This is a genomic window from Candidatus Amarolinea dominans, assembly GCA_016719785.1.
GTDB lineage: Bacteria > Chloroflexota > Anaerolineae > SSC4 > Amarolineaceae > Amarolinea > Amarolinea dominans.
The window spans coordinates 1-57,671 of the sequence record JADJYJ010000011.1 but is presented as its reverse complement, the minus strand read 5'-3'; the positions used below and the strand labels follow the sequence as shown (position 1 = coordinate 57,671).

The following is a 57,671-nucleotide window of genomic DNA, read 5'->3' as shown; positions in this document are numbered from 1 at the left end:
CACGCGCGCCGGCCGGCAGCGTGCGGCGCAGATGGGCCGCAATGGCCCGCGCCGATGCGTCGAGTTGGCGGCAGGTGAGGGTGACGGTCGGCCTTTCCCCTTCATGCAAGAAGGTGTAGGTCACGCGCGCCGGCTCCTGCGCTGCGCGCTGCTGCAGGATGTCCACGAGGGTGGGCAGGGCCGCAGCCGCGCCGTGTCCGGCAGAGATCGGTGCTTCGAGGTCGGTCTTCATGTTGAAAATTCCAGGGAGGGATCATGGGACAGTTGCTCCGCTAACTGCTGTTCGCGGGCCAGACGCTGCTGCAAACGCACGCGCCCGGCGGGGGAGGGAGTCACAAAACGCAGGATGCGCCAGGTCAGGCCGCGAGCAGCGGCCACCAGGCGGAACAGGGTGCGCAAACGCCCGGCCGCGGCTGGCCCGTAGGCGCGTTCGAAGAAGCGCACCTTGCTGGCGTACAGTTGCGCGTAGCTCGCCGCGCCGCGCTGACGGCTGCTGGCGCCGCCGTGATGAATGACCTTCACCGCGGGCAGGTACCAGACCTGCCAGTTGTGTCGCCACAGACGCCAGCACCAGTCGGTCTCTTCGCTGTACATGAAATAACCAGCGTCCAGCCCGCCCACCTGGTCAATGGCTTCACGCCTGACGAGGAGCGCCGCGCCGGCCACCCAATCCACCGGGTGGCTGGGTTCGTTGATCCGCGGCCGCGGGCTGGGCGCGTAGGGGCCGCTGAGCCAGCGCGCCAGGCGGGTGATGAGGAGAAATTCACTGACGAGGGTGGGGAAGCGGGCGTAGGAGGCCTGGAAGCTGCCATCCGGGTTGACCAGGGTCGGGGCCACCACCCCGGCCTGCGGATGTTGTTCCATGAAACGGACCAGTGCGCTGAGTGCGCCAGGGGTCACTTCGGTGTCGCTGTTGAGCAGAAGCACGTAACGTCCGCGGCACAGGGCCAGCGCCTGATTGTTGGCCGCGGCAAAGCCCACATTGGTGGGGTTCTCGATCAGGTGGACGTGGGGAAAATCGCGACGCACCATCGCCGTGCTGTCGTCGCGGGAAGCGTTGTCAACCACCACGATCTCGTGGTCTCCGTCCGGCGGATAGGTGCGCAGAGAGGTCAGGCAGGCGGCCAACAGATCGCGCGTGTTCCAGGAGATGATGACAATCGAAAGCATCGGCCCGGCCGCCTAGTCTGAGGACAGACGCATCTTGCGTTGCGTCATGAAATCGAGGGCCACCAGCCCGCCCAGGAAAATCCAGCCGAGGACGCTGCTGCGAAAGCCGGTGAAGCCGATGTTGTAGACGAAAGGGATGATCCAGTCGCCCAACATGCCCGCGGCCAGCATGCCCGCCAGCCCGCCCAGGGCTGCATAGACATAGGCGCGGCAAATCCGGCCGCGACCGTGGTGCGCAAACGCCAGCCGAGAACGAATAACTCGAACACCAGCCAGACAAAACACCCAAACCCCAGCAGGCCAGACTGAGCGATGATGTCAATGTAATTGTTGTGGCTGTTGAACTGCACGAAATAGCCAAGGATGGCATACAGCGGCGTGTACCAGTAGTAGTTGGCCGGGCCTAAGCCGGTGACCGGGTTGACCGAAATCAGTTCGACCAGGATGCTCCAGGCTTCCATGCGCGTCAGCAGGCTGTATTCATTGCCCTTCAACAAGACGCTGCTGACATCGGTGTAGAAGTAGAAGCCCACGATGGCTACCGGAATGGCAATGATGGTGCCGATGCGCGGGCGGGCGACCCAGATCATCACCGTCAGCGCGACCAGCGGCGGCAGCCAACCCGAAGACCAACTACGCCCCAAGATCAACCCAACGGCCAACGTGAGCGCAGCCAGGATGCCGCAGCCGACACGCGCCCACCAACGCAGGGTCGAATTGAAGAGGGCCTGGGATGCGGCCAGAACGGTGAGCCACACATAAAAAAGAGAGCCGGCAGCGCCTTCAGCCAGGCGGATAGGAATCAAACGGGCCAGGGGTGGAGCGACACGGAAGGTGATATAGAGGGCGGCAAGCGCCAGGAACAGCCAGGTCATCCATTGCAGCGTCTGCATCTCTTTGACCTGGTACGCCGCCAGCACGAAGGCCGCGGCCGAAACGATGAACAGAGCAAGGCCACCGATCTGCGCGGTGAGCGGCGCCGGTTGTGCCAGCGCCACCCAGTTGAGCTGACCCACCCCAAAGGCCAGAACCGCGCTGGCCGCCAGCGCCAGCGCAGCCAGCACTGCGCGCGACGCCAGAATGCGTACCTGGCGGCGGCGTACCAGCGTGGTCAGCAGCCAGATGCCCACCAACGCGGGCGCCATAATGAGCGGCGCATTGAGGCTGCTCTCGGAGCCGGTGCCGATCTCGAATGGAACGATCATGGCAGCCGCAATCAGCCCCACCAGGCCGAGGCCGGGCCAGCGCAGGAGCAGGATGAAACCGGCAGCGCCGGCAACCGCGATCAACAGCAGCAGCGGCGCCCGCGGGGCCAGCAGTGCGCTGCTGCTCAACACGAGCAGGACAACGACGACACGCAGCCAGAACTGGCGGTCGTGCCAGGTTCGCCATAACTCCCGGCGGGAAGGAAGCACAGGCAAGCGCAGGCGTGGAAGAGAAAGGTTCATGGTTGCACCGTTGCCCGCTCGACGATCGCTGTGCGGGCCTGTTGCAGTCCTTTCTGAAAACCGCGGTAAATATAGCCACCGACAATCCAGCGCTGTAGCGCGACTTGCACGGATGACGGCCAGCGGGCGGCCGCGGCCCGGCGCTGCATAGTTTCCAGGCCGTGCAAGGCCATGCCGCCGGACATCAGCCGCCGCACCCATTTGCGCGCCACCAGGCGCGGGGGGTCTTGCCGCCAGGCGATGGGCGTTTTGTCAGCAAACATGGGCAGGCGCGACTGCAGCGCCGGGTAACGCTCGAACAGGCGCACCGCGGCCTGGCTGGCCCGCTGCCAGCGGGCGCAGGCCGCGGCCAGGTCTTGCCCGGCGTAGTCCCAATGTTCAGCCAGGGCCGCCCGGCACTGCCAGATGGCGTAACCGGCCAGGTGCGCCCGGTAGCCAAAATCCACATCGTCCCAATTCGGCCAGCCGCCGGTCGGGTCCTGAAACTGACCGATGTCGTAGAAATCGGCGCGCAGCATAGCCAGCAGTCCGGTCTTGCACAGGGTGAAGTCCACCGGATGATCGGCCGCAGCACTGGCGCTGCTGGTGCTCAGCTCGCCTGGGCCGATCAGGGTCCCCATCCAGAGAATGCCGGACCGCTGCTGACAACGCGCGGCCAGCACAGCCAGCGCGTGGGGATGCAGCACCATATCGTCGTCCACGAAGATCAGCACTTCGCCCTGCGCTACGGCCGCGCCGCGATTGCGCGCCGCGGTCGGCCCCTGGTTGGCCTGGCGCAGATAGGTGAACCGAAAGGGCTGCGGGCTGGCGGCCAGTGACGGCGTCTCGTCGGTGGAGCCATCGTCCACCAGAATAACTTCAAAATGGCTGTGCGTTTGCTGGCCCAGGCTGGTCAGCAGGCGCGCCACAGCCGCCCGGCGGTTGAAAGTCGGGATGATGACACTCAGTTCGGGTTGATCGGCCGCCGCGCGGCCATTCACATCACCAGTCATGATCGGCATAGTAGTGCTGCGCCACCGGTTCGGTCAGGCGCCGAATCTGGCTGATCTCCTCTGCACTCAATTTCTGACGCCACGCCTGCGCCGCGGCTTGGCTGTGACGCACGATGGCATGGGGGTCCTCCCTGGGCGCCCCCACCGGATTTTGCTCGTTCGAGTGGAGCGCCACCCGGCGCTGGCTGCGTTCGCTCCAGGGCAGGTCAAGGCGCCGGTACAGATCGGCGAAGGCTTCCTGCGGCGCCGCGGCGATGTCTTCCAGGCGCAGGCAAATCCAGTCGGGATGCTGCGCCGCCGCGAGAGTGACTACGTGATAGACGCACAGCCAGAGCAGGGCCGCCTTGCCCACGAAGGTGGGCGGCGGCTGCGCAATCTGCTCGGCAAAGGGCTGCAGCCAGTCGGCCAGCAGCGCCGGCTGTTCGTTGAACGATTTGAAACCAAAGTGCCAACTGACCTGGCGCAGGCTGGCTACGAAGGCCGCCGGGTGACGCACCAGGCAAACGACATCCATATCGAACGTCTCGTCCAACCAACCCGCGGACATCACCGCGATCGGATCTTTCAGGATCGGTCGCGGCAGCCCGATGGTGCGCCGCAGGAGACGATAAGCCAGCAGCCGCCCCGGCAGATATCGCCGCGCTCCCTGGCGCTGCGACCAGTCGAAGCGATAGCTCAAGATGCGGTTGAGCGGCTCCACGTACAACGGGGCATTGTCCGCGTTGACATAGGTGAACCAGTGCCGCAGCAGATGGCCTGGCAGCAGCCCGCTGGTGGGGTTGAACACTTCGCCGATGTAGCAGGTGGAGGGGAACTGCGTCAGCATCTGCCCCACCCAGGTGGTCCCGGCCCGATGCGACCCGGTAATCAGGATCGGTTGACGCCGCCTCATGGCTGCCAGGCTCCGCCGCGACCGGCCAGGAAGTCCCGAATCCCAAAAAGCACAGCATCCCTCTGCGGTCGGCGGCTGCGCCAGCGCGGGCGCACGGTCCAACTCGATACGGTGCGCAGGTAGCCTAGCAGGATCATAGTCTGCACAGCATAGCCGAGACCGCGCTTTCTGGCAAACAGCAGGCTGTTGCGCGTGAGGTAGTAGCTGAGGGCCGGCCCATCGGGCCGTGTACGCGTGTCAGGGTGCCAGGCGCGGGCGCCAGGCACGAGCTGCACGGTAAAACCGGCCTGCTGCGCCCGCCAGCACCATTCGACATCTTCGTAATAGGCGAAGAACGCCTCGTCGAGCAGGCCGATCGTAGTCAGCAGGTTGCGCGTGGCAAGCAGCGCGCAGCCGGAGAGGAAGTCAATCCCTGGTGTGCTGCCAGCCAGCGGCGGCGGGGCATCGTACTGACCCTGATCGGACGCGCCCAGGCCGCGCGGCAAGGCCTGCCAGCCCTGGCGCAGAAAGCCGCCCGCGGAGAGGATGACCTGCGGCGCCTGCGCGGTCAGCACGGTGGGGCCGAACAGCCCGCCCCGCGGCGTCTGCTGACCGGCGACCACCAGCAGCCGGAGCATGTCGGGCGCGACGACGGCATCATCGTTGAGCAGCAGCACCGCGTCCGCACCCGCGGCCAGCGCATGGCGCATGCCCGAGTTGTTGCCCCCGCAGAAACCGAGGTTGCGCCCATTCTCCAGCACCGTCAGGCCCGGCCAGCGCTCTCGAATCAAGGCCGGCGTGCCATCGGTGGAGCCGTTGTCCACAACGATGACATCGAACGACGGATAGTCCGAAGCCAGCGCCGCTTCGAGCGCAGCAGGCACTTCGGCGCGGCTGTTCCAGGTGAGGATGATGATAGAAACGTGTGGTAGAGTCACCCTCTCACCCCGGGGAGTGTAGTTCGTGGTAGATGTGCAGCAGTTCGGCCAGTTCGGCCTGCACGGTCTTGACGGCAGGAGCCTGGCGGCGCAGGCGCGGCAGCAGGTCTGGCTCCAGCAGCAGGCGGCGCAGCGCGGCGGCCAGGCTGTCCGCATCGCCGGGCGTGAAGAGCAGGCCGTTCTGCTCATGCGTGACGAATTCGGCCATGCCACCCTGGTTGCTGGCGATCACCGGCACGCCGGCCGCGAAGGCCTCCTGGATCACCAGCGGGTTGTTTTCAACCCAGAGGGAAGGAACCACCAGGACATCGAAGCCGCCGTAGACCGCGGCCAACTGCTCGCGGCTGAAACGCCCGCAGAACTGCACGTGCGGCAGGGCTGCGGCCTGAGCGCGCAGCCGCGCGCTGTACGCCGGCGATTTGTCCGGGTCGCCCCAAATCTGCACCTCCACCGCCTCCTGCTGCGGATCGAGCCGGGCGATGGCGGCCAACAGAATGTGAACGCCCTTGATCTCGCCAATCTGGCCGACGTAGCCAATCACCAACCGCGGGCGATTGGCCGGGCGAGGGCCAACCTGGTCGGCCCAGCCCAGGTCATGGCCGTGTTCCAGCACGTGAATGGGCTGAGTCACCCCGCAGGCGGTGTGCATGGCAGCCAGGAAGCGCGACGGAGAGATCAGGCGGTCGGCCTGGGCCAGCAGCGGCAGCAGGCGCGCCTTGCGATCGGCCATGTCAAGCGCCATGCCGCGCAGGCCGGGCCGCCGCGACAACCACGGCTGGCGGCTGACCCCTTGCAGCAGCGGGCGCAAGACCGGCGCAGGCAGCACGCGGGCCGGCAGGCGGTAGGCTTTGGCCCCCCACAGCAGACAGGTCAGGCACTCCCAGGCGCTCGTTTGCCCATCGCAGACATGCCCATCCGCGTGCAGGAGCGAGATGCGCGGGCAGATGAACCAGTAATCGGTCAGGGTGATGACCAGGGGCAGGCCGCGCTGCTTGACCACGCGGATGACGCTGGCCGACAGGGTGGCGCAGGAGGTGATGTGAACCAGGTCCGGCTGCATCTCGTCGAGCAGGGCGCCCACCTGGGCGGCCATGACCGGGTTGTCGTACAGGTAGCGGTTGGGGTCCGGCCCGGCCGTCCAGTTGGCGTCGAGGCGCGCCACCGCCACGCCCTGGTAAGTGTCACGCGTCACGCCGTTGACCGGCTGCAGGCCGCTGTCCCACTCGCCCACGCAGATGACGCTCACGCGGTGGCCGGCCTGGGCCAGGGCGCTCGCAATACCGGCTGTGTAGTTTTCGGTGCCGGCCGTGTGGCGCGGGGGAAAGCCGTTGCTCAGGAAGACCAGGTTCATGGCCGACTGCGCTTGCGGCGCCAGGCGTCGGGCACGAAACTGCGCAGCAGGCGCCGGCCGGCCAGGCGACGCACGACCGGCGCGCCAAAACGCAGGGCTTGCCAGGCAAAGCGCCGCTGCGCGGGGCGGTCGCCGGTCACTGCGCCGAGTTGGGCCAGGGCCAGCCCGGCCCGGCCCCAGGCCTGCCTGGCCTGACCGGCGCTGAGCGCGGGCAAATCGGCGTCCAACAGGCGCTGGATGCGCGCCCCGCTCTCCGCCAGATCGAGGCCCTGCGCCGCGCCGCTGAAACCGCGCGGCTGGCGACAGCAGGCCAGTTCGTAATAGAACTCGTCCTGATCGAGCAGCCCCGGCCACAGCGCCGCCGCGGCCTCGATGCGCTCCGCGCCGCGTGCGGAGTCGCCCTGGCGCAGGTAGGCGAGCGCGGAGAGGAAGTAGGTGTAGCCGGCCCACTGCGGCCCGGGCTGCGGCCAGGCGGCCGGGTTGACAGGCTCAGCGGCCGGCCGTTGCAAGAACTTGTGGTACACGCGCAGGCGCTCATCCTCCATGCGCTCGACGTTGTCGGACATGTTGTCGCCGTGCGTGCGATAGTACACCAGGACAGCGGGGGCGCCGACGAACGGCCCCTGGGCCAGCAGGCGCAGCCAGAGGTCCCAATCCGCACAGCCGGAGAAGGCAGGGTCGAAGTCCCCGCTGCGGGCAAGCGCGGCGCGGCGCACCACCACGCCGGAGGGCACCAGCGCATTGCGCCAGGTGATGTCGCTGTCCAGGGTCAGCGCCGCGCCCTCGTAAGGGATGATGATCTGCGGCAGCAGCGCGCCGTCGGCGTCCATGTACTGCCAGGCGGCATAGGCGGCCACGGCGGTTGGGTGTTGCGCCAGCAGGGCGGTCATTGTGGCGAGGTATTCTGGCTGCCAGCGGTCGTCGGCGTCGAGGAAGGCGATCAACTCGCCCTGCGCCATCTGCAGGCCGCGGTTGCGCGCGCGGGCCAGGCCCTGGTTGTCCTGGCGGACGACGCGGAGCGATTGAAATCGCCCCTGACGGGCGTGCCGCCGGGCGTCCACCTGCGTGGACGCGATGTCGGTCGGCGCAGGCCGACCTGGCGGCGGAACGCCCCCCTGCCCCGAATTCATTCGGCGGCCGTCTTCATGGGCATGGTCCGCGCAAAGCTCGGCCAGAATCTTCGGCGTGGCGTCGGTGGAGCCGTCGTCAATGACGATGATTTGCGCGGGCGGCAGGGTTTGCGCCTGTGCGCTAGCCACGGCTTCGAGCAGATAGGCGGCCTGGTTGAAGGCCGGAATGATGACGCTCACAGTAGTCATGGTTGGATGTTACCAATCGTCGTCATGGTTGTACCAGGGCAGGGACGCGGCGGCGAAACCGCGGCGCAGCGCGGCCAGTTCCTCCGCGCTGACGCGGCCGCGCCAGGCGTCGGGCATGGCCTGGCTGTGACGGCTTGTGCTGCCGGGCGCATCGTCTCCCTGCGTGGTGTGGCGCTGGATGAACGCCTCACTGCCCGCGTCCCATGTCAGGGCGCAGAAGGCGAACAGCGAACGAAAAGCCGTCATGGGTTCAGCGCAGAGGTCTTCGTAGGTCACGATGCGCTGGTCGGGGTATTCACGCAGCGCGTCCAATGCCACGCGCAAGGCGCCGGCCTGACGAGCGCCGTGCCCCTCCCACTGCTCAGGCGTGGTTCCCTGCCACCAACCCATGCGGCGGTAGCTCAAACAGACCGCGGCGGGATGGCGCACCAGGAAGACGACGCGCGGCCGGAACGCGGCCAGGAACCAGGGGCAGGCCCGCGGGTTGACCTCTTTGATCACGACCCGTCGCTGTGACCGTTGGGCCAGGCGCCATTGGTCGGGCCATTGCACGATGCCGGGCTTGAACGCGGGGATGCCGTGAAAGGCGCGGGTGGCGGCAAGGCGATAGGCCGGCAGCGGGCGGGCCGGGTCAATTTCCACCACCGTGCCGCGGCCGCCGTCCGCCTGGTAGCTCAGGTTGATCGGTTCGCGCAGATAGAGCGCGTTGGCGGCCTGGCCCAGGGTTTCGCCCAGCCAACTGGAGCCGCTGCGGGGGAAGGAGAGGAGCAGGATGGGCGGCGAGAGGGGCGGCCGGCTTGCGGCCAGCCACGCGCTGAGCGGTCCCCAGCGCGCCCACCAAACCGGGCTGGCCGCGCCTGTCACTCAGCTCCCTCGGTGGACACAGGGGGCGTCAGCACTTCATCGAACATGGGGAGGTAGGGGGTGCCGACGAAGGCGGCGCGCAGCTCATCGAAGTTGAGGATGGCCTGGCGCAGATCGTCGCTGGTCAGCTTGATGGCCTGGCCGCTGACCGGGTAGTCCCCCACGCCGAGGAAGTCGAAAACCTCGTGAAAGACGCGGGGCCGATCGAGCAGCAGGTCTTCGTAGAACAGGTTGAGGGTTGGCCGCTGCATGTCTGCGATGTAGGCGGCCAGGGCCTCTTCACGCTGCACACGCTGCTGCAAGATCTCGCGGAACTTCGCCACATCAATGACCGGCGGCGGCGGCCGCTGATCCTCGGCGTAGATGTTGAAGCGCGCCGCGCTCGGTTCGCCAACCTTGATCGTGTTGAGTTGCATGACCTTGAAGGTCGAAACGACCGATTTGATGCGATTGCGCCGCTGCATGTGGATGATCGAAACCGGACTCGTCCGCAGAATGGCGGCAAAGCCGGCCGGATCGAGGATGGCGCGCAGCTTGGTCTTGAAACCGATCGCCTTGTACGGACCGCGCCAGGGCGGGGTCAGGTAGCGGCGGGTCCAGGCAAGCTGCGCGGCCGCGCCCCGCGCCAGCAGGGGGTCGAGCATCTCGCCGCGCGCTTCGATGTGCGGATGTTGGGCCAGTCCTTCCATCAGATAGGTGCTGCCGGTGCGCCCTTCGAAGAGCAGGACGAAACGTCGAACTTGGGTACGCCAGAATGTCACTGGATCAAGACCTCCCCCAGGATGTCAGATGGGTGAAGCCAATGGCCCACACCCCGCGATTGCGCAGCCAGGCGGGGTTGCGCAGCAGGCCGTTCAGCAGGCAGCGCCGCACGCGCGGGCTGTCATGGCCGGCGTGCGCGGCAAAGGCCTCTTCGATGAAGGCGGCGGCCACCTGCGCCTGGTAGCGCCGCCAACTCAGTCCGAGCACGCGGCGCCGCGCCCGTGCGGCCACGCGCAAGGCGAAGTAGCGACCGTACTGCTTCATGGTCAGGCTGTCCTCGTGCAGGCGGTGGTAGAAAAAGCAGCCGGGCACTTGGGCCACGGACGCCAGGCGGTAGAGGCGCAGCCAGTATTGCAGGTCTTCGGCCATGTAATAGGCCGCGTCGTACGCGCCGGCCTGGGCGGCCAGGTCGCGACGGTAGAGAAAGCAGTGACCGACGGCGTTGGTGTACCAGAGAGCGTCCGGCGGGTGCTGTTCCGATTCGCCGGTGATGCGGCCGGCCGCGTCCATGCGCCAGTAGCCGGTGTAGACCAGGCCAACCTCGGGGTGCGCTTGCAGGTGCGACACCATGACCGCCAGGGCTTCGGGCGCGTAGAGATCATCGTCCTGCGTCCAGGTCAGGTATTCGCCCTGGCTGGCGTCGAAGCCGATGTTGAGCGCGCCCGGCAGCTTGTCCTGGTTGTCGCCCTGATGGACGACGCGGATGCGCGGGTCGTCGAAGCCGGCCACGATGGCGAGCGTGCCGTCGCGCGAGCCGCCGTCCACCACGATCAGCTCGAAATGGGGGTAGGTCTGCGCCAGGCAGCTTGCGATGGATGAGGCGATGAAGCGGCTGCCGTTGAGCGTGGGCAGGACGATGCTGACGAGCGGTGAGGAGGGCGGAGTCATGGCGACAGGTCCCCTGCGGCGGGCGATCCCCGGCGGGAGCGCCCGGCCAGGAAGGCCAACACCCCGCGATTGCGCAGCCAGGTGGGGTCCGCGGTCACGCCCTGCCAGAGATGCCGGCGCGCCGGGTCGGTTTCGCCGGCCGCCGCGGCCGCGAAGAAGCGGCCCATGTGAACGCGGGCCAGCGCCAGGCGCAGCTCGCGGCGCGAGAAATGCGGACCGTGTGAGGGTCCCGCTGTCCCATCCTGCTGCAGCCAGGCGCGGACGCGGCCGGCCCAGGCGGCCAGGGGCTGTGCTTCGCCCCCCTCTGGCGTGAGCAGGTATTCGAGCAGGCCCAGGCGGCCAGCGGTGAGCAGGGTGGGGTCGTAGCCCACGGCCGCGATCAGCGCGGCGTCTGCGGTGGCGGTCTGCCCAGCGGCCAGGGCGCCTTTGACCAGCGCCACCTCGGCCCATGCCCGCGCCGCGCCTTGCCGGGCCGCCAGGTCAGGCGGCAGATCGGGCCGGGCAAAGAACTTGGTCAGCAGCGCGGTCACGCCGTCATGCATGCGGTGAATTTCACGGATGGAGCTGCCCGCGTGCTGGCGATAGTGGCAGACGATCTGCCGCGTCCAGTCCATGGGGCAGCCGGCCGCGGCCAGGCGCAGAAAGAGATCCCAGTCCTCGGCGATTTCGCAGGCGGGGTCGAATTCGCCCACGGTTTCCCACCAACTGCGGCGCAAGAGGACGGAGCCGGGCATGGCGACGCAGTCGAACAGCCAGGCGGCCGGGCGCAAATCAGCATGGGACCGCCAGGGCAAGCGAGCGCCGAGGTCCGCGCCCTGGTCGTTGATGAGCGCATAGCCGCCAATCGCCAGGCCCAGGTCAGGGCGACGGGCGAAGGTAGCCAGATGAGCGGCCAGCGCGCCCGGCGCGTAGAGATCATCCGAATCGAGAAAAGCGAGAAATTCGCCGCGGGCCAACCGGGCGCCGTGGTTGCGCGCGGCCGAACGGCCCTGATTGGCCTGCTGAACGACACGCACGCGGGGGTCGTTGGCCCAGCCGGCCAGGCACGCGGCCGTGTCGTCGGTGGAGCCATCGTCCACGACGATGACTTCGATGTCCTCCGCGGCGAGGGCGGGCGGGTCAGCGGTCAGGCTCTGGTTCGCTGGGCCTGGCGCTGCGACGGTCGAACGGGCCGGGGTGGTCTGCGCCAGGGCGCTGGCGACGGCCGCGGGCAGGAACGCGGCCCGGTTGTAAGTGGGAATGACGACGGAGATGCGCAGCATGATCTCAGCGCCGGCCGAACGGCAGCCAGCGCGCCAGGAACGAGCGCCGGGCCGGTCGCTCGAACTCGTAGCCGAACGCCTCGACATCGGCGCGGAAGCGGTCACGGACGAGGGCGACGAGTTCGTCGTCGTAATAGACAGAATAATGCTCGTGGCTGGACTTGTTGCGCACCGGCAGCTCCTGATAGGGGATGTCCAGGCGCTCGCACAACTGGCGGAAGTCGGCGTCCAGGCGCTCCTGGCGCATCACCAGGTTGACATGGCTGAACGGCGCCTGCCCGGGCGGGTCGTCGGGAAGTTCAACGAAACTGGCGGCCGACGCGATCTTGTTTGCCATCTTCAAGAAGCGCGCGCGGTCCCAGGTCACCGGCCCGCGATGGGGCGAAAAGTACATGGAGATCAGGCGCTCCCACGGGTTGCGCACACAGGTGGTCTTGAACAGGCGCTGGAAAAGCGCAGCGGGCAGTTCGCGCTGGTAGTCGCGCAGGGGCGAATGTTTGCGCAGGTTGTAGACCGGGTGCATCAGGCCAAAGCGATCGAAGCCGTCCAGCTCCTCCATGGGGCGCGTGGCAAATTTTTGCGCATAGGCCGGCAGCGCGTCGCCCTGCGATTGCGCCGGCGGGGGGGCGATTTCCTGCGGAAACGCCTTGATGAGTTGATCATCGGCAAAGGGCAGCAAGATGTTCTGGATCGAATTGCCGGCCGTCTTGGGGATGTGAACGAAGAGGAAGTTGCATTGCTCTGAAATCATGCGTTGGTTCGGCTCCGTGATGCTTGCTGCGCCCAATGATAGGCGGCGACGGTGCGGGCGGCCACTGCGGCCGGCTCGAAGCCGCCGGCCTGGAAACGGCGGCGGCTGGCCTCGCCCAGCGCGTGCAGTTCGTGACGCGGCCGCTGCGCCAGGTCGGTCAGGGCGGCCGCCAGTGCGGGGACATCGCCCGGCGCGACCAGCCAGCCATTTTCGCCGTCAACCACCAGCTCCGGGTTTCCGCCCACGCGGGTGGCAACGATGGGTTTGCCCGCGGCCAGGGCTTCGATCAGCGCCACAGGCAGGCCCTCCCAGTACGAGGGCAGCACGACCGCGTCGCTGGCGGCCAACAGGTCGGGCAAGTCGGCATGGGTGACGATGCCCAGGAAGCGGACCTGGCTGGCCAGGTGCAGCTCAGCAGCCAGCGCTTGCAGCTCGCCGGCCAGGGGGCCGTCGCCGGCCAGCAGCAGGCGCACCTCCACACCGGCGGCGCTGACCTGGGCCACCGCGTGCAGGAGGTCGCGGTGCCCCTTCTGCGGCATCAGGCGGGCCACGCAGATGATGGTACACGGGCCGCTGGCCGTAGATGGCCGGGCCGGCAGCGGCGTGACCGGGTAAGGAATGACGGCAATGGGCTGAACCGCGCCGCCAATCCCAATCAGGCCGTCGCGGCCGGCCGCGGAAACGGCAATCAGCAGGTCGGCATTCAGGAGCGGCGCGGCGACGAGCGGCTCGTGCAGGGCGGGGTCCGGGCTGTTGTGCTCGGTGTAGACGACGGGGTAATCAAAGCCGCGCAGCCAGGCCAGCGCGCCCGGCGGGTCTTCACCGCAGCCCCAGCCATGCACATGCACGATGGCCGGCGCCGCGGGCGGGGATCGGCGCCAGGCGGACTGCAAGGGGCGGTAGTACCAGTGTTCGACGGCCAGCAGGCGCGCCAGGCGCTCGCGGCCAACTCCCTGGGCGCCCTGCCAGGAGCGCTGCCAGGCGCGGCCGCGGCGCAGCGCATCGGCCAGGGCCAGCAGGGCCAGCAGCGGGCTGAGCAGAGTCAGGCCGGCCGCGATCAACGCCAGGCGTCGGCCCCGCACCAGGTCGGTCAGGCGAACGAGCCAGGGTGGCGCGCTGAGGATGGGGATGCCGGCCGCGGTCAGACTGGCAACATTCTGGTTGGGCAGGGTGGGACGCCGCACCACGTAGATGCGCACCCGGTGTCCCTGCGCCTGCAATTCACGGGCCAGCGGCACCAGCGCGGATTCGATGCCGCCGATGGGCGCCAGCACGGTCATCAGCATGGTGATGTCAAACATGGACCAAACGGGATCTCATGTCAATCAACGTATCCCAGTTCGCGCAGGCGGCGCTGGACGATTTCGGCCTCGGCGGCGCTCAGGGCGGCGGTGCGCGGGGCGGGTGGGTAATGCCGGCGGTTGGCCTGCCACTGGCTGTAGAAGGCTTCAAAGCGCAGGCGGACCCCCTGGTAGGCCGGTTCTGCGCTGACATCGGTCGTTTCCCTGGGATCACGCGCCAGGTCGAACAGGCGGCTGGGGCGCCCCTGCCAGACGATGAGCTTGGTCGTTTCGCTGACAACGGCGGTCTGGCTGCCGGTATGGCTGCGGTCGTGCAGGGTCGGGCTGTCGGCCACACGCTGAGCGGCCTCTGCGTCCGACTGGCCCGCGTACTCGCTGATGACCGCGGGCCGGTCCGCGGCGGTCGCCAGCAGGCTGAGGCCGGAGGAGAGCGCCGCGGCCTGCGGTGTCCCCTCAGCGCCCGCGGCCGCCAGCAGGGTGGGGGGGATGTCCACCAGGCTGACCGGGCGCGTCACGACTGCGGGGGTGGTGAGGTCGGGGTGAACGAGGATCAGCGGCACATGGATCAGCTCCTGGTAGAGCCGCGGCCCATGCCCGACGATGTTGTCATGCTCGCCGAACATTTCGCCGTGATCGGCCGTGATGATGAGCACGGTGCGGTCGAGCAGGCCGCTGCGCTGCAGGTCGCCGACGAAGCGGCGCAGGCAGGAGTCCAGGTGACAGATGGCCGCGTCGTAGAGCGCCATCTTCTGGCGCTGATCCTCCGGATCCACGGTGAGCAGCAGGCGGTTGTGCTCCAGCGGCTGGATGTCGCGGTAGCGATTGCTGTGCTGCCAGGGATCGCCGGCGACGAAGCGGCGTACGATGGAGAGCGGCGCGGTGTAGGGCATGTGCGCGTCCATCAGGTTGGCGAAGACGAAGGCCGGCTGCGTGGCCTCAGTCAGCGTGCGCCGGATGTCGGCCAGGGTGTCCCCGCTGCGCGTGCTCCAGCCGCGCTGGTAGGGGAAGGGCTGGCGGCGGACGCGATCTACCCAGAAGTTCCAGGCCCGGTTGAGGAGGGTGCGGCGGTAGCGGGGGCGCCAACTGCCATCCCAGTAGTCCACCTGGCGGCCAAACGCGTCGAGCAGGCCGGTTTCACGGCTGACCAGCACGTTTTGCGTGAAGGCGTGGGTGGTGTAGCCGGCCGCGGCCAGCAGGGTGGGCAGTTGGGCCACCTCCGGCGCCAACTGCCGGTCAGCGTGGCGCGGATCGAAGCTGAGGCCATGCTCACTGGGATAGAGGCCGGTGAACATCGAGGTGTGCGACGGCACGGACCAGTTGCCGGGCGCGTAGGCATTGCGGAAAACCCGGTGGCGGGCGGCCAACTGCGCCAGGAACGGCGTGGTGGGGCGGTCATAGCCGTGAAAGGTGGTGTTGGCCGCGCGCACAGAGTCGAGCACCAGCAGAACCAGGTGAGGCGGTGAAGTCATGGATGAGACCCGACGGCGGATTTCTGGGCGATGACCTGGCGGTAGACGGCCAGGGTGGCCTTGACCATGGCCGCGACGGTGAAGTCGCCGGCCAGGAAGCGGGCACGGCCGGCCTGACCCATGCGCCGGCGCAGATCGGGGTCCTGGGCCAGGCGGTGCAGCGCGGCGGCCAGGGCGGCGGGGTCGTCCGGCGGCGTCAGCAGGCCGTTGACCCCCTCTTCGATCAGCTCCGGCAGGCCGCCGACGCGCGTGGCGACGACCGGTTTGGCCCAGGCCATCGCTTCGAGCACGCTGACGGAGCGGCCATCGTTGCGCGTGGGGTGGGCGACGATGTCGGTGCGCTGCATGATGGGCGCCAGGTCAGCAAAGGCGCCGCTAAATTCGACCGAGGATGCCAGGCCCCAGGCCGCGGCCTGCGCCTGCAGGCTGCTGCGCAAAGGGCCATCGCCGGCAAAAACGACCCGCAGCGCGCCCGCCGGACTTTCGCCCGCCGCACCCTGCTCGTTCAAGATGCGCAGTGCGGCCAGCAGCAGGTCTGGCCCTTTCTCCGGCGCCAGGCGCCCCACCGCGGTGACGATGACCGGGCCGGGCGCGGGGCCGGCCGGGTCAGTAGGGCGCAGCGCGTCGTCGGCGGGCGCGCTGGTCACGGCATTGGGCACGACCACGCCTGGCGGAATGGGGCCGCACAGGCGCTGCAGCCCGTCCAGGCTGGCCTGCGCACGGCCGATGATGGCATCGGCCCGGCCGATGACCGGACACAGGCCCGCCCAGACCGACGCCAGCCCCTCATCGGGCGCGCCATATTCGGTGTAGATCAGCGGCAGGCCGCGATCGGCCGCGTAGACCAGACCGCCCGGCAGCATGGAGTGCTGCACATCCACCAGATCGGGCGGCCAACGCCGGCGGGCGCGATCCAGGCGACGCCACAGCCACCAACTCAGGCCATCGGCGAAGAGCCAGCGCCCGAAGCGGCCGTGCAGCCAGCCAACCGCGCCCTGCCAACTGCGCGCCCAGGATCGGCCGCGGCGCCGGCGGTCGGCCAGGGCCGCGAGCAGGAGCAGGGGGACGCACAGCGCCAGCAGCAGGCGCATCGAAGCCTGGCGCCAGGCCAGGGGTGGGTCGAGCAGACGGGCCAGCCAGGCCGGCGGCGCGGAGAGGGTCACGCCTGCCTGCTGCATGCGCTGCCAGTAGGGGTGATCTGGCGCGACCGCCTCGCGGATGGCGACGAACACCTGCACCCCTTCGGCGGCCAGGCCCGCGGCCAGGGCCGACATCTGCGCCTCGAACCCGCCGCGCGTGCGCAGGTCAGGCGCCAGGAGGTAGACTCTCATGCCGGATCGTCCCAGCCGAAATCACGGCCCAGGAAGTCGGTCAACCGCCGGTTGTGCGGCCGGAAGAAGGCGGCGAGTTCGCCGAAGACCGCGGGTTTCTCGGAGAAATCCGCAGTCTGGCCCCCAGTCTGATTGAAGGGCCGGTACGCGGTCGGTTCCCAGGCCGGCAGTTCCAGGAAGTCGAGCACCTGGCGGAAGATGAGCGCGGGCTGCTCGTAGAAGTCCTCGCTACGCAGGATGAGCATCTGCCCGGCCGGAAAGAAGCGGCGCCAGGCCTGCAGTTGATCCACGTAGAGGCCGCGGGCCAGGTAGGAGAAGTGCATGGGGGCAAAACCGGGGGAAGCCGGGTCGGTCTGCAGTCTGTCCATGTCTCCGGCCAGGCGCTCCTGCTCCGCGGCCACGGCGTCAGCAAACGAAAGGGACTCGATGCCCTGGCGGCCGGCGCGGCGCTCCAACTGGTAGTGCGAGTAAGCGCGGTCCACCGGGTTGCGCAGCAGGGCAATCAGCTTGACCCGCGGCAACAGCGCCTGCACGGCCTGCGGCGCGGCCGGGTGAAAGAGGTACATCGGCGTCGCCTCGCCCACACGCTGAGCGCGGGCCAGGCGCAGGGGAAAATGGGCCTGGTACCAGCCGCGGCCGGCGCTCAGGTTCAGGTCGAAGTAGTGCAGCTCCTTGTCGCGCACGGCCGCCACCGCGGGATGCCCGGCCAGATAATTGAAGAGCGAGGTGGTGCCCCCGCGCTGCGCGCCGATGATCAGGAAATCGGGCAGGCGGCGCAGGCGCGACGTCAGGCGCCGGGTCAACCAGGTGCGCAGGAACAGGGCGTACAATCCACGATTGCGCAGCAGGGCCGGCTGCTCACGGACGGCGTGCGGCAGGGTGCGGCGGGCCGTGCTGGTATCGAAGCGGGCCAGGGCGTCGAAACAGGCCTGGCCCCAGAAGTGCGGCTGACGGCTGCGCCATGACGCCAGCGCCAGACCCGCGGCCGGACGCAGCGGGGCCGGCAGGGCCGCCAGCTCGTTCAAGAGCGCCCGGCCCGTCAACTGCGGGATGGCCCAATACTGGCGCTGCAAGCCAAGCCAGCGCTGTTCGAACAGGCGGCTCAGCAGCGGCGTCGCGGCCTGGCCGTGACGGGAAAACGCGGCCTGGATGTCGCCGATGGCCGCCAGCGAGGGCATCACGACCGCGCCCAGGCTGTGACGCCAACTGATGCCCAGCGGGCGATCGCCCAGGGCCTGCCAGCGCGCCTGGCCCTGTACGCGCAGCCAGTACTCGTGCTGGCTGGCTCGTGACAGATCGGGCGGGCCGTGCTGCGCCAGCAGGCTGCGGCGCACCAGCAGCAGCGGCCAGGCGGTGGGCAGCGCAAAATCAATATCGCCGGACAGGCCGGCGGCCTCCTCGCTGCCTTCGGCGGCCAGCACGTACGCGCCACACACCATCTCCGCGTCCGCGGCCAGGCCGGCCAGCGCCGCGGCGGCGGTCAGCGCCTCGCCGGGCAGCAGCCAGGCGATGAAATCGCCCTGCGCCTGCGCCACCCCGTGCGCCAGCGCCGCGCTGGGGTCAGCGGTGGGCGGCGCGTCCAACACGGTGAGATGGCCGGCGTGCTGCTCCACCAGCGCCCAATGCTCAGGGTCGGCGCCGCCGTTGACGGCCATCCACTGCACATCCGCGCTGGCCTGCACGTGCGCCAGGGTGGCCGCCAGCCAGCGTCGCGGCGCGGCCGTGACCACCAGGACGACAGACAGACGAACGGGCACGGCTAATCCACGTAACCGAGCGCGCGCAGTTGCTGGGCCATCAACGCCTCTTGCTCCGGCGTGAGGTCGGCAGAGGCATCGGCATCCGGCGGCGCGGCGGGGTCGCCCTGCTTTTCGGCGGGGGTGGCCGCGGTGGGCTGAGCGGACGGCGGACGCTGCGTCAGCAGCGCGGGCGCCAGGAACTCCTGCAGCACGCGGCCATCGTAGTCGGCCGGCCGGGCCGCGTCCATCAGGTAGAGCACGGTGGCGGGAATGTCGGCCAGGTCCGCGGCCAGCATGTTCTCGCCGGGGCTGAAGTCCGCACCCGAGAAGACAAAAATGCCGTCGCGGCTGTGCTCGCCGTTCCACGCGCCGCTGCCGCGCTCGAAGTAGGACGCGCTGCGGTAGTTGGGGCCGAACGCCAGGCTCCAATCCGAGCTGAAGGTGTCCAGGATGAGGGCCGGGGCCTGCGCCATCTGCGGGCCGTGGTACAACTGGCCGGCGGGCAGCACGGCCTGGAAGACCGGCTTGCCGCCGGGGTCGGTCAGGGCCAACAGCCGCGCCTGCACATCGGCCGCGGCGTCGGCGGCCGCGGCGGGGTTGGCGTAGATGAGCGAGCCGAACGACATGAACTGCGAACGTCCCCAGTCGGCCTGGCCGTCGAACGCGTAGGCGCGATACGCGGCGGGGGCAAGCTGCTCCAGGCGGCGGGCCAGCCAGGCCGGCAGCGGCCCGTTTCCGGCTCTCAGCGCCCGGCGCAGCCCATTGCGCACCACTCGTTCCAGCGGCCCATGCAGCCCAGCCTGTTGACCGGCCTGCACGAGCAGCCAGTTCAGGTCGCCGGCCGGGTCCGTGGGCGTGCGCGGCGCCCAGGTGAGCAGGCCCTGGTCATAGAGCCACTGGTTGATGTAGAACTTGCCCTGGATGCGCCGCGAGCCGTGGTCCGAAATGAGCATGACGTTGAGCGGCTGCAGCGCGTCGAGCAGTTGGCCCAGGTGGCGGTCGCTGTCCGCGTAGGCTCGCTGCACACCGGCCATGTCGGGCGCCAGGTGATTGGCGTGATCGGGCAGCATCAGATTGATGACGAGGACATCGAGTTCGAGCTGCGCGGTCAGGCGAATGGCCGCGGCCACCTGAAACGCCTGCGTCCGCTCATCGGCCGCGTACCAGCCCTCGCCGTTCACCAACATGCCCTCCAGGTGGCCCGGCTCGTAAGGCCCCAACTCCGCCTCCAGCCCGGGCAGGAGGTTGGGCGGGTAGAGGTAGCGGCGCAGCGGGTCAATCAGCGGATAGCCGCACAACACGAAACCGTCCAGCGGCTGGGTTGGAAAGGTGAGGGGGATGTTGACCAGGCCGACTTTGCAGCCGCGGGCGTTGAGCTGGCGCCAGAAAGGGACGCCATGCACCGTGGCCGAGGTGTGCAGTTGCAGATGCGGGGGATCGGCGTCGCGCACCAGCCGGTTCCATTCGAAGACGCCGTGCTTGCCGGGATTCGCGCCGGTCGCCAGGGTTGACCAGGCCACGGGCGTCAGCGCGGGCATGGTGGAATGGAGCACGCCAGAGCGCCCCTCGGCTATCAGGCGCTGCACGTTGGGCAGCGAGCCGTCCTGCAGCCAGGGCGTCATGTATTCCCAGCACGCGGCGTCGAATCCGGCCACGAGCAGCGGCAGGCGGCGTCCGCTCATGATTGCTCTCCGCGGGGGTTGGCTGGCTGACCGGGCTGTCGCCCCGGCGGTCCCGCAGAAAATCGCCCGGCGCGCCAGCGGGCGATGAGCGCGGGGCCGAACGCGCGACGCAGCAAGGCTTGCAGCAAGATAGAACGCACCCCGCGGTTGGCGAGGAGCCGCGGTTGGCGGCGCACGGCCCAACGCAGGCAGGCCGCGGCCTGATCGGGCTGCTGGTCGGCCAGGCGCAGGCCCTGGCTGAGCAGCAGTTCGGTGACGAACGGCTGCACCGCGCGGGTCAGCGGGCCGGGCAGCGCGGTGCAGGCGGGGTCGGCCAGCTCAGCCGCGAAGCAGGCGGGCCATTCCGCGGGCCGACCCCGCGCCAGCGCTTCCCAGCGCAGGCCCAACGGCCGCCGCGCCGCGGCCACGCCATCGCCGCCGTGCCGCTGGGCAATGCTGTAAATTTCGCCGATCATCGCCAGCGGCAGCGCGTGGGTCTTGGCCTGCGGCTGCAGGCGAAAGAGGGCCAGCGGCGCATCGGCAAGGAAGACAAAATCGCCCACCTGGCGCAGGCGAATCCACAGGTCGTAGTCCATGCCATAGTGCAGCGACCCATCCAGGTAGCCCACCTGCCGCAGCGCGCTGTGCCGCAGCAGCACCGTCGGTTGGCGAATCACGCCCCCGCGCCCCAGCAGCGTGCTGAGCGGCGGCTGAGCCTCGATGCGGCCGGTCGAACTCTTGACCTTGCGGCCCGCGCTGTCAATGTAGTCACAGTTGCCATGCACGAGCACCGCGTGCGGATGCGCCAGCAGCGTCGTCACCGCGCGGATCAGCGCGCCCGGCAGCAGCAGATCGTCGGAGTTGAGCCACCCCACGAACTCCCCGCGGGCGCGGCGGAACCCCTGGTTGATGGCGTCGGTCTGTCCGTGGTCCGGCGCGCTGACCCAATGCGTCAGCCAGGGCGCATAGCGTTGGATGATCTCCACGCTGCCATCGCGGCTGCCGCCGTCCATGACGATGACCTCCAGGTTGGGGTAGCCCTGCAGCAGCACGGAGCGCAGCGCCTCTTCCAGGAACGCGGCCTGTTGAAAGGATGGAGTGACGATGCTGACGAGCGGCCAGGTCATGTCAGGCGCCAGGTCGGGCGTCGGGGCGTCGGTCCAGGGCCAGCCCTGTTGGCAGGTCGGCGGCGGTAATTCAGCGAGAGTCGGCATGATACGGTCCCACCATTGAAATTCTCACACAGGGACGCGGCTGCGCAGGAAGTTCCAGGCGCCGCGCCAGGGGCCGGCGGCCTGCACGGCCTGGGCGCGGGCCACCTGCCAGCGTTCGCGGCGCGTCCAGGTGCTGGCCGGGCGCAAAACGACGTTCCACGGCGCCAGCGGAGAGGTCCGGCCTGCACCCTCCTGACCGGTGAGGGCTGCGGACAGCGCCTCTTTGGGATATCCCAGGCGGTTGAGGGTGGCCTCGCCCAGCTCATCCAGGTAGGCCTGGGCAAAATGACGCATCTGCGCGTCGCCTGCCAGGGCCTGCCACTCGGTCAAATGATCCGGCACCGGGCGGTCATGCTGTTGAATGCCGATCTGATCGCCCAGGCGCCCCGACGGCGCGGCGCGTTGACCGTAGGTCAGCATCTCCGCGTGCGGCGCCAGGCCCAAGCGCTCGCATAGACCAGCCAGGCACGCCTGCGGCTCGGTCGCCAGGTCCTCATAGCGCACCACGATCGCGGCGTCGCCCTGCGTCTGTATCGCGTCCGCGATGCGCACAGGCGCCACGCGCAGATCGGCCGCGTGCTGAGCCAGCCGCGGCCAATCGCCCTTCACCCAGGTGGTCAGAATAGAATGCAGCACCGCCAGCGGATTGCGCAGGAGCAGGATGACGGACGCCTGCGGGAAAAGGGTGCGCAGTTCCGGGATGATGAAATAGTAGCGCGGCGTCTTGTCCAGGAAGATGCGCTTGCCCTGCCGGGCCAGCGCCGCGCCGTAAACTGTAGCCGCAAATGCACGCAGGCCGTCTCGATAGGTCTCTGCGCCGTCCGCGTGCTCGGCCAGAAAGGCACGCACCGCCTTGAAGGCCCACTGACTGTTGTATTCGGCCTGAATGCCATGCTGACGCAAGCCGTAGAGCGGGTGCAGGAGCAGCCAGGGTTCGGCCGCGGTGGCTATGTCAGGATGGCCGCTGAGCATACGCTGCAGCAGGGTGGAGCCGGCGCGCGGCTGCGAAATGATGAAGATCAAGCCCTCACCCAGGAACTCACCAGGCATCGTCAGCCTCATAGCCCAGGGCGATCAGGATATCGCCCGCGATTGCTTTGCACAACTGTTTGTGTTCCGCGTCGAAGGCCTGCCGCCAGGCGCCGCTGGCGCCCTGGCGAAAGTTGCGCGTGCCGCCAAACAGGTCGCCGGCCACGCGGCGCAGGGTCGCTTCATCACAGGGGATGCCGAGGTGGCGCACGATGGCGGTCAATTCTGCGATCTGGGCCGCCTCGCTGCCCCCGCCCCGCGGGCCAACCAGCGCCTCGAAGCGGGTGATGCAGGTGTTGGCATCCTGCAGCCAGGGCAGGAACAGACGGTAGCGCTCGCCGATGCCCAGCAGAAAAGGCTCGCCGGGCGCTGCGGCCGGAATGCCCCGCAGGGTCGCGCCCAGGCGCTCAGCCTCCGGCAGGCCCTGGTAATGCGCGTGCAGGCGATGCGCCGGGTTGGTCATCACGTAGGTGACATGCGAGAGCGCGGTGTCGCGCGGATCGCGCAGGATGAGGACGCTGCGCAGGCCCAGGCGCCGGAGCAGGGCGCTGAGTTCAGGCGAAAAAGGGATGTGCCCGCGTGCGTAGGGTGTTGGGGCGGCTGCCTGCGCCAGCAACGTGGATCGCAAGAAGGTCTCGACTGCGGCCAGGCTCAGCCAGGCGTCGGCGCCCACGCCCACCATCACCAGGGGATCGCCATCAACGGGCGGCTGCTGGCGCCGCACATCCTCCGGCAAGAAGGAGACATGCCGCGGTTGCACGCCAGGCAGCAGGCTGATCGCCTTGGAGAGCAGGTTGGTGCCGGCTTTGGGCACGCTGTTCAATAGGAAGGACGCCGCGGCGGCCGGCCGACCGCGCGCACTGTTGAGCCAATTTATCGCCTTTATCGCCTTTATCACCGCACGCCGCCCGTCACCAATCCAGGTCTTGCTCATACCCCCACTCGATCAGGGACTGGCCGGCCAGCTCTTTGAACAGCGCCCTGTGAGCCGGGCTGAACTCCTTGCGCCAACTGCCAATGGCCCCGCGGTCGAAGGTGTTGGTGCCCCCGAAGACCTGGGCGGCTGCCTGCTCGATCTCCGCGGCCGACAGGTGCAGGCCAATATGGTTGGTAATGGCCTCCAACTCCTGGCGTTGGCTGGTCCGCGACCCACCGCCCTGCGGCCCCACCAATTTCTCGAACGCGGTCGTATAGTTGAACGACTGCGCCATCCACGGCATCACACTACGGCAGCGCTGGGCGATGTCCAGCAGGCGCGGGCCGTCGTCGCCAACCGGCTCGACGCCGCGAATCGAAACGGTGATGCGCTCGGCCGGCGACAGCGGGCGATAGAGGTCAGACAAGAAATGTTTGGTCGTCTTGGAGACGTGGCGCGCATGGGACACGACGATGTCGCGCGGATCACGAATCATCAGCAGCGATTTCATCTCCATTCGAGTCAGCAGCGCGGCCAGGGCCTCAGAGAAGGGAATATGCCCGGTCACGTAATGGCCGGGTTTCACCTGCTTCAGAGCCTCGTGCAGCGAGGCGAGCACCACCAGGTGCGGCCAGTCAATCCCGATCGGGACCAGGGTGGCCGTTTCGGACGCGGCCTGCTCGAAACGCGCGGCGCTGGTTTGACCAAAATGAACGGGGGCGCGCTGTATTCCCGGCAGCAGATCCATCGCTTTCGACAAGAGGTGAGTGCCGGACTTGGGCAGGCTGTTGAGCAGGGTCGGCCGGGGACCTGCGGGCGGGCACAGACGGTCGAGAAGGTTCATGAGGCAGGTTCTATCAGGGGCTGCGCTGGGCCAAACAGAGCCGGGCCAACCCAGCCGCTGTCCTCGACCGCGCCCTGTTCGCGGCGATGAATCCAGCGATGAGGAACCACGATCATGCCGCGGCCGGGGAAGGAGCCGCTGGCATAAATATCATGATTGCGCACCGAGAAGGACAACACATCGTTCAATTCCAGGTAGCGACCCTGACGCAGGCGGGCGACCGCAATGTCAACCCAGTAATCGCCGGCCAGGAGGGGCAAGATGGGCAGCACAACGTCCAACGTGCCGCGGCCGCTCAGGTCGTGCAAGGGGAATCCGCTCGTCGGGTCGTTGGACAAGCGCAGGACCTCCAGCCCCATCTGAGATTTGACGCGAATGCCCAGGCGCACCGACGGCATGGTCTTGCCGTCCGCCACACTGTAGTGCAGACGCAGCTTCAGGCTGCCGCCGACCGGCAGGTCCTGCAAGGTCTGGTCGTGCGCATCGAGCACTTCGATGTGTTCGATGCGCACGGGGCCATCGCCGCCCAGTTTGTTGGTGTCCACATGCCAGCAGCCGCCGCTTTCGCCCTGCGCCAGGTAGGTGCGAATGACATCGTCCGGCGTGCCTTCCATCAGCAGGCGCCCCTTTTGCAGCAGGATGGCGCGCGTACACAGGTTGGCCACGGCCGCCATGTTGTGACTGACAAAGAGGATGGTGCGGCCATCGTTAGCGATGTCGCTCATCTTGCCCAGGCATTTGCGCTGGAACGCGGCATCGCCCACGGCCAAAACCTCGTCAATGAGCAGGATCTCCGGATCGAGATGGGCCGCGACGGCAAAGGCCAGGCGCACGTGCATGCCGCTGGAGTAGCGTTTGACCGGGGTATCGAGGAATTGCTCCACCTCGGAAAAGGCCACGATCTCATCGAACTTGCGGCGAACCTCGGCGTTCTTCATGCCCAGGATATTGCCGTTGAGGTAGATGTTTTCACGGCCGGTCAATTCGGGATGAAAACCGGTGCCCACTTCGAGCAGCGAGCCAATGCGCCCATAGATCTGGGCGCGGCCCTCGGAGGGTTTGGTGATGCGACACAGCACCTTGAGCAGCGTGGACTTGCCGGCGCCATTACTGCCGACGACGCCGACGATTTCACCCTGGTTGACCGCGAAGGAGATGTCACGCATCGCCCACAGCGTCTCCGCCTCGCTCGGCGGTCGGCCGATTTCACGGATGTAGGCAAAGGGCGCCAGGGCAACCTGACGTGCAGCCTGCCAGGCGTTGGCCGGACGCGACGGAGGGAGGCCAATACGATACATTTTGCCGAGATGTTCGGCGCGAATGACTGGGTCGTTCATAAGGATGATGGGTACACTGAGTAGAGTGCGGCCTGAAACCGGGTTTCTGATGCGACGAGAAACCCGGTTTCTGGGAGAAACCGGGTTTCTGATAGGTTGATGCGTTAGGCGTCCGGTTTCTGGGAGAAACCGGGTGTCAGGATGAGGTGCTCAGGGGCAAGGAATGGTCGTTTCGACGCTGGTCAGCACATCGTCGGGGAAGGCGCTGGCGACCGCGGCATAAGCCGTATCCGTACCGACGTTGCCGTGCAGGCGGTCAATGGCGAGATCATCAGTGCAGGTATCATCCGCTCCGTAGAGGGTGTCATTGTCCTCATTGCCATCGAGGCGATCGGTCCCAGCCTGGCCCCACATGACGTCGTCGCCGAAGCCGCCGCTCATGATGTCATCGTTGAAGTGACCGTTCATGAAGTCATCGCCGACGCCGCCCATCATGTCATCATAGCCAGCACCACCGATCATATTGTCGTTGCCATAGCCGCCGGTGATGGTGTCGTTGTCGTTCTGACCCTGGATGATGTCATCGCCATCGCCGGCCTCGATCAGGTCGTTGCCGTCGTTGCCGCGCAGGTTGTCGTTGCCGAAGCCGCCTTCGATCCAACCATCGCCGACGTTGCCGAGGATCGTGTCGTTGCCGGCATCGCCCAGCAGACGGTTGTCTGCGGTGTCGCCGATGATACGGTCGTTGAAGGCCGAACCCCAGACGTTCTCCAGAGTGGCGAGAACGATGGTGTCCGTACCGCCCCAGCCGTCCGTGGTTGCCAACGCACCGGTGAGGTCAACCACGACGCGGGTCGGTGAATCGTTGTACATGGCCCAGTCTTTGTCGTCGCCGCCATCGAGCGTGTCATCGTCGGCGCCGCCGTTCAACCTGTCGCAGCCGCCCAGGCCAGACAGGGTGTCATCGTCAGCCAGGCCAAACAGTCTGTCGTTATCGGCGGTGCCAGTCAAGATGTCGTTTCCGGGGCCACCGTTCTGCGCGCCCCCGTTGGCGAACAGAGAGCAGTCTACATATTCCAGGGCCTTGTAGTTGTCCACACCGATGGTCTCGGCGATGGTGTCTGCCAATTCGCCATTGATGGCGTAGGCACGCTCCACCAGGGCCTGGCCAATGGACATCGGTGAATCCTTGGCATCCAACATTGCGTTGATGCGCGTATCATTCAGGCCGCGCAGGGTGGCCTCAGCCCAGGCATCCGTAGGGCCGCGATGCCCCACCACGCCCGACAGGTCAATGCGGTCGTTACCGTCATGGGTGCGAATGGCGAAGCCCTTGAAACTCGACGAAGCATAGCTGTGGAGGGCGCCGTCGAAGGTCATCACCACGGCGTCGCCGCTGTCCCGTGCAGTCACCACATCCGCGCCGCTGCTGCCATGCACGAAGATGGAGCCGCCGTTGTACTGGTACAAGCCAACCAGGGCCAGTGTGCCTGCAGATGACTTAGCCAGAATGTAGTAATCATACTCAGCGTCGGCCGCGTCGCCGGCATCGTTCGGCAGGTTCAGGTCCGTGCCGAGAACGAAGCTCTGCGGGGTTGCGGCATTGGCCATCACCGCCGTACCCAGGACCACATCGCGGGCATCGGCCCGACGATCGGCCGACTGGAAGAAGGTCACGGTGACGTTGGCAGCGGCTTTGCCGAAGTTCAGGGTGACAGTGTTCCCGTTGGCGATAAAACTACCACCCGCGAGAGCATCCGAGGATGGCTGTGCAGCAACCCACGCGGTGGTGACGATCAAGACAATGACCAACAATGTGGCAACCGAGCGCGCGCGACGCTGACGAAAGACAGCGGGTAAATGCGTAAACCAGTTCATTTGTTTTCTCCTGCAGACACAAGAAACGGCTTGAGCCACATCGAAGTTGACTCAATCACTGATGAGGGGGAGAAAGGGATCAAACGCACGGGAACGGGGAACAAAAATCGGTAAGTGTCAGGATTCTTGTCAATAGACATACCTCCTTGGTGAACGTGGCTCATGTGGGTGTGGAGGACTACTTGAGTAGAAAGTGTATCACACAGTCACCCGCATGTCAACCAACACTCAAATCGAATCTACGATATTCTGCTCGACGCGGCGGAAGTAGAAGGCGCCGGCCACGAGCAAAATAAGAACCGCCAACACCACCAGGCCATTGAGCCAGGTTGGTTGCCACTCAGCGCCGAGCAGCGCCCAACGCGAACCTTGAATGACCATGGCCATCGGGTTGAGTTGGTAGATCAATTGCCAATTTTCGGGGATCAAGCTCGCGGAGTAGGCTACCGGCGTCAGGTACTGCCAGATGGTGATGGCAAAACCGAGACCAATGGTCACATCATGGAACTTGATTGCCAGGCCGGCCAACCAAAAGCCCACAGCCAAGCCGACCGCGGCTGCCAGGAGCAAGAATAGGGGAAGGGTGAGCACGGCCCAGGTGATGGTCACATGATAATAGATCAACAGGCCGATCAGGACGAGCAAAGCGGCCAGGTAATCCACCAGGGCCGCCATGACGGTCGCCAATGGAACCAACAGGCGCGGAAAGTAGATCTTGGCGATAATGGCACGCTGCGTGAGCAGGCTCTGGGATGAGTTACGCGCGCTGTTGGCAAAAAACTGCCAGGGCAACAGCGCACTGTAGACGAACAGCGGGTAGGGAATGCCTTCAGATGGCAGCCTGGCCAGGCGACCAAAGACAAAGCTCATCACCACCATGTTGATAACCGGCTGCAGGATGATCCACAGCGGGCCGAACGCCATCTGGCGGTAGCGGCCTTGCACCTCACGCCAGAAGAAGGCCATCAGCAGGTCACGGTATTCCCAGATCTGCCCAAGCTCCAGGCGGCTCCAGCCGCGCACCGGCTCGATGATCACCGTCGGTACCGCGGCCGCAGTTTTCTGGTTCTTGCCGGCCAGGCCAGGCGTTGTTTTTTTCGTTGCCTGCGGCGGCAACGTGGATTCGGTAAATTCACTCATGTCGTTCTTTTTCACTCTAGTGACGGCGGCGCATCCGTTGCACCTGAACCATCGCGACCAGGAGAATCAGGACCGGTACCATGCCAAACACCAGCCCGGTTGCCCCGGACTGCTGCCAGCCCTTGGGCGGCGGCGGCGCGCGACGGTCGAACTCGTACACCGGAATCACGGTCGGCGTCGCGGTTGGCGACCGCGTCGGCGTGGGGGCCAACCGCGCGGGGTCAGCAGTGGGTGTGGGGATCGGCAACGGCGCCTGGCCCTCGATGGTCAGGGTGCGGCTGGTATACCAGAGCTGCTTCTTGTTGAACCAGAACAGCACATGCAACTGGTTGCCCAATCCCAGGGCCAGACTGGGCGACTCGATATTCGAGATCTCGCCAGGGACATTGGCCGAAATGCAGAGGGGCCAGGTCCAGCTTCCGCCCTGACGTGACGTATACCAGACGCACTTGCTCTGCGCATACACAACGTGCAAGTCTCCGACCGCGTCCACCAGGATATGCGGCGCGCCTTCGGAGCCGCCCAGTGTCTCCGAGAGGGAGATTTGCTCCACCCGTCCCCAGGTGCGCCCGGCGTCGCCAGATTCCTGGAAGTATTTGCCGCCGACGCCCACCATGCCGACCCAGGTCAGGTAGACCTGAGCATTGGGGCCGGTCGCCACGTTCGGTTGGTTGAAACCGGTGTCGGCTGCCTGCTGCGGTGGGAGCCAGGTCAGGCCCTGGTCGGTGGAGTTGGTGTAATACAGGCCCAGCGGCGGCCACCCGTCCGGCGCCTGATACTCTGCCCACACCACGTGCAGGCTGTTGTCGGCCCCCACGGCCACGCGCACCGCGTTGGGGACGCGCTGCACACGCGTGACATTCGCCACCCAGTGCGGATCTTCCCACTGCGCGCTGGCCGGGTCGAGACGGCGTACATACATGGCCTGGATGCTCGGTACCGCATAGGCCATCCACACGGCGCCATCGGGCGCAAGCGCCAGCCCAGCGCCGGGCAGCGCATCGTGCAGGGCGGTCGGGGGCTGCCAGTCCTGCGCCGAAGCTGAGGGCGAGACGCCTGCCCACGTGTAGGTGTCGCCATGCCAGAACAGCGCGATGCGCTGCGTGTTGGCGATACCCGCCAGTTCGGTAAACGACTCATTGGAGACGAAAATATCAACCGGCTTCCAGTCCGGGCGATCGAGCCGCGTGTAATAGAGCTGATTCGGACCGGGATCAACCTCATTGGGCAGCACAACCCAGAAGGCATGCACCTGTCCGAACGCGTCAGTCACCACCGTGGGGTAGTTGATCGTCCCGTCGGTCTCGAAGACCAGCCTGGGCTGTGACCAGGCGCCGCCTTGCGCGGCCGCGGGCCGGCTGCTCTGCCAGATCAGCGCCACCGCGGTCACTACAACCACCAGCGCCAGCCCCCAACGTCCCTGCCATCTCAATTTTACGCATTTCACGCGCCTGCCTCGTTCCAACGAATCAGCCCCACGCCCTCTCTCTCCTGCCATTCACTCCTCACTCCTACTTCCTCACTCCTACTTCCTACTTCCTATCTCCTACTTCCTACTTCCTCACTCCTACTTCCTACTTCTTCCTATCTCCTACTTCCTATCTCCTACTTCCTATCTCCTACTTCCTATCTCCTACTTCCTATCTCCTACTTTGGTTCGCCGCTTGTCCAAGCAGCGCCGTACGTCCCGACTCTTCGATGTGATCATACCACCAGATGCGCAGGGGGATTTGGCCCTGGCTCAGATCCACCGTTCGCCACAGGCCCGCGGCGCGGTCAAGCTGGCTGTCAATGGCATAGCTCTCGCCCAGTAGTTGGACTGTGGCGCGCTGACCAGGAGCAGAGGCGTAGGCGGCCTCCAGGTGACGTCGCGCCGCTTCATATTGTCCCAGAGAAAGTTCGATTTGTCCAAGACGCCGATTGGCCGTGGCATTGGTCGCGTCGAGCGCCAGGGCGGCCTCGAAGTGGGCCAGGGCCGGCGCCAGGTTGATCGCGCCGCTGCGCCGCAGTTCGTCCTGCAGCGGCCATTGCGGCCAGGTGTAGACGGCCAATTCGGCCTGTGTCTGGCGCAGCGCGCCCAGGTTGGCCTGGAAACGGGCACGCGTGCCTGGCAGCAGCAGGATCACGCCCGCCAGCAGACCGACCGCAGCCCACACGAACGGCCGCGCCGCGGCCCACCCCGCGTTGGCGCGAGCGGGTGCGGCCGCGCCGCGCGCCGGCGAAGCCACCAGCGCCCACGGTAGGAACAGGATGAGTACCCCGCGGCTGCCGTAGAAGGCATCGTCCACCTGACCGTGCAGGAGAATGACGCCCACCGCGATCAGCGCGGCTGCACGCCAAAAGGATGGCGCGGCCGGCCGGCGCAGGAGGGCCAGCACAAGCCAGCCAAAAGCCGCCAGCCCCAACAGCCCCTGCTCCAGCCACACGTTGAGCAGGATGTTGTGGCTGTGAACCTGGTAGCCCACGTGCAGCAGCATGACGTAGCTGGAGTAGGCCATCTCGAAATTGTCCAGCCCCAGGCCGGTGAAGGCGTAATCGCCGATCAGGTCAAGGCTGTGGCGCCAGATCAGCAGGCGGCCGCTGACCGCCGCGGGCAGGGGATACCAACCGCGGCCGGCGCCCAGCACCAGCAGCGCCAGCAGGATCATGCTCAGCCCGGCCAGCAGCCAAATGCGGGTGGACCGATCAGCGGCACGGCGGGCCAACCAGCGGCGGCCATGCTGCCATCCCCACCAGACGCCCACGGAGATCAGCAGGGCCATCCACGCGCCGCGTGACAGGGTGAGTAGCAGGCCAGCACTGGAAATCGCCAGCAGGGGCAGCCGCGCCCGGTTGCGCGGCAGCGCGACCGCCTGCAAGGGCAGCAGCGCCGCGATCAGGCCGCCGGCCACGTTCGGATGCAAGCGATGACCGGGCAGGGCCGGCTGCCAGGCGGCAAGCCAGGACAGCAGCGGGTCGAGGCCCGACAGCTTGCCCTGCCAGCGCAGCCAGTCGTTGGTCAGCAGGAAATAGAGGGCAACCAGGCTGGCAAGGCTGCCCACCAGCAGGCGCCGCGGGGCGATGACACCCACCCGCGACAGCGTGACCTCTTCGGGCGTGGTCGCCAGCGCGGCGTAGAGCGCCAGGCCGGCCACGATGACCCAGAACTTGGCCCAGGCCAGGGTTGGATTGTAGGCCAGGGTCGCGGCCAGCAGCGCGGTGGCAAAGAAGAGCAGCAGCGGCGCATCGAAGCGCGTGCGGGGCAGCCACTGCCCGCTGCTGAGAACCCGTGACGCTTGGCCCGCCAGGACCAGCAGGAGCGGCCAGGGGCCAAGCTGCGGCCAGAGGTACCAGAGCACCCCAGCCAAGCCGCTGGCCGCCAGATTGAAGAGCGCCACGCGGCCTAACTGCGCACGAACTTGAGCGTTTGCCAGCCCACGCTGACTGCGCTCTTGAAGCCTTCCCAGGTGTTCAGGCCCCGCACGAAGGTCAGGATGGGGGCGGGGCGCAGCGACCATTCGCGCGTCGCCCGTTTTTGCCAGTATTCCAACCGTTCAGCGGAAAGCGTGGGGTAGTCGAGCACCGTGGATTGATCCATGTCCACCTCTTCCCACTTGGTGCCGGCGCGGAACCAGTTGTTCTCCACCACCTCGTAGAAGAAAGGGGTGCCAGGGTAGGGCGCCGCAATGTGAAAGAGGGCGATGTCCAGCGGCAGTTCTTTGGCGTAAGTGATCGTTTCCTGAATCGTCGTCTCGGTTTCGCCGGGCAAGCCGATGATGAAATAGCCCCAGTTGTTGATGCCCGCCGCCTTCGACCAGGTCAGCGCCTTGAAGGCCTGTTCCTTGCGATAGCCCTTGCGCGCCCGCTTCAGAATCTGCTCGTTGGCGCTCTCGATGCCCCAGGAGATGTACCAACAACCGGCCCGCCCCATCAGGCGCAGCATCTCCTCGTCCACGTAATCCACGCGGCTGTTGCACGTCCAGCGCACCTTGAGGCCCGTCTCGATGATCAACTGACACAGCCTCACCACCTGCTCCCGGTTGACGGTGAACAGATCCGCGTACATGTGAACGTTGTGAATGCCCAACGTTGCCAGGTACTGCAGCTCCTCCAGGATTTTCTCCGGCGCACGCAGGCGCACGCTGTTCTGGTAGCTGACATGTTTGATGCAGTATTTGCAGCCGGCCGGGCAGCCGCGGCTGGTGACGATGAAGGTAAACGGCCCCTTGATCATCGGCATGCGCTGCCGATCGAGCGGCAGCAGCTCATGCAGCGGCATGGGCAGGTCATCCAGGCTGGGGATGAAGGGCCGATCCGGGTTGATGATGATCTCGGTGTCCTTGCGCCAGGCCAGACCGCGCACGGTCGCCAGCGGCGAATCGGACGCGGGCGGCGGATCGGCGCTGAGGGCCAGGGTGATCGGCGCGACCGCCTCAGCCCCGCCTGGCTCCTGAATGCGCACGCGGCCCAGGCGCTGTCCGGCCATCGCCGCCAGTCCACTGGTGGCGGCCAGCATCTTGGCCACAGCGGGGTTGCTGGGTGTCCTTTCCTCCTGCCGATCGAGCAGTTCGCGCAGCGTCATCTCCGGCTCGCCGCGCAGCACGTAATCGAGCGCGGGAAACGGTCGCATCGTCTCCAGGGTCATCGGCGTCACATGCGTGCCGAAGGCCATTGTCTGCGCGCCGACCGATTTCGCCAGGAAAACGCCGTACATGTCGTTGCGCAGGGTGGGCGCGGTGACCTGGGTCACGTAATAGCGCGGGCGAATCTCGTCGAGCAGTTTTTCGAACTCCGGCCAGCTCATGCGCGTGGCGATGCAGTCTACCACCTTGACCGTGTATTCCGGCGCCAGGATGGCCGCCAACTGCGCCAGGCTGACCTGGGGCCAGATCATGTTCTCGCGGCTGCGGCGGCCCACCCGGTGTTGACTGCGAATCCAGATGCCGCCATCGGGCGAGGGTGGGTTGACCAGCAAGACATCCACGCTGCCGGACGGCCGCGTGGATGAGGTGAGCGTCTGCACGGCCGCGCCCGCGTCAGGAAATTGAGACATGGACACCGGCGGCACGCGATGCCTGCCCAGGTTGGCGCGTAAGTCAGGAGATACTTCTGTCAAGTTATCAGCCATGGGTATTTCCTTTGCATCATTTTCATTTTACCGGCGCATCCAGCGTCGGATGCCCTTCCAGGTCACTGGCGACCCGCGCCTTGCGTTGGCTCAGTTCCTCCAGGGCGCGCATGATGAACCAACTGATGACCAGTTGCAGGCCCACCAGCGTACTCAGGGCCGCGAGGAGCTGCCAGAACCACAGCCGTGCCAGCGGCCAGCCATCGAGGCTGAGGAAAAGGCTGGCCAGCCCCAGCGCCAGGCCGGCGCCCAGCCCCAGCAGCCCGATCCACCAGAACTGGCGGTCTAGCGGCGGGTTGAAGAGCGGCCGGCCAAACAGCCCCTGGCGAATGGGGCGCTCGTAAAAAATTGCCACCAGGTAATTGAACATGGCGCCCAGCGCGAAAAGGCTGACGCCGGCCACGGCCAACACCAGGGCCGAGAAGAGACCGAACACCCCCCAGGCGCTCAGTTCGGTGACGCCTTGAGTGCGCTGCACCAGCATCGCCGCGCCCACCAGTCCCGTCACGCTCAGCGCGGCCAGGCTGATCAGCCCGAGGAGGCGCACCGGGTTGTAGGTCAGCGCGGTCCAGACGATGGACTGGGCGAAGCGTGCGCCGTCGCGCGCCACGTTCAGCTTCGACCGCCCCACCCGTTCGGCGTAGGGGATCGGCACTTCGACCATGCGCAGGTGCTCGTGCAGCGCGCGCGTGCTCATCACCGGCGTCAGGTTGAGGCCGTCGGGCAGGGGATAGATTTGAGCCAGGATGGACTTCTTGAACAGGCGCATGCCGCTGGCCGAGTCGCTGATGCGCTGGCCGCTGACCAGGCTGACCAGTTGGGCGAAGAGGATGTTGCCCAGCCGGCGCACCGCCGGCATCTCGCTGGCCGCGCCCGCCATGCGCGAGGCGATGACGATATCGGCCTGTTGCGCCAGGGCTGCGCGGTAGAGCTGGGGAAAATGCTCCGGCGGGTAGGTGCCGTCAGCATCCAGAAAGCCGATCCATTCACCGCTGGCCGCGGCAAAACCGGTCTTCAACGCGGCGCCGTAGCCGCCGTTATGCGCATGGCGAATCAGGCGCGCGCCAGGGGTGGCCTCAACCAACGCGGCCGTGCGATCGGCCGAGCCGTCATCCACGACAATCAGTTCCACCTGGGGTACGCCGGCGGCGGCCAGGGCCGGGCGTGCGTCCAAGACGCGCTGCATCACGGCCTGAATGGCGTTTTCTTCGTTGAAGGCGGGAATCACGATGGAAAGCGTGGTCATGAAGGTCAGAATCCCTGGGCAAAGACTTTACACATGATAGATCGGCTTGTTCGGCAGCGGCAGGTTGGCGGTTTCCAGGTCGGTCAGGATGCGGGCCGGCACACCGCCTGCCACCGTGTGGGGAGGTACATCGCTGGTGACCACCGCGCCGGCCGCCACCACCGCCCCTTTGCCAATGCGCACGCCGTCGGTGACAATGGCGCCGGCGCCGATCCAGACATCATCTTCGATGACGATTCCCTCGGCCGTGATCCCCTGTTCGATCAGCGGTCGCGTCGGGTCGTTGAAGACATGATTGACGGCCAGAATCTGCACGAGGGGTGCGGTGTAGACACGGTCGCCGATGGTGATGCCGCCCTGGCCGCGCAGCACATTCATCTCGCCAATCAGGCTATCGCGCCCGATATGAATGAAGGCATGCGGTAACTGGCGGAAGTTGTACACGTGCAGCACCGCGCCGTGCATGATGAAAGTGTTGTCGCCGATGCGAATGCCGGCGGGGCAGGCGTGCAGATAAACACCCTGATCGAGATAGACCCCGCGCCCCAGGTGGATCTGATCCGCGAAGCGCAGGCGCACCTGGCTCTCGATGGCCGCCAGACCATCCATGTGCAGGATCAAGCGGTAAGCCAGGCCGCGCAGGCCGATTCCGACCACGGTTGGCGCCCAGCCGAGCAGCGCAAACAGCGTTTGTTCGACAACATAACGCCAGACATTACTGGCCTGGCGTGAGATATAGAGCAGCAGGCCGGCGGTCACGCCGCCAGGCGCCGATTTGGCCATGGTTACAAAAAATCCCTGGGCGTCGCCTGACCTCAGGCGCAGAGGCGGCGATTTTGTGCAAGAACGCCGTCCCATGCGCCGCCAGGTCGCCGCCCACCTGGGCAGCGACCTGGGCACACAGCCATGCGACGCGTTGGAGCAAAGGCTACGACAGACGCGCGGTTTCACGTCACACAAGAACAATCAAGATCGAATGGCACGGGTAAAGGGTGGCTTGGACGAGCCTGGCACTGCGAATCAGGCTCTCATGCAACCAACAATCAGCGTAGCGGCGCACCGTGATCGCTGACGTTTTCCTGGGAGCGGTGATGACAACCGAGGTTCGACTGGGTGTAGCGGGAGTGATTTGGGATGGTCAGGGCCAAGCCGGCTTCTTTGCCATGCCTGTGCAACACCCATCACGCGTTATGCCATTCCGATATTTGACCTTTTTGACCTTCCGGGAGAGACCTTCCGGAGAGCCTTGCGGGCCTCGACGGCGGGATTCTACCCTCACGTTTGCCAGTGTAGCATATCAACAGAGCAAACGCAAATCATCAGATCGTTTTTCTTTGGGCGCTGCTGCCGCGAAATCGCCCGGATTTGATTCGTTGGTACCCGCCAAACGCGCACGCGCACTCCTCACTTGCGGAAGACAATGATGATACGCCTGGTTCATCTCACTCTCGCCTGGCTGGTCGGCATTGCCCTGGGCGACTGGCTCTGGCAGCAACACCTCATCGCTTGTGGCACACCGCTTTGGATCTGGCCGGCGGCCGCCGGATTGGGTGTCATCATCAGCGCGCGCGCCGGCCGCCTTCCTGCACTCAGGCTGGCCGCGGCCCTGGGGGTGATGATCCTGCTGGGCCTGACACGCTACCAGGCAACTCCCCTGACGCCCTGCCTGGGGCCGACCGATGTAGCCACCTACAATGGCAGCGACGAACAGCCAGCCACGGTCACGCTCACAGGGGTCATTGACGACGATCCTGATCCCCGCGACCGCCAGACACAGTACCGCGTGCGTGCGCAGAGCCTGCTGGTGGGCGAGGAAGAACACCAGGTTCATGGCCTGGTATTGGTGCAAGGCCCGCGCTATCCCCTCTTTGCCTATGGCGACCAGGTGCGCATCAGCGGCAAGCTGCAAACACCGCCCCAACTCGACGATTTCGACTACCAGGCCTACCTGGCCCGCAAAGGAGTCTATGCTCTGCTGCGCCAGGCGCGCCTCGAACGTCTGGCCGCCGGGCAGGGCAGCCGGGTGTGGGCGGCACTCTACGCCGTGCGGGGCCGCAGTGCGGAGATCATCACGCAACTGATGCCTGCGCCGGCCGCGGGGCTGGCGCAGGGCATCTTGCTGGGCATTGATCGTGAGATTCCCAGGGACCTCTACGAACGCTTCAACCTGACTGGCACCTCGCACATCATCGTTATCTCCGGCTCCAACATCAGCCTGGTCGTCGCCATGCTGGCCTCGGCCGCCACGCGTCTGTTCGGCAAGCGCCGCGCCGTGTGGCTGGTGCTGAGCGGCCTGACGGTCTATGTCCTCCTGGTCGGCGCCGATCCCGCGGTGGTGCGCGCCGGTCTCATGGGCGCGCTGGCGGTGATGGCGCTCTACCTGGGGCGCCAGAGCGAAGCCCTCACCTCATTGGCTGTCGCGGTGTTCGTGATGACGCTCATCAACCCGCTCGACCTGTGGAATGTCGGCCTGCAACTGAGCAGCCTGGCCACCCTGGGGCTGATCCTCTTTTCCACGCCGCTGCAGGAGAGCGCCGAGCGCTTTCTCCTGCGCATCCTGCCCTCCACACGAGCACGCCAGGCGATAGGCCTGCTCAACGACGCGCTGCTGGTCACGCTGGCCGCCAATGTCACCACCCTGCCGCTGATCGTTTACACCTTTCACCGCCTGCCGGTCATCTCCCTGCTGACCAATATGTTGATTCTGCCCGCGCAGCCGCCGATCATGCTGTGGGGCGGCGGCGCGCTGCTGCTCGGCTTGATCTCGCCCCTGCTGCCGCTGGCTCGCCTGCTGGCGCTGGTGCCCTGGCTCTGCCTCAGCTACACCATCGCGGTGGTCCGTTGGACCAGCGCGCTGCCCGGCGCCTCGCTGGAGCTGCCCCATTTCAGCGCGGCCTGGATGTGGGCCAGCTACGCGCTCATTTTCGGCCTGCTGTGGTGGAGTCAGCAGGCGGGCGCACGCCGCGCCGGCTGGTTGCGCGCCCTGGCGACACAGCTACCGGCCAAGACGACCCTGCTGGCGCTGACCGGCGCGCTGGCGATTACCGGCCTGGCCCTGACGCAGATGCCTGATGGGCGCCTGCACGTCACCTTTCTGGACATCGGGCAGGGTGACGCCATCCTGATCGAAACGCCCAGCGGCAATACGGCCCTGGTGGATGGCGGCCCTTCGCCCAGCGCCCTCTTCGCCGCGCTGGGCGAAGCCCTACCGTTCTGGGCGCGACGCCTCGACCTGGTGGTCAGCACGCACGACGACCTGGATCACCTCGGCGGCCTGGTGCCCATCATCACCCGCTACCAGGTGGGGCAGGTGGTGGTCAACGGCCTGGAGGCCCACACGCCCGAATATGCGCAATGGCAGGCGAACCTGGGTATGACCGGGATTCCGGTGTTGCGCGGCCAGGCGGGCGGCCAGATTCACCTGGGCGATGGGGTCTGGCTCGATGTGCTTTCGCCCGGCGCCCAGTGGGTCACCGGCACCAGCGCCGACAGCAACAACAACTCCGTGGTGCTGCGCCTGCGCTACGGCCGTTTTTCTGTGCTGCTGCCCGGTGATATCGAGGCGGTGATGGAGGAGGATCTGCAACGGCAAGGGGCCTGGCTGCAAGCCACCGTCCTCAAGGTGCCGCACCACGGCTCGAATACGTCATCCACGGCGGACTGGTTGCAGGTCGTCCAGCCGCAGTTGGCGGTCATCGAGGTTGGCAAAGACAACACCTTCGGCCATCCCAAGCCGGAGATTCTGGCCCGCTATCGTGACCTGGGCATCCCGGTGCTGCGCACGGACCTCAGTGGCACGATCGAAGTGAGCAGCGACGGGCGCCGATTCTGGATCGTCAGCGCCCGCTGACTTCGCCAAGTCGTGAACGATCAGGGATCACTACCATTCCGTCAGTTTCCAGATCTCCGGCTGCGCGTCGCCAGCCTCCACACCGATCTCGGCAAAAATCACCACGGCCTGCTTGAGCTGCGCCATCGCCTCTTCGCCGCGTCCGGCTGCATGGAGCAGGTCGGCCAGGTTGTTGCGCAGCGCAGCCTCGCGGTGGCGGTCGCCCAGGGCGATGCCCAGCGCCAGCGCCTGCTCGGCCAGGGCGGTAGCCCGCGCCAGATCGCCGCTGTCGGCGCAGGCCAGGGCCAGGTTATTGAGCGCGGCGATGCGGCTGCTAGGGTCGGGCAGGGTCTCGGCGACGGCCAGGCCGCGTTCGAGGTGCGCGGCCGCGGCGGCGTGATCGCCCCGGCTGCGCGCCAGGATGCCCAGGATGTTGTGCGCCTGGGCCGTGCCGCGACGGTCATCCGCTGATTCGGCCGCGGCCAGCGCGTCGCGGGCCAGCGCCGATGCTCGCGCCGCCTGCCCCTGCGCGTGGGCGGCCAGGCTCCAGTCGGCCAGAATGCGGCCGGTCGCAGTGCGCCCGGTCGCGCCGCCTGCCATGTCCAACGCAACCGCGAAGTGCGCCTCGGCTGACGGCCACGCCCCGCGGCGGGCATGGACCTTTCCCAGTTTGTATTCAACCGCAGCCAGGGCCGCGCTGGCCGGATCACACGACGCCGCGGCCGCCTCGTAGCTCGCCAGCGCCGCGGTGTAGGTCCCCAAGAGCACGTGCATATCGCCGCTCGCCTCGTGCAGGTGGCGCGTCTCGGGGTGGCCCAGGGCCAGTGCAGCCTGGTAGTGAGCCAGCGCCTCAGCATTGGCATACAGGCTGCGGGCGTGATCGCCGGCCAGGGCGAAACTGGCCGCGGCGTCGGCGTCCTGCCCGGCCAGCCGAAAATGGCGGCCGATCGTCGCGGCCTGCGCGGCCAGGTCGTGCCGCAGCCGCGCCCGCTCCGCCAGCGCCCTGGCCGCGCGGCCGTGCAGCAGCCGGCGGCGGGCGAAACTCGTCTCGGTGTAGGCCAGGTCGCGCAGCTTCTCATGCGTGAAGTCGTAGCGCGGGGTCGCGCCGGCATCCTCGGCCATCTCGCGGATGATCCCGCGCTGCGCCAGCGCTTCCAGCGCTGAGATCACCTCTTCGTCGCTGCGGCCGCTCGTCGCCAGCAGTGCCTCCAGGTCGAAGGAGCGACCAATCACCGCCGCGGTCTGTAGCGCTTGCCGCGTCGCCTCCCCCACAGCATCCAGCCGCGCGCGCAGCAAATCGGCCACGCCGCGGGGCACGGGCCACTCTCCACCGTCGCCCCCCTCATGCTCCTGCGCCAGAACCTCCATGTAAGCGGCGTAAGCGGCCAGGAAGAGCGGCAGCCCCTCCGTCTCGCGGTACAGCCGGCCGCCGATGCCCTCCGGCAGGTCGGCGCCCGCGGCGGAGAGGCCGCGCACCATATCGAGCACATCGGCCAGCGCCAGGCGCTTGAGTGTGAACACCGTGCCCAGGCCTGCGCGCTGCGCGTCGGCGGCCAGGCCGCGCAGGCGTGAGACTGTCGGGCCTTCGTCGCTGCGCCAGGCGGCCAGGATGAAGAGCGGCTGTCCGGCCAGCCGGCGCACCAGGTAGGCCAGCAGATCGAGTGAGGCGGCATCCGCCCACTGCATGTCATCGAAGAAGAGCACGTTCGGCGCGGAACCCTGGCAAATAGCGCTGAGCACCTGCCGCAACCCCTCGAAGAAGCGGCTCTGCCCGCCGGGCGCGTCCAGCGGCGGCGGCGGCGGCAGGCCGGGGCGGTGTACGCTCAACTCGGGCAGCAGGCGGGCGGCTTCGGCCAGCCAGTGGGCGGGGAGCGCGTCCAGCCGATCGGCGCAGCCTGACTGGGCCAACGCGCCGCGCAGGCCATCGGCCACCGGGCCGTAGGCCACGTCCGCTTCACCCTCGTAACAGCGCACCGTGACGATCATCGCGCCCTGGCCGCGGACTCGGGCCAAAAATTCCTCCGCCAGCCGCGTCTTGCCGATGCCCGCCTCCCCTGCGACGGCCACAAAGGCGCCGCTGGTCGCACGGCGCTCGTACACATGCACCAACGCCGTCAATTCGGCGCCGCGGCCCACCAGTGGGAGGAGAGACCTGACAGGTTTTCCGAAACCTGACAGGTCTGCCGCGGGCGCGGGTTGAGGCCTGTCAGGTCTTTCGAGACCTGTCAGGTCTGGCGGCGATAGGCGGTTGCCCTTGATTGCCTCGTACAGTTCAGTGGTCTCAGCCAGCGGCGCAACGCCCAACTCCTGCTCCAGGATGCGAACGCATTCGCGGTACTGATGGAGGGCCGCGTTGCGCTGATCGGCCCAGGCATAGAGCCGCATGACCTGGCGGTGCGCTTCCTCGCGCAAGGGATCCAACGTCAGCCAGCGCCGGGCTGATGCCAGGGCGGCGGCCAAATCTCCCGCGGCGCTCTGGCCGGCCGCCAGCCGCTCCAGCACCTCGGCCAGCTCCCCGCGCAGCGTTTCGACCTGCATGAACTGCCAGTCGTCGAACTCGGCGCTGTCGCGCAGGCTGAAGCCGGCCAGGAAGTCGTCGCCGTAGAGCGCCGCAGCTTCGACCAGGAGTGGCAGGCACGCGGGGCAGGTGTCGGCCGCGGGGTGGCCGTGCTTCCCGCAGGCGGCCAGACGCGCGCGGAACTCAGTCACGTCCACCCAGAGGTTCGCGCTGGGAATCAGGGCAACCGTCTCCCGATCAATAGCCAGGTGTTCTTCGCCCAGGGCGGTGCGCAGCGTGGAGAGCGTGCGCCGCAGGGCCGCCCGTGCGTGCTCGTCGTCGTACTCGGGCCAAAGCAGACCGGCCAGCGCCTCGCGCGCGTGACTGCGGCCGCTGACCGCCAGGTAAGCCAGCAGGGCGGTCGCCTTGCGTGTGTCTACGGCAACCGGCGCACCGTCGCGTGCGATGCCCGGCGCGCCCAGGAGGCGGATGGTGAGTTGGGTCATGGGTTTTTCTCTCGGCTCGAAACGGCGTCCTGCCGCTCCGGAATCGAGCCTTTAGGCGGTTTGTTGCGCTGCGCACGTGACCGGCTAAAGCCTCGATTCCGATTGCAGGCGGTTTGTTGCGCTGCGCACGTGACCGGCTAAAGCCTCGATTCCGATTGTAGCGCCAAAAGCTAAAAAACGCAACGAACTGCCGCGCCGTAACGGTTGCCGTAACGATTTATGGACGGCGGCGGGGCATGATGACAGCGTATTGAAATTGAGTTATGGAGAGGGCAGATGCCAGGAGGCACAAAAATGGTTCGCACTGAGAAAATGGTTTCCGAGCGCCGGCACACGGCCGGCGACGCGGCGGTGGATGGGCTGCTGGCCGGGGCCGGCGGAGGCATCGCGATGGCCGCCGTCCTGGTCGCCAGCGGGTTGTTGGCCGGCGCAGGGCCGGCGTCTACGCTGGCCCGCTTCAGCCCGGCGGGATCGGCTTCGCCGCTGACCGGCGGCCTGATCCACCTGGCGGTGTCAGCCGTGTACGGCCTGCTGTTCGGGGTGATCTACCGGCTGGTGCGCCGCGGGCGACTGGCTGGCCGGCCGGCTGGCGTCATCCTCGGCCTGGCCTATGGGCTGCTCCTCATGGTGGTGGCGCAAGGGCTGGCCGCGACCCCTGCCGGCTCAGTTCTGCAGGAGATTCCTGCGCTGCATTTCGCCGTGGCGCATCTCGTCTACGGCGCGGTCACCGGCTGGCTGGTCGGCCGGAGTTGACCAGACTGTGTCATGCTGGGCGGGTATCTTATGCAGGAACCGGCCGAAGCCTCCAATCCGACGCAGTAGGGTCAGTTCCAGAGTAGATGCAGTTCTGTTTGATCGAAAGGGTAATCGTATGAGCTTACGGACCAGACTTCCGAACACAACAACCAGAATGTTTCCTGGGTTGGCACAAGCCGCGACCGCGCTCGCACTTGCCGCCGCGCTGCTCGTGCTGGCAGCAGCGGCGCCGATCCATGTGGCGGGTATCCGCACGGACTGGCAGGTCGTCGCCAGCCTGAAAGCGGTTGGCTCTGTCATCTCACCGCAGGCCTTCGCAACCTATGTGCTCTGCCTCCGTTACCTGGTGATCGCGGCCAGCTTCAGCGTCGCCGGGCTGCTGCTCTGGCGCCGGCCCGGCCGGCCGATGGCGCTGCTGGCTGCACTGGCATGCGCGTTCCTGCCGTTTGCCTTCAACCTGGGCGGCTATGTCGAGACCTGGCCGTACCCAGCTCCCTGGGATGGCATCCTGGGTACTGCACAGGCGGCGCTGGCCTGGATCGTTCTCAGCTCCCTGCTGCTCCTGATGTACCTGTTCCCGGATGGCCGATTCCCTGCGCGTTGGCTATGGCTACCCATTGGGCTGGGCGTTGCGCTCATGGCTGGTGGGCTGCTGGCAGGTGACGATGGCTGGGCGCTTGTGATGGCCGGCCTGGGCATCGTATTGTTAGGCGGCAGTGCCGCGCAGGTTCACCGCTATCGCCGCGCCGATGCGCGCTTGCGACGCGAGGCGAAGCCCGTCGTCGCCGCACTGGTCGCGCTGCCGGTCATCTTTCTGCTCTCGCTCCTCATCGGAATTGCGCTGGAAGCCACTCGCTTTGCCGGGCACGGCGCGTTGGCCAACCTGCATCTCCAGTTCGTGCCTCCGGGGCTGCTCGCAATCTCGCTGGCGTGGGCCGTGCTGCGGCACGACTTATGGGGCGGCGAGGAGCGCCCACACCGCCGAAGCCTGCGTTTGGTCGCCGTCGCGGTCGGACTGGCTGTTCTGGTGATCGTCGGTCTGCCATTCGGCCTGTCGGCATGGACGGCGCGAGCCAGTGCTGTGGCTACCATGCTGCCAGCGATGCGGCCCGTGCCACTGATCGTGGACGCCGACCTGGCCCACGATGATATCCTGGCGCTGCTGCTGGTGGTGCAGCAGGCGGGTGTTGACGTGCGAGGGGTCACGGTGTCCGGCACAGGAGAAGCCCACTGCGCCGCCGGGGTCCGCAATGCGCTGGCTGTGCTGAACGCTGTCGGCCGGGCCGACATTCCGGTTGCCTGCGGCCGCGAGACGCCGTTGAGCGGGACGAACGCTTTCCCCGATGACTGGCGGGCGAGCGCGGACAACCTGTACGGGGTGTACCTCCCCCCGGCGCAGTCCCAGCCGTCGGAGTTGTCCGCCTCGGAGCTCCTGCTGGCGACCGTGCGGGCCTCGAACGAAAGGACAGTGGTGCTGACCCTCGGCCCCTTGACCAACCTGGCGGAGTCCCTACAGACCGACCCGGCCATTGCAGACAAAATACAAGCCGTGTTCGTGATGGGCGGCGCCGTCCGGGTTGAGGGCAACATCGCCGGCAGCGGCATGGGACTCACCAATCGGACCGCCGAGTGGAATATCTGGGCTGATCCCGAAGCTGCGCAGATCGTGCTGCGGTCGGGCATCCCGCTCGTGCTGGTGCCGCTGGACGCCACCCGGCATGTACCGGTCACGATAGAGTTCCTGCAGCGGTTGGAGGCCGATCGTCGCACCCCGGCCGCTGAGCTGGCCTATCGGCTGCTGGCCGCCAACGAGGCGTTCATCCGCTCGGGCGGCTACCAGTTCTGGGATGTGCTGACTGCGGCGCTGCTGGCGGACGAGGGTCTCGCCCGCTATCAACCGATGCGCCTGACGGTCGTGCAAGACGAGGGGCCGGAAAGCGGGCGCACAGTAGCGGCCGCGGACGGCGCCCCAGTCCGCGTGGCGACCTGGGCGGACGGGGCACGCTTCGAGGAGCTGTTCCTGCGCACGCTCAACCGCTGACAAGTTGTCCTGAAGACAAATCTGTGGGGCAATTCAGCGGATTTCCCCACCCTGCGCCACACGCGCAAGCCGGCGGCTTGCGGTACATCTTGAGCACAGACGGCTGTGTACCGCCAGTTTGCGGTACTCTTGGGTTATGGAGGCGGACGGATGACGGTTAGAAGTGACGCTGGCCGCGTGGACACTCGACTGACAGGTTGGTGGCTGTTCCTGGCCTGGCTGGCTTGGGCGGTCGTCACCCTGCTCACGCTGGCCCTCCTGGTCTACCTGGTCCCTGCAAACTACCGGCTGACCCGGATTGAGTGGGCCGTGGAGGTGGCCAGGCCGGCGGCAGAGGTCTTCGTCTCCTACAACACGTTCGTCGGCATCCTCGTGGCGTTGGAGACGCTAACTGCGGCCGTGGCGTTGGGCATGGGGCTGCTGGTGGCTGCGCTGCGGCCGGCCGACCGCATGGGCTTGCTCACCAGCGCGATCTTGCTGACCATGAGTCCGTTCATGCTCAGCGGTAACATAGATGTCTGGCGCTTCCCGGCCTGGCTGGGCCTGCCGGCGGTTCTCCTGCCGGTATATGCGGCGCTCTTCGTGGTGGGGCTGGTGTTGTTCATTTACCTTTTTCCGGACGGGCGACTCGCCTTCCCGTGGGTGCGATGGCTGGCGGCGCCAGTGGTGGCCGCGGTCGTCCTGTATGTTTTGCGGGCGCCCCTGGGAATTTCGGATCTGTGGATCTCGGAGGCTGGCTGGGGCATCCTCATGGTTGCACTGTTCACGTTGTGGCTTAGCGGTTTGGCGACTCAGGCCTACCGCTACCGCCGCCTGGCACCGGCGGCGCGGCAGCAGATCAAATGGGTGCTGTTCGGCCTCAGCGCGCCGTTGACGGGATTTTCGGCTATGTTCATCGGCCAATTCCTGAGCGCCGATCCAGCCTGGCTTCAGTTTGTGGGCGGGTCGCTGCAGATCACCATTTTTGCGCTGATCCCGGTCACCATCGGCATCTCGATGCTGCGCTATCATCTGTGGGACGTTGACGTCGTCATCCGGCGCACGCTGATCTACGGTGCGCTCACCGGCACGCTGCTGGCGGCGTATCTGTTCAGCATCCTGATTCTCCAGTACTTGTTTCGTGCGCTCACGCGCCAGGAGTCGTCCCTGGCCATCGTGATCTCGACCCTGGCGATCGCCGCGCTGTCCGCGCCGCTGCGCCGCCGTATCCAGGACGCCATTGACCGGCGCTTCTTCCGTAAGAAGTACGATGCGCAGCGGGTGCTGGCGCAGTTCGCTCAGACGGCCCGCGACGAGACGGATCTCGACGCGCTGACCGGTGAGCTGGCACGCGTGGTGCAGGAGACGTTGCAGCCGGAGCGGGTGAGCGTGTGGCTCAATAAGGAGCGGAAATGAACACATTGAACAAGTGGACCCGAAAAATACATCTTCCATATAAGGGGTGAAATGAGGAGTGAAATGAGAGGTGAATCATGGCCATGTTGAATCGCACCAAAGAGGACCCGTGGCAGCTCAAGACGCCATCGGGAACGTCCGAGTACACGATGCACGTGGACGAAAAGGATGGCAAGAAGGTTCTGGTCTGCACGGTGGGGAGCACCGTGCTCCTTTACGATGCCCGCTGCGTTGATGACTTGCACGCCATGCTCAAAGCCGCCGGTGGCTGGGTCGAGCTTGGCGGAGCGGACGAGCAGAAACCCGCGAAGGCGGGGACTGTCGAAGCCTGGGGGCGGTCGGAAGACAATCCGGTTGGCGGCTGGTACGGGCTTAAGAAGGGGCTGCGCGGCCGTTTTGGCGTCTACCTGCCGCCGCTCATGGAAGCGCTCGGCCTGTGCGAGCTTGAGCACAACCCGAAGAACAATCGCATGCGTGCCAGGTAAGCCGCCTGACTTGTCTGCAATCGAGTGTGCTTCAGCACACTTTCGCCTTATCAGCCACCGAATGAATTCGGTGGCGCTGCGGCGGCGCGACTGAAGGAGAAAGCCGTAAAATGAATCGTTTCCAAAGCCATCTTCTGACGTTCGCCCGCGCATTCTGGCTTGCATTCCTGTTGTTCAAGTGGGTCTACTGGATCGCCAGTATGCCCCGCTTCTTCGCGTTGGTCAACGCCGGCGCCATCCCGACGGTGGTGACCAGCGGCAACGTACAGGTGTCGCCCGAACTCTTTGCGGGCGCCGCGGCCATCTGGGGGGTGTCCGTTCCCGCCTGGGCCGTGCTCAACACCCTGATCAACATCCTGAGCGCCGTCGTGTTCACACTGACGGCCGCGTTGGTGGCATGGCGGCTGCGCACCTGGTTCGGCTGGCTCACGGCGATGGTGTTGCTGGTGGGTGGCTCTAACGTCCAGAGCAACGTCGTCCGCACGGCCATGATTTCGCCGGTCGCCCAAACCATTTGGGAATTTGGCGCGTTGATCTGGCCGCTTTTCTTTGTATGGCTCTATCTCTTCCCCGATGGCCGCGCGGTGCCGCGCCGACTGCGCTGGATCATCGGCCCGTTGGTGGCAGTATTTACGTTGCTTTTCGTCGTTTCGGTCATCCCTGGCTTGCTCACCATCTTCCCTGCGAGCGCTGACCTGGCCTCTGCACCCGCTCGGTTCGGAGCGGTCTTGATTGTCCCGCTTTTCTTCCTGGTCCTTAGTTCGCAAATCTATCGCTATCTGCGGGTGTCCGGCAGAGTTGACCGAGACCAAACGAAGTGGTTCTTGTTCGGCCTGGTCGTGGCCGTGGGGTTTCCCCTGGTCGCCGGGCTGTTCGTGACCCTGCCCACCGAGGTCGAGGTGATAGCCTTTATGGCGATCCCGCTGGGCATCGGTGTCGGCGTGCTGCGCTACCGGCTGTGGGACATTGACGTTATCATCCGCAAGACACTGGTCTACACCGCCGTGACCGCACTGCTGGCGTTGGTCTACTTCGGCGGCGTGGTGCTCCTGCAACGGCTGGTCGGCGCGCTGACGGGCGTCGAGCAATCGCCGCTGGCCGTGGTGGTCTCGACGCTGGCGATCGCCGCGCTGTTCACGCCGCTGCGCCGGCGCATCCAGGACGGCATTGACCGGCGCTTCTTCCGCAAGAAGTACGATGCGCAGCGGGTGCTGGCGCAGTTTGCCGTCACGGCCCGCGATGAGACGAATCTCGACGCGCTGACCACGGAGCTGGCCCGCGTGGTGCAGGAGACGCTGCAGCCGGAGCGGGTGAGCGTGTGGCTGCGCAAAAAGTGATGTAAGGAGGATACCCAATGACTTTCGACGAAATTGACATGTATTCCGGCCTGGCGGCGCTGCACTGGTCGGCCTATGACGAACCGACCTGGGATCACGACTTCTACAAGCGCATCGTGGAACAGGCCGGCGGGCTGGCGTTGGACGTGGCCTGCGGCGCGGGGCGGCTGCTGCGCCGCTATCTGCAGGCGGGGCTGGCGGTCGAGGGGGTGGACAGCTCGGCCGACATGCTGGCGGTCTGCCGGCAGAAGGCCGAGGCCGACGGCCTATCGCCGGTGCTCTACTGCCAGCCGATGCAGATGCTCGATCTGCCCAAGCGCTACGCATGCATCTACGTTCCCTGCGGCAGCTTCACCTGCGTCATCGGCCAGGAGAATGCACTCGAGGCGTTGCGGCGCTTCCACCGCCACCTGCTGCCCGGCGGTGTGCTGGCCTTCAACGCCTATTTCGGCGATTGGGGTGATTACGACTACAACAAGCCGGAGGGTGAACGCGCCTATCCGTCAGAGTGGAAGCCGCACGTCATCAAAGAGTTCGGCGGCGGGCGGCGCCTGGTGGTCGAACGTCGCTGGACCGGCGTGGATCCCGTCGAGCAGATCAGCAGCGAGCAGCGACGTTATCGGCTCTACGACGGCGAGCAGTTGTTGCAGGAGGAGGTTCACGCCGGCCAGAACCATTGGTACTTCAAGAAGGAGTTGCTGCTGATGCTGCGCCTGGCCGGTTTTGCGGACGTGCAGGTCAAGGGCGATTACACCGACGAGGACTTCGGCCCGCAGCACACGGGTACGATAGTCTTCATCTGCCGGAAGCCAGATCGCGCGGGTTAGTAGTGCAGGAGACGCTGCAGCCGGAGGGGGTGAGTGTGTGGCTCAAGCCTAGCGACCGGCAACAAGGGCAATGAAGCACGTTCGCCACAGCAACGTTGCTACCTTCACTTTGCTCGCCAATGATGACGCCGCTATAATGATGTCTGAGGTTGATCGGATTTGGAATGGAGGACACCATGGTGATGCAGCTTGCTGTGAACGAGTTAACCGTTGCCCAGTTGGAACACGTCGCTCGCGAAAAGAACACGACACCGCAACGGCTGGCCGAGCAGGCTATTCGTGAGTTCCTGCGCAGCGAGGCGCGCCGGACTATGCAACGCGAGATGAATACGTTTTTCCAGCTCCACGCGCGACTGCTAGAGGATTATTCCGGCCAATATGTGGCGATCCACCAGGGCAAGCTGGTTGATCACGACTCCGATCAGCTTGCGCTTTATCAACGGGTTGACCGGCGCTATCGCAACACCCCTGTGCTGATCAAACAGGTGCTGGCCAATCCTGAAGAAGAGTATACGTTTCGTTCGCCCACGTTGGAAGGCGCGTCATGAGAGTGCTGACCTATCCAGCATGTACCTGGCGACATTGCACATTGGTTCTCACGTGCTCAACGCAGTGCGAGTTGTGGCAGTTCATGAAGGCAGTGAGGCTATTCTCGGGCGGAATGTCCTGCAGTTCCTGGTGGTGACGCTCAACGGCCCTGCGGCAGCGACCGAGGTTGTCGTCTAGCGAACCGCACGCGCTATCTGCACAAGTCACACCACCGGTCATGATGAAAGCGATGGCCGGCTTTTTTTGCGTACAATGCTATCGTAACGCTTTTCGTAACGATTCTTGGACGGCCGGGTGGTATCCTGTAGTCCAGGAGATAAACCATGAGCACAACAACTCTGACATCACGACAGGAAGCGCGGCCCGGCGCGGTGGTGACGCCCCAACCGAAAGCGACCCTGCGGACGGCCGGCGGGCTACCGATGCTGCTGGACGCGCGGGCTGGCTTAGATGTTGGAAGACCATCACAGCATGACTGAAATGCCATCCTCGCCCCAGACAAGAAACTCACTGCCGGTCAGCAAGCGTCCGTGACGCTTGCTGTCCGCTGCCCGTGGCTTGCTGGCCTTCGCGCTCGTGAGCCTCTTCGTGCTGTGGCTCGTCAGCCTGCCAGAGTATTTCACGCGCATCACGACGCTTACAGTGGAAACCTACTCACAGGCGGGCGAGGCCATTTGGGACATTGACGTCATCATCCGCAAGACGCTGGTCTACGGTGTACTGACGGCGCTGCTGGCGCTGGTTTACTTCGGGGGCGTGGTGCTCTTGCAGCGGCTGGTCGGGACGCTGACGGGCGCGGCGCAGTCGCCGCTGGCGGTGGTGGTCTCGACGCTGGCGATCTTCATCCTGTTCGCGCCCTTGCGCGGCCGTATCCAGGACGTCATTGACCGGCGCTTCTTCCGCAAGAAGTACGACAGCCAGCAGGTGCTGGCGCAGTTCGCTCAAACCGCGCGCGACGAGACCGACCTCGACGCGCTGACCACAGAGCTGGCCCGCGTGGTGCAGGAGACGTTGCAGCCGGAGGGGGTGAGCGTGTGGTTGAAGGAGTCGGCCCCGGTTCAGGGACGACGATAAATGTCGTGTGTGCCGATGTTGCGAAAGACGTAGATGAGTTCCCCGGTCTGAGGATCTTGTTCGATGTGGAAAGTGAAGACGTACTGGAGTGTAATGTGGCCTTCCCAAATGTCCGAATGCCCTTGCATCTTGCGTATACGCAACGCCGGATGGAAAGGTGGGTGTTCTGCGCCACCCTGGAAGCGGAGAAACGCTTCTCGTGCGCGTTCTTTGATGTCGGCGGGGAGCGCAGCATACGCTTCCCAGAAGGTTTGGGCAGGACGGAACTTCATTGCTGGTCCAGAAAAGCAATCATGTCGTCCATCCGATCGAAGGTCTGCACGCGGCCCCCGGCGATGGCCAGGTTTGCGGCGCGCTCCTTTTCCTGCCACTCCGGTGTCCAGAAATAGGTCTGCTCGGCTGCCATGCGCAGGGCATCCAGGATCACTTCCTGGGCGGAAGCGCCCGGCGCCGTGCTACTTGCCAGCTTTGCCAGGGATTGACGGACGATGTCTTCTTGATCGGGTGGCACAGCCACGACCAACTGTGGCCGTCGGGCGTTGGCAGTATCCAACCGAACGTCTGGCTGGTAACGATAGGACATGCGATCTCACTCCTTTCTCGCACTGCGGGTTCGTACAATCACAGTGTTATTATAGCATGGGTGCGCCGACTGTGAAAAGCAGCCGGCAGTTCCCAGGGCGGCCAACGCTATGACTACAACGACTCGCACTTCACAACGCTCAACGGGTCTGTCAACTGCGGAAAGGCGCTTCGACTGGCGCAGTTCGCCCTCACGGCGCGCGACGAGACCGACCTGGACGCGCTGACCGGCGAGCTGGCGCGGGTGGTGCAGGAGACGCTGCAGCCGGAGGGGGTGAGTGTGTGGCTGAGGGGACCTACTGTGGTGAGAGGAGAGAACGCCAACGAGCAAGATCGATAGCTCGATCGTCGCGGCTGGCCAGGTGCAGGCCCGCGTGGATTGATTTCTCGCCTAACGCTTGCACCAGCGCTCCGGGCAAGGATGACAGCGTAACGTGGTTCAGCAGGAAGCGAATAGCACCCTGATCGCTCAAGAGGAAAGATACCAGCCTATCCTCAACCTTTTCCCAATCCCGATAGCTCAACCGTCCCACCGAACGCCGAATCAGCGTTTGCTCGATGGTCAGCAACCGTCCGCGCACCAGCGATGGATAGCGAAGTCCTGCCGCCGCCCAATCCGCCAAGACATGATCGTACGGTCCCACGTTGCCTATCTGCGAGGTGATTCCGGCAGCAACCACGACTGGTCGGGCCAGATTGTAGGAATCACTACTCACGATCAACGCAGGTCGCACCTTGCCGCCCGTCAGATCGCTGTACTCATAGGGCACGGCAATGATGTCACCACGACGATATGGCATCGCGTACCTCATCTGCTATCCAGTCATCAGGCATGGCCTGCCAGTCTTCTTGCATGGAGGCTACCGACAGCCAGTAATCTTGGCGCAGCGCACCATCATCTCGTTCGAACAACAGCGCCAGCGCCTGTTCCACGACCGCGGCGTCGGTGACGCCGTATGTCTGCGCTAATTGGCGTAGCTGGCGCGCCGTAGTTCGTGTTAAAGCCAGTGAAAACTCTACCTGAGCCATTGTCATGACTACGACCTCTCCTTTGTCAAAGCCGCCCTGGAGTTGGCTGAGTGCTTCGGCACGTTACCTACAATGATCGGATTATAGCATGGATGCCCAGGGCATGGAAACGCCGCAAACTCCGCAAGGTGGTCGCCATAGGTCAGTTCTGGGCGTGCGAAATGGCTGGAACCTTATGTTCACCAGCTTCGTAACGCTGATCGTAACGAATGGCGGACGGTCGGGTGGTATCCTGTAGCCCAGGAGATAAATCATGAGCACCATAACTCGACTATCGGTTCAACCAACGCCTGGTCGTGGCCTGGATGTATCTGGCCCGGCTGGCATGCCCGTTCTGGGGAACACGCTGCAGTTCCAGCGCAACCCGCTGGGATTCCTGATGCGCACCGCGGCCGACTATGGCGACGTGGCCCGCTACCGGCTGGGCAACATCACCTTCTACCAAATCAACCACCCCGACGGCGTGCAGCGCGTTTTGCAGGACAACCATCATAACTATGTCAAAGGCGATCTGTTCGACATCATCCGCCGGGTGGCGGGCGACGGCCTCTTCACGAGCGAGGGGGCACCTGTGGCAGCGCCAGCGACGGCTCATGCTGCCGGCCTTTCACCGCCGCCGCATCGCCGGCTTTGGCGAGATCATGACCGGCCGCACGCTGGACATGCTGGCGCAGTGGGAACAACGCGCCGATCCAGGCCAGCCGCTCGACGTCGCCGAGGAGCTGACCGGCCTGACCATGGCCATCATCAGCGAGACCATGTTCGGCGTCCGCTTGCCGGCTGACAGCCCGGCGGCGCAGCTGCGCCGCCGGGCTGTCAGCCAGGCCATCGGTGTGATTCTGGCCGACGTCAACTTTCGCTTCCAGGTGCCCTTCTACCCCTCCCTGCGCTGGCCCACCCCGCGCAACCGGCGGGCGCTGGCCGCCATGCGCACCGTGGACGACGTGGTGCTAGGCATCGTCGGGCAGCGGCGCCGCAGCGGCGAGGAGCGAGACGATCTGCTGGGCATGCTGATGGAGGCGCGTGATGAAGGAACAGGGCAGGCTATGAGCGACAAGCAGTTGCGCGACGAGGTGGTCACCATCTTCCTGGCCGGCCATGAGACCACCGCGGTGCTATTGACCTGGGTGTTTTACCTGTTATCCCAGCACCCCGACGTGGAGACCAGACTGCATGCCGAGTTGACCGAGGTATTAGGCGGCCGCACACCTGGCGTGGCCGATGTGCCAAACCTGCACACCGCCCGTATGGTGATTGACGAGACGCTGCGGCTCTACCCGCCGGCCTGGATCACCAATCGGCAAGCTGTGGCCGCGGACGACGTCTGCGGTTACCACATTCCGGCCGGCGCCGTCGTAGGCATCAGCCCGTATGTCATGCACCACTTACCGGCCTACTGGCCCGATCCAGAGCGCTTCGACCCGCAGCGCTTTGCGCCCGATGCGGCGCACGAGCGACCGCGCTTTGCGTACATGCCCTTCGGCGGCGGCCCGCACCAGTGCATCGGCAACAGCTTTGCGCTGATGGAAGCGACGCTGATCCTGGCCAGCGTGGCCCAGCGCTACCGCCTGCGCCTGCCAACCGGCGCGGTGGTGACGCCCCAACCGAAAGCGACCCTGCGGACAGCCGGCGGCCTACCGATGCTGTTGGACGTGGGGGATGAGAAACAGGGAGATTGTCAGAACACCAGCACAAATGGACCGAAAAATACATCGCTGGCTGGGCTCCCTTTGCCTGGCCTTCATCGATCATTGCCGGCACAGCCAGCGCGTTCGAGTTAGCCGGCTGGCTGAGGTTGCTGGCGATCGGCTCGCTGCTGGGGCTATTTCTGGCCTGACCATGTTCGTGCAGCCTTATTGGGGCTGGTGGCGCGCCAGCCGGCCAATCAGTATGCAATTTCGGCACGCTGACCACCGGAAGGCTTACGGTGGATGAACGCCGCTTGACGCAGCGGGCCAGGCTCACCCTGACCGTCAACTGGGCTGGAGCCTGGCGTGATCGCTGAGGCGCTACGTCTACAGATTCCCGACCGACGTTGGCAATATGGCTCGGCGATTACCGCCAGGGCGTGCCTGGCTGAATCAATCTCCAGGCTCCGTTCTGTCCTGGAGGTGGGCGATCGGTTTGGCGCCATCAAGGACAGCAAGTGGTTCGGCATCCCACCCTTCCCGCCCGACCTGCGCGCCGGATTGGGTTACACCATTAATGCGCGGGAAGCAGACGCTGGATTGGACGCCGCCTTCGGCAACTCGATGCCTTAGCCGTGGCGCCCTGGTGGGACCGTCTGGTCTGAGCCTGGGATGGTGGTCTCCTGGTGGCTAGCTGGTTCTTCCTGTTCTTCCGGGCAGTGGAGCCGTTACCTGCTGCTTTGCATGGCGGTTGGTTAGGCAGTCCTCGCTCTAGCGATCCTTTCCTCGCCCTAGATGTGCGGCGGTTTTCTGGCTGCGTGGGCGTGCTGGCGTTCCTGGTCCAGGCGCCAACTGCAATTCGTCCTGCCGCGCTTTTGTCGGCATTGCCTTACCGTCTGCGCGCGCTTTCAAACCGTCGTGATCAGCCGCTGTCGCCCGCTTGCGTTCGTCTACTGGCCGGCGGTGGAAACCAGCTTGGCTCGCTCACAAATGGTGGTTCGTTGTTGGAATGGCGCTGCGCTTGGTTGAGCTTGTCATCTTCGCTGTCGCCCCATCCTGGGGATGATCGGGTCTCTATGTTCAGGGGCGACTTCGGCCCTGGATGCTTTGGTGATCCTCCTGTTGCCCGATCGGCATCGCCATCCTGCGCTATCGCCTTTGGGACATTGACGTCATCATCCGCAAGACGCTGGTCTACGCCGTGCTGTCCGGGCTGCTGGCGCTGGTTTACTTCGGCGGCGTGGTGCTGTTGCAACGGCTCTTCGGCGCGCTGACGGGGGTCGAGCAATCGCCGCTGGCGGTGGTGGTCTCGACGCTCGCGATCGCCGCGCTCTTTACGCCCCTGCGCCGCCGTATCCAGGATGGCATTGACCGGCGCTTCTTCCGCAAGAAGTACGATGCGCAGCAGGTGCTGGCGCAGTTCGCGCTCACCGCCCGCGACGAGGTGTCGTTAGAAGCGCTCACGGCCGAATTGACACGCGTGGTGCAGGAGACGATGCAACCGGAGAAGGTCAGTTTGTGGTTGCAACCGACAGAAAAACCCCGGAGAAACAGCTATGGAGAATAATGCTCCTTACATTTTGAAGGGCAACCAACTCGCCTGGGCACGCTTGACCTGGATGGTGATTGCGCTGGCGATGTTTGGCGTTGTGATGGCAAGCTGGCCGCCTTACGTCCGGCTATTAAATATGGTTTGCGAAACGTGCCAGATGACTCCCGTTTATGCGAAAATTTTGCAGGCCAGCGGAATCAGCGTGGAACAGTGGGTAATTTTCCAGATCATCCCTAATATAATAGTTTTTCTGGGGTGGATGGGGATGGGGACAGTGATTTTCCTGGTCAAATCCAATGACCGGCGTGCTTTACTGTTCTCTGTGCTGTTGATCATCATCGGGGCCAGTTTTGGGGGAACCATGGGCCTCCTGGCCGATCACATTCCTGCATGGGTTTGGGCGAATAACATCTTCAACTATGCAAGTTTCCCTTGTTTGGTCAGCTTGATTTATCTTTTCCCCAATACCGCTTTCAAGCCACGCGGCCTGGCCTGGCTTTTGGGCTTATTGTGTGTTCTTTTTATTCCCATCCCATTCGCGAATTCTAATTTTCCAATTGCCTATAACTTCATCTTCAGTTTGTCTTTTGTGGTTTCTTGCATCGTCGTACCCGTCTATCGCTACCGGCTGGTGATGACGTTCAACGAACGCCAGCAGACGAAATGGGTGATATTCGGCATTGTGCTGGCGATGGCAGGCATCGCAACGACCCTAGCGCTTGTGGCAAATGGGCCAATTTCTTGTGATCCTCTTGGTGGACCCAAACTCTATTGCGATATCGTGCAGGGGATTGGTTATAGTCTCTCGCCTTTGATGATTCCCATTTTTATCGGGATTGGAATTTTGCGCTCGCGTTTGTGGGACGTTGACATCCTCATCCGCCGCACCTTGCAATACACCCTGCTGACCGGCCTGTTGGCACTTGTGTATTTCGGGGGGATCGTGATCCTCCAGGGAATTCTCGGCCCCTTGACGGGGTCCGCGAGTTCTCCCATCGTCACCGTGATCACCACGCTGGGGATTGCCGCGTTGTTCACCCCCCTCCGCCATCGTGCGGCAGGACTTCATCGACCGCCGCTTCTTCCGCAAGAAGTACGACAGCCAGAGGTGCTGGCGCAATTCGCTCAGACGGCGCGATGAGACCGATCCTGGCGCTGACGGGAGGGGAGCTGACGCAGTTGGTGCAGGAGACGTTGCAGCCGGAGCGGGTGAGCGTGTGGTTGACCCTTCTGGTCATAAATCGGAGACGGTGTAACGATGATGAACCGAATACCGGGCCGTCGAGACACTGACCGCATCCTCGGCAAACTCGTGCTTGGGCTAATGTTGGCGTATTGGCTTTGGATGTTGTTTGACCTGGTCACTCACCCCGTTACCGCGGGGCCCAATGCGGGTGGTCCTGGTTTTCGCTGGCTCTCGGCACTGACCGGTATCACCACCGTCCTGACAGCTCTTTTTGTGATGCGGCGCGTGCCAGGCAACTTGGTAGGTCCCTTGCTGCTTTTGTGGGAGTTGGTGCGACCGGCTGGTCGTTGCGCTCGGAATGGGTGAATGTGCAGGTTGGAACCCTGGCATCCACGGCCTTTGGAATAATCTTCTTCTGCATCTCCTGCCCGGCGGCTATCTTGTTGCTATTGTTGTTTCCCGATGGCAAACCATACCCGTCACGGCTGGCACGCTGGCTTCCACTCATGACCGGTCTGGTGGTCGTAGCCAGGCATATTTTACTTGTTTGGCTATTATAAACCAGACTCGCCGGGCAACATTCCCAATCTTCTCTACATCCCCTCGCTGAGGGCACAGGGCCAATGATTTACCTGGTGGCGTATCCGGCGGTAATGACCATCGCTCTGGTCACCCTGCTCTTGCGCTATCGCTCCGGCGACGAGCGCCTGCGGCTGCAGATCCGTTGGCTAGGCTGGTTACTTGGAGTAGGCATCCTGCTTGGTGTTATCCCGTTCGAGAGATTGTTCGGGCCGCAAGTTGCCTACTGGGTAATTCTGATCACCTATATCTTCTGGCAGTCCTTCCTGGCCTTAGGGATCGGTATAGCCGTTCTGCGCCACAACCTGTGGGGAGTTGACGTCGTCATCCGAAAAACGCTGGTCTACGCAGTGTTGACGGCGCTGCTGGCGCTGGTTTACTTCGGCAGCGTGGTGCTCCTCCAGCGGCTGGTCGGGACGCTGACGAGCGTCGAACAATCGCCGCTGGCGGTGGTGGTCTCGACGCTCGCGATCGCCGCGCTGTTTACGCCCCTGCGCCGCCGCATTCAGGACGCGATTGACCGGCGCTTCTTCCGCAAGAAGTACGACGCGCAGCGGGTGCTGGCGCAGTTCGCTCAAACGGCGCGCGACGAGACCGACCTGGACGCGCTGACAGGGGAGCTGGCCCGCGTGGTGCAGGAGACGCTGCAGCCGGAGCGGGTGAGCGTGTGGCTGAGGAAAAAAAGCCCGAAGGCTGGTTGAAGCCATTCGGGCTGAGAAGTGGCATGATCAGTTTGCACGATCAGGCCTTCAACTTGTGGAACCGGCCGGATGTCGGCGTCCTCCAGTGAATCTGCTGTACGATGCGGCACCCGTTTCTGCATCTTGATGTGGGTGCGTTCACTGCCAGGCGGCAACGGCGTGGTCCCCCAGAGCCAGGTTGGCTTTGTTGAATTCCGGGTCATCCACATCGAGCAGGACCCGCGTCGCTTTGTCCGGAATCCTGTCAAGGATCTCGGGGTGATCGAAAACGTATCGGTTGAACTGTTCGCTCAACTCGAAGATCTTGTCAGCCATTGTTTGAGCGTTCATTCTGTTTTCCAAGTCGCCGC

51 protein-coding genes (1 of these 51 running past the window's edge) are annotated in these 57,671 nt (G+C 65.6%); 15 read left to right on the top strand and 36 right to left on the bottom strand.

Features of this window, described 5'->3' with window-relative positions:
• The 30 genes from IPM84_14275 to IPM84_14130 all read right to left on the bottom strand — a co-directional run.
• Positions 1-232 carry the 5' portion of an AMP-binding protein gene (locus tag IPM84_14275; GenBank protein MBK9093907.1) on the bottom strand. The gene continues 2,876 nt to the left of window position 1, outside the view, so the window shows 232 of its 3,108 coding nt (coding positions 1-232); the start codon lies at positions 230-232; its stop codon lies beyond the left edge, outside the window.
• Positions 229-1,170 carry a glycosyltransferase family 2 protein gene (locus tag IPM84_14270; protein ID MBK9093906.1) on the bottom strand — a complete coding sequence of 314 codons (942 nt, stop codon included), beginning with the start codon at positions 1,168-1,170 and terminating at the stop codon, positions 229-231. Before IPM84_14270 ends, IPM84_14275 begins: the two co-directional genes overlap by 4 nt.
• Before the next feature lie 44 nt (positions 1,171-1,214).
• Positions 1,215-2,618, bottom strand: a complete 1,404-nt coding sequence (locus IPM84_14265; GenBank protein ID MBK9093905.1) for an O-antigen ligase family protein — start codon at positions 2,616-2,618, stop codon at positions 1,215-1,217.
• On the bottom strand, positions 2,615-3,619 hold the full coding sequence (locus IPM84_14260; protein MBK9093904.1) for a glycosyltransferase family 2 protein: 1,005 nt from the start codon (positions 3,617-3,619) through the stop codon (positions 2,615-2,617). The genes IPM84_14265 and IPM84_14260 overlap by 4 nt, the downstream gene beginning before the upstream one ends.
• Entirely contained in the window at positions 3,600-4,502 is a 903-nt protein-coding gene (locus IPM84_14255; GenBank protein ID MBK9093903.1) for a sulfotransferase, read from the bottom strand. The genes IPM84_14260 and IPM84_14255 overlap by 20 nt, the downstream gene beginning before the upstream one ends.
• On the bottom strand, positions 4,499-5,419 hold the full coding sequence (locus IPM84_14250) for a glycosyltransferase family 2 protein (protein ID MBK9093902.1): 921 nt from the start codon (positions 5,417-5,419) through the stop codon (positions 4,499-4,501). The genes IPM84_14255 and IPM84_14250 overlap by 4 nt, the downstream gene beginning before the upstream one ends.
• Positions 5,420-5,423: 4 nt before the next feature.
• A complete protein-coding gene (locus tag IPM84_14245; GenBank protein MBK9093901.1) occupies positions 5,424-6,770 on the bottom strand; it encodes a glycosyltransferase family 4 protein in 1,347 nt (448 codons plus the stop codon).
• Positions 6,767-8,089 carry a glycosyltransferase family 2 protein gene (locus tag IPM84_14240; GenBank protein ID MBK9093900.1) on the bottom strand — a complete coding sequence of 441 codons (1,323 nt, stop codon included), beginning with the start codon at positions 8,087-8,089 and terminating at the stop codon, positions 6,767-6,769. Before IPM84_14240 ends, IPM84_14245 begins: the two co-directional genes overlap by 4 nt.
• Positions 8,090-8,098: 9 nt before the next feature.
• Positions 8,099-8,953, bottom strand: coding sequence for a sulfotransferase (locus IPM84_14235; GenBank protein ID MBK9093899.1), 855 nt, complete (start codon positions 8,951-8,953; stop codon positions 8,099-8,101).
• Positions 8,950-9,714: a hypothetical protein gene (locus IPM84_14230; protein ID MBK9093898.1), complete on the bottom strand. Its 765-nt coding sequence runs from the start codon at positions 9,712-9,714 to the stop codon at positions 8,950-8,952. Before IPM84_14230 ends, IPM84_14235 begins: the two co-directional genes overlap by 4 nt.
• 4 nt (positions 9,715-9,718) lie before the next feature.
• Entirely contained in the window at positions 9,719-10,603 is an 885-nt protein-coding gene (locus IPM84_14225; GenBank protein MBK9093897.1) for a glycosyltransferase, read from the bottom strand.
• On the bottom strand, positions 10,600-11,865 hold the full coding sequence (locus tag IPM84_14220; protein MBK9093896.1) for a glycosyltransferase: 1,266 nt from the start codon (positions 11,863-11,865) through the stop codon (positions 10,600-10,602). Before IPM84_14220 ends, IPM84_14225 begins: the two co-directional genes overlap by 4 nt.
• A 4-nt stretch (positions 11,866-11,869) precedes the next feature.
• Positions 11,870-12,616 carry a sulfotransferase family 2 domain-containing protein gene (locus IPM84_14215; GenBank protein ID MBK9093895.1) on the bottom strand — a complete coding sequence of 249 codons (747 nt, stop codon included), beginning with the start codon at positions 12,614-12,616 and terminating at the stop codon, positions 11,870-11,872.
• The gene (locus IPM84_14210) at positions 12,613-13,917 is read right to left on the bottom strand and encodes a glycosyltransferase (GenBank protein MBK9093894.1); all 1,305 of its coding nucleotides are present in this window, start codon (positions 13,915-13,917) and stop codon (positions 12,613-12,615) included. The genes IPM84_14215 and IPM84_14210 overlap by 4 nt, the downstream gene beginning before the upstream one ends.
• Positions 13,918-13,937: 20 nt before the next feature.
• The gene (locus IPM84_14205) at positions 13,938-15,386 is read right to left on the bottom strand and encodes a sulfatase-like hydrolase/transferase (protein ID MBK9093893.1); all 1,449 of its coding nucleotides are present in this window, start codon (positions 15,384-15,386) and stop codon (positions 13,938-13,940) included.
• A complete protein-coding gene (locus tag IPM84_14200) occupies positions 15,383-16,717 on the bottom strand; it encodes a glycosyltransferase family 4 protein (protein MBK9093892.1) in 1,335 nt (444 codons plus the stop codon). Before IPM84_14200 ends, IPM84_14205 begins: the two co-directional genes overlap by 4 nt.
• On the bottom strand, positions 16,714-17,895 hold the full coding sequence (locus tag IPM84_14195; protein ID MBK9093891.1) for a sulfotransferase domain-containing protein: 1,182 nt from the start codon (positions 17,893-17,895) through the stop codon (positions 16,714-16,716). Before IPM84_14195 ends, IPM84_14200 begins: the two co-directional genes overlap by 4 nt.
• Positions 17,896-18,476: 581 nt before the next feature.
• The gene (locus tag IPM84_14190; protein ID MBK9093890.1) at positions 18,477-20,138 is read right to left on the bottom strand and encodes an alkaline phosphatase family protein; all 1,662 of its coding nucleotides are present in this window, start codon (positions 20,136-20,138) and stop codon (positions 18,477-18,479) included.
• Positions 20,135-21,244 carry a glycosyltransferase gene (locus IPM84_14185; GenBank protein MBK9093889.1) on the bottom strand — a complete coding sequence of 370 codons (1,110 nt, stop codon included), beginning with the start codon at positions 21,242-21,244 and terminating at the stop codon, positions 20,135-20,137. Before IPM84_14185 ends, IPM84_14190 begins: the two co-directional genes overlap by 4 nt.
• A gap of 111 nt (positions 21,245-21,355) precedes the next feature.
• Complete coding sequence (locus IPM84_14180) at positions 21,356-22,381, bottom strand: sulfotransferase (protein MBK9093888.1); 1,026 nt, start codon at positions 22,379-22,381, stop codon at positions 21,356-21,358.
• On the bottom strand, positions 22,371-23,294 hold the full coding sequence (locus IPM84_14175) for a hypothetical protein (protein ID MBK9093887.1): 924 nt from the start codon (positions 23,292-23,294) through the stop codon (positions 22,371-22,373). Before IPM84_14175 ends, IPM84_14180 begins: the two co-directional genes overlap by 11 nt.
• The gene (locus IPM84_14170) at positions 23,272-24,120 is read right to left on the bottom strand and encodes a sulfotransferase domain-containing protein (GenBank protein ID MBK9093886.1); all 849 of its coding nucleotides are present in this window, start codon (positions 24,118-24,120) and stop codon (positions 23,272-23,274) included. The genes IPM84_14175 and IPM84_14170 overlap by 23 nt, the downstream gene beginning before the upstream one ends.
• Entirely contained in the window at positions 24,117-25,457 is a 1,341-nt protein-coding gene (locus tag IPM84_14165) for an ABC transporter ATP-binding protein (protein MBK9093885.1), read from the bottom strand. The genes IPM84_14170 and IPM84_14165 overlap by 4 nt, the downstream gene beginning before the upstream one ends.
• A gap of 150 nt (positions 25,458-25,607) precedes the next feature.
• Positions 25,608-27,275, bottom strand: coding sequence for a hypothetical protein (locus IPM84_14160; protein ID MBK9093884.1), 1,668 nt, complete (start codon positions 27,273-27,275; stop codon positions 25,608-25,610).
• A 228-nt stretch (positions 27,276-27,503) separates the two neighbouring features.
• Positions 27,504-28,415 (bottom strand): ABC transporter permease, encoded by a 912-nt coding sequence (locus IPM84_14155; protein MBK9093883.1) that lies wholly within the window; start codon positions 28,413-28,415, stop codon positions 27,504-27,506.
• A gap of 16 nt (positions 28,416-28,431) precedes the next feature.
• Positions 28,432-29,862, bottom strand: coding sequence for a hypothetical protein (locus IPM84_14150; protein MBK9093882.1), 1,431 nt, complete (start codon positions 29,860-29,862; stop codon positions 28,432-28,434).
• 193 nt (positions 29,863-30,055) lie between these two features.
• Positions 30,056-31,792, bottom strand: a complete 1,737-nt coding sequence (locus IPM84_14145) for an O-antigen ligase family protein (GenBank protein ID MBK9093881.1) — start codon at positions 31,790-31,792, stop codon at positions 30,056-30,058.
• Between the two features lie 5 nt (positions 31,793-31,797).
• Positions 31,798-33,522, bottom strand: coding sequence for a radical SAM protein (locus tag IPM84_14140; GenBank protein ID MBK9093880.1), 1,725 nt, complete (start codon positions 33,520-33,522; stop codon positions 31,798-31,800).
• 22 nt (positions 33,523-33,544) lie between these two features.
• Complete coding sequence (locus IPM84_14135) at positions 33,545-34,768, bottom strand: glycosyltransferase family 2 protein (protein ID MBK9093879.1); 1,224 nt, start codon at positions 34,766-34,768, stop codon at positions 33,545-33,547.
• A 27-nt stretch (positions 34,769-34,795) separates the two neighbouring features.
• Positions 34,796-35,551, bottom strand: a complete 756-nt coding sequence (locus IPM84_14130) for an acyltransferase (GenBank protein ID MBK9093878.1) — start codon at positions 35,549-35,551, stop codon at positions 34,796-34,798.
• Positions 35,552-36,188: 637 nt separating this feature from the next.
• Between IPM84_14130 and IPM84_14125 the strand changes: the two genes are divergently transcribed.
• Complete coding sequence (locus tag IPM84_14125; protein ID MBK9093877.1) at positions 36,189-38,618, top strand: DNA internalization-related competence protein ComEC/Rec2; 2,430 nt, start codon at positions 36,189-36,191, stop codon at positions 38,616-38,618.
• Positions 38,619-38,648: 30 nt separating this feature from the next.
• Here IPM84_14125 and IPM84_14120 read toward each other — a convergent pair whose 3' ends face one another.
• The gene (locus IPM84_14120; GenBank protein ID MBK9093876.1) at positions 38,649-41,600 is read right to left on the bottom strand and encodes an AAA family ATPase; all 2,952 of its coding nucleotides are present in this window, start codon (positions 41,598-41,600) and stop codon (positions 38,649-38,651) included.
• 294 nt (positions 41,601-41,894) lie between these two features.
• On the opposite strand from IPM84_14120, the gene IPM84_14115 reads away from it, so the two are divergent.
• The 9 genes from IPM84_14115 (at position 41,895) to IPM84_14075 (ending at position 50,064) form a co-directional block, all read left to right on the top strand.
• On the top strand, positions 41,895-42,353 hold the full coding sequence (locus IPM84_14115; protein MBK9093875.1) for a hypothetical protein: 459 nt from the start codon (positions 41,895-41,897) through the stop codon (positions 42,351-42,353).
• Positions 42,354-42,522: 169 nt separating this feature from the next.
• The gene (locus IPM84_14110) at positions 42,523-44,397 is read left to right on the top strand and encodes a nucleoside hydrolase (protein MBK9093874.1); all 1,875 of its coding nucleotides are present in this window, start codon (positions 42,523-42,525) and stop codon (positions 44,395-44,397) included.
• Positions 44,398-44,547: 150 nt separating this feature from the next.
• The gene (locus tag IPM84_14105; protein ID MBK9093873.1) at positions 44,548-45,792 is read left to right on the top strand and encodes a hypothetical protein; all 1,245 of its coding nucleotides are present in this window, start codon (positions 44,548-44,550) and stop codon (positions 45,790-45,792) included.
• Between the two features lie 77 nt (positions 45,793-45,869).
• The gene (locus IPM84_14100; GenBank protein ID MBK9093872.1) at positions 45,870-46,277 is read left to right on the top strand and encodes a hypothetical protein; all 408 of its coding nucleotides are present in this window, start codon (positions 45,870-45,872) and stop codon (positions 46,275-46,277) included.
• Between the two features lie 110 nt (positions 46,278-46,387).
• Positions 46,388-47,614, top strand: coding sequence for a hypothetical protein (locus tag IPM84_14095; GenBank protein ID MBK9093871.1), 1,227 nt, complete (start codon positions 46,388-46,390; stop codon positions 47,612-47,614).
• Positions 47,615-47,631: 17 nt separating this feature from the next.
• The gene (locus IPM84_14090; GenBank protein MBK9093870.1) at positions 47,632-48,441 is read left to right on the top strand and encodes a class I SAM-dependent methyltransferase; all 810 of its coding nucleotides are present in this window, start codon (positions 47,632-47,634) and stop codon (positions 48,439-48,441) included.
• Between the two features lie 176 nt (positions 48,442-48,617).
• Positions 48,618-48,989, top strand: a complete 372-nt coding sequence (locus IPM84_14085; protein ID MBK9093869.1) for a hypothetical protein — start codon at positions 48,618-48,620, stop codon at positions 48,987-48,989.
• A gap of 324 nt (positions 48,990-49,313) precedes the next feature.
• A complete protein-coding gene (locus IPM84_14080; protein MBK9093868.1) occupies positions 49,314-49,469 on the top strand; it encodes a hypothetical protein in 156 nt (51 codons plus the stop codon).
• Positions 49,470-49,527: 58 nt separating this feature from the next.
• Positions 49,528-50,064 (top strand): hypothetical protein, encoded by a 537-nt coding sequence (locus tag IPM84_14075; GenBank protein ID MBK9093867.1) that lies wholly within the window; start codon positions 49,528-49,530, stop codon positions 50,062-50,064.
• Here the strand turns inward: IPM84_14075 and IPM84_14070 are convergent.
• From IPM84_14070 to IPM84_14055, 4 genes are all read right to left on the bottom strand, one after another.
• Positions 50,049-50,336 (bottom strand): hypothetical protein, encoded by a 288-nt coding sequence (locus tag IPM84_14070; GenBank protein MBK9093866.1) that lies wholly within the window; start codon positions 50,334-50,336, stop codon positions 50,049-50,051. The genes IPM84_14075 and IPM84_14070 overlap by 16 nt on opposite strands.
• On the bottom strand, positions 50,333-50,647 hold the full coding sequence (locus IPM84_14065; GenBank protein ID MBK9093865.1) for a hypothetical protein: 315 nt from the start codon (positions 50,645-50,647) through the stop codon (positions 50,333-50,335). The genes IPM84_14070 and IPM84_14065 overlap by 4 nt, the downstream gene beginning before the upstream one ends.
• Before the next feature lie 295 nt (positions 50,648-50,942).
• Positions 50,943-51,446, bottom strand: a complete 504-nt coding sequence (locus IPM84_14060; protein ID MBK9093864.1) for a type II toxin-antitoxin system PemK/MazF family toxin — start codon at positions 51,444-51,446, stop codon at positions 50,943-50,945.
• Entirely contained in the window at positions 51,427-51,681 is a 255-nt protein-coding gene (locus IPM84_14055; protein MBK9093863.1) for a hypothetical protein, read from the bottom strand. Before IPM84_14055 ends, IPM84_14060 begins: the two co-directional genes overlap by 20 nt.
• A gap of 491 nt (positions 51,682-52,172) precedes the next feature.
• On the opposite strand from IPM84_14055, the gene IPM84_14050 reads away from it, so the two are divergent.
• The 5 genes from IPM84_14050 to IPM84_14030 all read left to right on the top strand — a co-directional run bounded on the left by IPM84_14050 (position 52,173) and on the right by IPM84_14030 (position 57,321).
• The gene (locus tag IPM84_14050) at positions 52,173-53,456 is read left to right on the top strand and encodes a cytochrome P450 (protein ID MBK9093862.1); all 1,284 of its coding nucleotides are present in this window, start codon (positions 52,173-52,175) and stop codon (positions 53,454-53,456) included.
• A 213-nt stretch (positions 53,457-53,669) separates the two neighbouring features.
• Entirely contained in the window at positions 53,670-53,936 is a 267-nt protein-coding gene (locus IPM84_14045) for a hypothetical protein (GenBank protein ID MBK9093861.1), read from the top strand.
• A gap of 568 nt (positions 53,937-54,504) precedes the next feature.
• Positions 54,505-54,870 carry a hypothetical protein gene (locus IPM84_14040; protein MBK9093860.1) on the top strand — a complete coding sequence of 122 codons (366 nt, stop codon included), beginning with the start codon at positions 54,505-54,507 and terminating at the stop codon, positions 54,868-54,870.
• Positions 54,860-55,996, top strand: coding sequence for a hypothetical protein (locus IPM84_14035; GenBank protein MBK9093859.1), 1,137 nt, complete (start codon positions 54,860-54,862; stop codon positions 55,994-55,996). Before IPM84_14040 ends, IPM84_14035 begins: the two co-directional genes overlap by 11 nt.
• A 668-nt stretch (positions 55,997-56,664) precedes the next feature.
• Positions 56,665-57,321: a hypothetical protein gene (locus IPM84_14030; protein MBK9093858.1), complete on the top strand. Its 657-nt coding sequence runs from the start codon at positions 56,665-56,667 to the stop codon at positions 57,319-57,321.
• Between the two features lie 138 nt (positions 57,322-57,459).
• Here the strand turns inward: IPM84_14030 and IPM84_14025 are convergent, their stop codons facing one another.
• The gene (locus IPM84_14025; protein MBK9093857.1) at positions 57,460-57,651 is read right to left on the bottom strand and encodes a hypothetical protein; all 192 of its coding nucleotides are present in this window, start codon (positions 57,649-57,651) and stop codon (positions 57,460-57,462) included.
• Positions 57,652-57,671: the final 20 nt, after the last annotated feature.

Excerpts from the sequence above, each read along its gene's own strand:
- IPM84_14025 (MBK9093857.1), bottom strand. The coding sequence starts at position 57,651 with ATGAACGCTCAAACAATGGCTGACAAGATCTTCGAGTTGAGCGAACAG.
- IPM84_14240 (MBK9093900.1), bottom strand. The coding sequence starts at position 8,089 with ATGACTACTGTGAGCGTCATCATTCCGGCCTTCAACCAGGCCGCCTAT.
- IPM84_14030 (MBK9093858.1), top strand. The coding sequence starts at position 56,665 with ATGATTTACCTGGTGGCGTATCCGGCGGTAATGACCATCGCTCTGGTC.
- IPM84_14115 (MBK9093875.1), top strand. The coding sequence starts at position 41,895 with ATGGTTCGCACTGAGAAAATGGTTTCCGAGCGCCGGCACACGGCCGGC.
- IPM84_14140 (MBK9093880.1), bottom strand. The coding sequence starts at position 33,522 with ATGGCTGATAACTTGACAGAAGTATCTCCTGACTTACGCGCCAACCTG.
- IPM84_14190 (MBK9093890.1), bottom strand. The coding sequence starts at position 20,138 with ATGAGCGGACGCCGCCTGCCGCTGCTCGTGGCCGGATTCGACGCCGCG.
- IPM84_14060 (MBK9093864.1), bottom strand. The coding sequence starts at position 51,446 with ATGCCATATCGTCGTGGTGACATCATTGCCGTGCCCTATGAGTACAGC.
- IPM84_14050 (MBK9093862.1), top strand. The coding sequence starts at position 52,173 with ATGTCAAAGGCGATCTGTTCGACATCATCCGCCGGGTGGCGGGCGACG.
- IPM84_14170 (MBK9093886.1), bottom strand. The coding sequence starts at position 24,120 with ATGAACCTTCTCGACCGTCTGTGCCCGCCCGCAGGTCCCCGGCCGACC.
- IPM84_14200 (MBK9093892.1), bottom strand. The coding sequence starts at position 16,717 with ATGAGAGTCTACCTCCTGGCGCCTGACCTGCGCACGCGCGGCGGGTTC.
- IPM84_14120 (MBK9093876.1), bottom strand. The coding sequence starts at position 41,600 with ATGACCCAACTCACCATCCGCCTCCTGGGCGCGCCGGGCATCGCACGC.
- IPM84_14255 (MBK9093903.1), bottom strand. The coding sequence starts at position 4,502 with ATGAGGCGGCGTCAACCGATCCTGATTACCGGGTCGCATCGGGCCGGG.
- IPM84_14220 (MBK9093896.1), bottom strand. The coding sequence starts at position 11,865 with ATGCTGCGCATCTCCGTCGTCATTCCCACTTACAACCGGGCCGCGTTC.
- IPM84_14160 (MBK9093884.1), bottom strand. The coding sequence starts at position 27,275 with ATGAACTGGTTTACGCATTTACCCGCTGTCTTTCGTCAGCGTCGCGCG.
- IPM84_14205 (MBK9093893.1), bottom strand. The coding sequence starts at position 15,386 with ATGACTTCACCGCCTCACCTGGTTCTGCTGGTGCTCGACTCTGTGCGC.
- IPM84_14065 (MBK9093865.1), bottom strand. The coding sequence starts at position 50,647 with ATGTCCTATCGTTACCAGCCAGACGTTCGGTTGGATACTGCCAACGCC.
- IPM84_14265 (MBK9093905.1), bottom strand. The coding sequence starts at position 2,618 with ATGAACCTTTCTCTTCCACGCCTGCGCTTGCCTGTGCTTCCTTCCCGC.
- IPM84_14130 (MBK9093878.1), bottom strand. The coding sequence starts at position 35,551 with ATGGCCAAATCGGCGCCTGGCGGCGTGACCGCCGGCCTGCTGCTCTAT.
- IPM84_14095 (MBK9093871.1), top strand. The coding sequence starts at position 46,388 with ATGAATCGTTTCCAAAGCCATCTTCTGACGTTCGCCCGCGCATTCTGG.
- IPM84_14090 (MBK9093870.1), top strand. The coding sequence starts at position 47,632 with ATGACTTTCGACGAAATTGACATGTATTCCGGCCTGGCGGCGCTGCAC.
- IPM84_14135 (MBK9093879.1), bottom strand. The coding sequence starts at position 34,768 with ATGACCACGCTTTCCATCGTGATTCCCGCCTTCAACGAAGAAAACGCC.
- IPM84_14100 (MBK9093872.1), top strand. The coding sequence starts at position 45,870 with ATGGCCATGTTGAATCGCACCAAAGAGGACCCGTGGCAGCTCAAGACG.
- IPM84_14055 (MBK9093863.1), bottom strand. The coding sequence starts at position 51,681 with ATGACAATGGCTCAGGTAGAGTTTTCACTGGCTTTAACACGAACTACG.
- IPM84_14180 (MBK9093888.1), bottom strand. The coding sequence starts at position 22,381 with ATGCCTGGTGAGTTCCTGGGTGAGGGCTTGATCTTCATCATTTCGCAG.
- IPM84_14195 (MBK9093891.1), bottom strand. The coding sequence starts at position 17,895 with ATGCCCTCGCTGGCGGCCATCGGCGACATCCAGGCCGCGTTTTCCCGT.
- IPM84_14215 (MBK9093895.1), bottom strand. The coding sequence starts at position 12,616 with ATGATTTCAGAGCAATGCAACTTCCTCTTCGTTCACATCCCCAAGACG.
- IPM84_14155 (MBK9093883.1), bottom strand. The coding sequence starts at position 28,415 with ATGAGTGAATTTACCGAATCCACGTTGCCGCCGCAGGCAACGAAAAAA.
- IPM84_14165 (MBK9093885.1), bottom strand. The coding sequence starts at position 25,457 with ATGAACGACCCAGTCATTCGCGCCGAACATCTCGGCAAAATGTATCGT.
- IPM84_14185 (MBK9093889.1), bottom strand. The coding sequence starts at position 21,244 with ATGACCTGGCCGCTCGTCAGCATCGTCACTCCATCCTTTCAACAGGCC.
- IPM84_14210 (MBK9093894.1), bottom strand. The coding sequence starts at position 13,917 with ATGTTTGACATCACCATGCTGATGACCGTGCTGGCGCCCATCGGCGGC.
- IPM84_14085 (MBK9093869.1), top strand. The coding sequence starts at position 48,618 with ATGGTGATGCAGCTTGCTGTGAACGAGTTAACCGTTGCCCAGTTGGAA.
- IPM84_14245 (MBK9093901.1), bottom strand. The coding sequence starts at position 6,770 with ATGAACCTGGTCTTCCTGAGCAACGGCTTTCCCCCGCGCCACACGGCC.
- IPM84_14175 (MBK9093887.1), bottom strand. The coding sequence starts at position 23,294 with ATGAGCAAGACCTGGATTGGTGACGGGCGGCGTGCGGTGATAAAGGCG.
- IPM84_14035 (MBK9093859.1), top strand. The coding sequence starts at position 54,860 with ATGGAGAATAATGCTCCTTACATTTTGAAGGGCAACCAACTCGCCTGG.
- IPM84_14225 (MBK9093897.1), bottom strand. The coding sequence starts at position 10,603 with ATGACTCCGCCCTCCTCACCGCTCGTCAGCATCGTCCTGCCCACGCTC.
- IPM84_14125 (MBK9093877.1), top strand. The coding sequence starts at position 36,189 with ATGATGATACGCCTGGTTCATCTCACTCTCGCCTGGCTGGTCGGCATT.
- IPM84_14270 (MBK9093906.1), bottom strand. The coding sequence starts at position 1,170 with ATGCTTTCGATTGTCATCATCTCCTGGAACACGCGCGATCTGTTGGCC.
- IPM84_14105 (MBK9093873.1), top strand. The coding sequence starts at position 44,548 with ATGACGGTTAGAAGTGACGCTGGCCGCGTGGACACTCGACTGACAGGT.
- IPM84_14070 (MBK9093866.1), bottom strand. The coding sequence starts at position 50,336 with ATGAAGTTCCGTCCTGCCCAAACCTTCTGGGAAGCGTATGCTGCGCTC.
- IPM84_14260 (MBK9093904.1), bottom strand. The coding sequence starts at position 3,619 with ATGCCGATCATGACTGGTGATGTGAATGGCCGCGCGGCGGCCGATCAA.
- IPM84_14080 (MBK9093868.1), top strand. The coding sequence starts at position 49,314 with ATGAGCACAACAACTCTGACATCACGACAGGAAGCGCGGCCCGGCGCG.